Below are 55,043 nucleotides of genomic sequence, written 5' to 3'. Positions count from 1 at the left end.
TGAATCAGATACGGCGCGAGAAGACGATAGATGCCAGCGTCAATCGCAAACAGAAGATGGCCACCATGAGCGAAGAAGTGCTGGACTTAATCGTGAATGCTTAAAAAACGTTCACGCTCTTGCCCTGCTTAGATCTGCTAGCGTGAGGCATTGGATTCAAAAATTATTCACTTTTGGGAGTGTCGGATTTTTCCTTTGTCCCCAGGGTTGCTAACCAAATGAACAGAAATGCGAACGCTGATTTTTTAAATAAATACGCATAGTATCCCCATCCGTCACCACGCTGAACTATATATTCGCCAGAGTCAGCGATACCCGAAGCCATTATCAAGTAAACATCATGTAGAAATGGAAGTGATGCCATGAGCATTATAATTCTAAAAGCCAGTAAGTATTTTTTTTCCAAATAAACTACTAGTGGAGTTCTATTACTCATTATTGATCTCTTCTTTTAACTCATTTTTGATAATAGTCTGAGTCGCATCAGACGCAGCGTCAATTCCATTTCTCACTGCTGGAGTACTGTCTAACGCTTCGTTAACGATTTTGGCTGCGGTTCCAACTGATTTAGTACCCGTAACTTGTAGTGCAGTTTCTGTAACTACACCCGCTACAGGATCGTCACCTTGAACGGCAGCTGCTAGCCCCGCTACAAATGATCCCATCCCTGTCACCGCAGCGACTTCTGGTTGGCCGGCAACTAAAGCGACAACCGTTGCACCAGCAAGTGTATCGGAAACAGCACTTAAGTTTTCAGGAGACGTTGAATTTACCACCGCTTGTCGGCCACTCTCAATTGAATTATTTATTCTTGTAGTAGCTTGATCTGCCGAGGAAAACCCAAACATGTTAGCCCACATATTAGCTTCTTCTGAAGACTTACCTGTTGGGTCTTTATATCGGTATGGGTTGTTGTTGCCATAAGCATATCGGTTAAAGCCATGTATGCCATTCGGTGTACTTAAGTGTCGAATCGCACCTACAGGATCATTTGAGTAGAACCGCCCTATAACTGGATCATAGTATCGTGCCTGCATATAACTTAAGTCGGTCGCATCATCCGTAATATGTCCAGTAAAACCAGCTAAGTTTTTATTCGCAGCGATATCGTTAATTGCTTCGCCATAAGGAGTGTACGATTCCTGCCAAATAACAGAACCATTACTATCGGTTCCACTTTGTGCACTGCCGAGGCTATCGTGATGTAAGAACGTCACAACGTTATTGGTAATACGGGCCAGCGTGCCCTGTGCTCCGTGAATATAATCAGTGGACTTGCCGGCATCGAGCGCATCGACATGCACCAGCTGACCAGCCTGGTCGTACACGTTGTAAATCGTGGCACCATTCACGCTTTGCTTGACGCGTTTGAGATTCCCGTCATAAACGTAGGTACCACTACTGCTGCCACTCACGCTAACTGGCTGGTTCTCGGCGTCGTAATTGAACTGCAAGGCGCCGGCGGCGGTGACATTACCACGACTGTCGTAGCTAAAGCTGCGCAAGCCAGAAGCGCCCGAATCATCACTTGTCACTAAGCGGTTCACGCTATTGTAACTCAAGCCGACCGTGCGCGAACCGAGCTGTTTCTGGCGCAGGTTACCTAAGGCATCGTAGGTGTAGCTGCCACTTCCCCACGGACCACTGGCGCTGACCAGACGACTGAGTCCGTCATAGCTATTGGCGCGCGAATTGCTCGGCACCGCGGCGTCGGTCAGTTGGGTTAAGTTGCCTCGCGCATCGTACGTCATGGACTGGTCAAGCGCGACCTGTGCGCCATCGCTTACATAAAGCTGCTGGGGTAAGCCGCGTGCATTCAGCGCTTGTGTAAACTGATGACCGTTCGCGTAAGCGGCCTGAGCCAGACTGCCGTTCGCATGATAACTCATACTTGAAGCCAACAGTGCGCCGTTATTGCGCACCGTTAAAGGGCGACCCAAGCCATCGTTGCTATAGGTAATGCTGCGCCCTGACGGCAGCGTCTTTTGCGTGAGTTGTCCGGCACTGTTATAGCTATACGACAGTGCATAAGTGCGACTATCGAGCGTTAAGGTTTCGGCGGTGGGCTGACTTAAGTTGTTGTAACTGTAATCCCAATTGACGCCACCGCGGCTGACGCTGAGAAGATTTCCATCGGCATCGTAGCTGCGACTGATATTCGGGGTGATGCCATCGTCATAATCGGTGACGGTTAAGCGCCCCATGGCATCGTAGGATAAATCCACACGCGCCGTTGAACCAGGCACCGTACAACCGCTGTTCGCCTGCCCTTGCGCGTAGGCGGTCACTTGCCCCGCCGCGTTGTAGGCATACAGCGTGGCACCGGTCTCCGGTGTGTAATGTCGACACACGCGGCGCTTCGCGTCGTAATAATAATACTGGCTTTGGTCGGCATAATAGCCGTTTTGCGTACCCCATTGGCGCAGTTGTGTTAGCTCACCCCACACGTTTTTCACGAGGTCGGTCTTGGTGCCGGAGCTATGATAAATCGCGCGATAATCGTCCGAGCCCGGGCCATCATAGCCATAGGCATAATAATCAGTATACGCATTAGACGGGTCGTAGACACGGTGCCGATGTGAGCTCATGTACTGATGGCTCACCTGAGCGTACGGCGCAACGGTTTCGGTTTCCGTAAGCACTCGACCGAGGCTGTCATACGTGTAATTAGTTCCAGCCGCAGGCGACGCGCTGGTTGCCGGGAGCGACTTAAACGCGACGTGACCGGTGTTGTTGTAGTTGGTCTTCACGTACGCCACCCAGCCGGTATCCAACGCCTGGCGTTTCTCCAACACCGGGCGGAACATACCATCGTAGTCGATTTCGGTCAGCGCGTTGCCTCGTAAAATAGTCTGCTTCGCGCCACCTTGCGAGAAGTCATAACTGATAGTGGTGTTCAACCAACTGCCTGGATAGTCTATCGCCGTCAACCTTCCCATCGCGTCCCGCGAGTAGCTCGTGGTATTACCGCGGCCATCGCGCGTGCTCGTCAACCAACCGTTATTATCAACGTACTGGTAAATGACAGTGTTGTCTGGGCGCGTTAGTTGCTGCGGCATACCACGCTTCCAGTTTTGTAACGTCGTTACCTGTCCGCGTGCATCGGTAATTGCGTTCAGGGTTCCCGAACTGTTGTAACTGTACTCAGCAATTTTTTGCCCATACTTCCAGTGCTGATAGATATCGCCTTTGCTCGTGTAATTGTAGCTATCGGTCAGGCGAGAGTTCACCGTCACGGTTTTGGTCAACCCTAAGACCCAGCGCGTCGTATTATGCTCGTACGTAATGTCCGTTGTACGTGGCGTTGTCGAGACATTAGACCAGACTTTCGTCTGAATGGGTTTGCCGTAGGAATAAGCGCCAGACGACTGTGTGGTGTTATAAACGTATTCGGTGGTAAAGGTATCGCCATCGCGAGACTGAACTTGCTTTGCTGGCTGCACATTGGCGGTTGAGGACGCCGACGAGACTAATGAGCGTAATGGTGCATATTGATAGTCATTAGGTAAATACGAAGGCCCAAAGCTTCCAGCAGTTAAATAGCTATAATCAACCACCTCAAGCAAACTACCACCCGGCGAAGAACGAACCTCTTTTCGTACCAGCTTACCTACATGTTTATAGTCAACTGACACTTGCGATAGCTCCGACCAGTAATGCACATAGGTCGTTTCCGAGCCATCCGGATTCACTACTTTAGTCCAGTTTGTGGGGTCGTTCTCCGACGTCGCAATGGGATGCCCTTCGTATTCATGGCCTACCGGGTAGCGTTCCTCTTCGACATCCTGCTCATAGGTGTACGTCCACTGTGATGTCGGCATGTCGGGGCCGCTCACCGTTTTCTGGGTCACCGACATGGTCTCGGTGGGAGAATGATAAATATCGTAATAGGTCGATTGGCGCGGATTGATAAAGGCACCGGAGCAACGAATGGTGGTTTCAGTCATCCATTCCGCCCAGCCACGCCGATGTTTGAGTTCAGAGACCGTGAAGGTGCCGGTCACACCGTTGGGGTGCGTAAGGCTTAAGCTTCCGCCAATGTTAGTACAATAAGTCCCCGTTTGCGGGCGGTGATGCATGGCGACCAAATCAAATGACCACGACGTGCCATCAGGCCGCGTTACGCTATTTAAGATCTGTTTAGCCGCTGCGTAATCGCCGCGCATCATATCGCCGACCTCGGCACTGACATACCCATAAGTCCAGGTTCTGCCATTGGCGGTCGCCGAGGACACCACGCCGTCTGCGTTATAGCTTAAGGTAATCGAGCGGCCGTCGTTGGCGTAAATACGGGTCAATCGACCGGACGCATCATAGTCATAGCGCACCCAATTCCCATGCACATCGGTCACCTCGGTGGCCAGCAACATTGCACGTACCCGCTCAATAATGCGTGACGGGCCGGCGTTACCGCCGGTCGGTGTAATGGCACCGAAGTTTCGATGTTTGAACTGCGCATAACGGTCGAAGCGATACTGATCACCATTTGGCGCGATGCCGACAAACCCTTCACCTCCGTCATTTGCGGAGCCACAAATAAAGTACCAGCCAGCGGGTGTAACAAATTGCGCTGCGGAGGGGAACGGTTGGCTGACGTTCGGCGACATACTAAGCACTTGTTGCGTGCCCTGCCCAGGTATAGCAAGCTGCAAGCCGTTGCTGTATTCCACTGGGTAAACATAGCTTTGGACGTCGGAAGCATTCGCCCCCGAATAAATGGATACAGCAAATGCTGATGAGGGGTCGGTGCAACGAGCCCCTGCCCAATCCGTTGTGTAGGTGCCCGACTGCGTTGAAGTAATAACGTGTAAACGAGGGACCGAATAATTCCAGTCGCCAAATTCCACATCTTCATCGAAGTTATGGAAGTACCCCTGCGTCAGCTCACGGATCAGCGTGACTGGCAAATCCGAATTTCCGGGTAAGGATATATCGGTATGAGAAAACGACAAACTTCCCATATGCGTGTCAATCGTATCGCCGAGCAAATCCGAGCCATGCTCAGACAGGCGCTCGCCAATATCACTGCGCCTGTCCCACTCAATCGCAGGCGAGAGCTCCACATCGGATAGATCGCCTCTGTCTCGCGTGAAGCTTTGTGACTCCACAGTGCGCTCCGTGAGCGCGGATTGTTGCTCATCCTCAGCTACTGCTGGTGTTATCGACAACAACTGGATTGTGAGCGCAGATAGCGCAACAGAATGCGTCCATGCCATGACTTTTCCTTTTAAAGATGTTATTTATTTTTTTACAAATAACACCACAAAAAAAAACAAATCAACCTATACTTTACTTTCGCTATCACTTTCATGTGAGACTCAAGTCTAAGCGGTGAGATTTTTTCCATTTCAAAATGCAGATTTTTTTTGCAACTTTGTTCTGAGATAAACTTTATTGTTAAAAAGTCACAAAATTGCGGATGTTTAATTCGGGAAAGGCGAACAACAACAGCGTTTAAGCCCCCAGCTAGGCCAACCTTAAACGATTCCATTCCGTATCGGGTGACTGCCTCTAAAGGAGTAAAAGTCACAGGCTCAAATAAACGGCATGACTGCTATTTCGGGTATGCAAAATTAACGACCACGCTAGTAAGGCGAGAGCGATAAATGGCTCGATTCACTTCTTGCCGGCCGTCATAGATTCTCTTCGGCATATTGCGCCAGATTACTGCGCACCACTCCGTTTAAATTCACCGTGGCACTGCCGGGATAATCTTTAAAACGCTCGACGATATAGGTCAGGCCAGAGGTCACCGCAGTCAGATAATAACTGTCGATTTGCGCCAGGTTACCCGAGCAGATAATTTTGGTGCCGGTGCCACAGCGAGTGATGATGGTTTTCAGCTGTGATGCCGTCAGGTTTTGTGACTCGTCAAGCAATACAATGGCGTTTTGAATGCTGCGTCCACGCATAAAGTTCAGCGACTTAAACTGAATATTGGCTTTGGTCATGATGTAATTGAGACTCGAGTCCATGCTTTCGTCGTGCTTATGCAAAACCTCCAGCGAGTCGGTGATAGCAGCCAGCCAGGGCGCCATTTTCTCTTCTTCTGTACCTGGCAGATAACCAATGGACTCGGCAATTTCGGGGGTATTACGAGTGACGATAATCTTTTCGTAAATGCCCTGCTCAATCACCATTTCAAGTGCTGATGCCAGCGCCAGCAAGGTCTTACCGCTGCCCGCCGGGCCGGTCAGAATCACCAGGTCAATACTCGGGTCAAGCAAGGCATTCATGGCCATGGCCTGATAAATGTTCTTCGGGTGAATGCCCCAGGCGTGATAGCTCATCATGCGTTCAAAGCCCAAGTCATGAATACGCACCTGCTTCTGATCGTAGCCGACGACCTTGGCGGCAAAATGCTCGGTCTCATCAATCAGGTACTGATTACGAAACACTGTGGGCAATACTTCACGTTCGACCTCGTGAAAGGTTTCGCGACCTTCTTGCACACTGGTCACCTCGCCAACGTGTTCCCAGAAGTCACCCTCTAGCTCAACAAAGCCCTTCGATAAAAAGCGGATGTCGTCAATCAACTGGTCGGTACGGTAGTCCTCGACACACTTCACCCCGGCGCCTTTGGCCTTTAGTCGCATATTAATGTCTTTGGTAACCAGCACGACTTTGGTGTTGCTATGCTTCTTTTGCAGCTCAATTGCGGCCTGAATAATACGGTGATCGTTTTCCGATAAATTTAACGCTGACTCGGTTTGTTTCAGCTGGTAGTCGGGAAAGATCGCAAGGGTGCCTCCGGCCTGATGCGCGCCTTGCACACGACTTAAGGGCACACCAGCTATAATTTCTTCAGGGCTGGCATCTTTTAATGCGTCTTCCAGCGAACGGATGGCGACCCTTGCCTCACGGCTGACATCTTTATGGCGGTCTTTAATATTGTCGAGCTCTTCCAGCACGACCATGGGAATGACAACGTTATGTTCATCAAAGTTCAGGAAAGCGAGGGGTTCGTGGAGTAGAATGTTGGTGTCTAACAGATAGTATTTGGGCGTTGTTTCTGTCATGCGCGACCTCAAGCAGCAGGATGTTTAATTATAATTTTTGCTTGCCTTACAGTTTTAAGACTAGCGCAGTTTTCATGAAAATGGTGTGAAGATTTAAAAAAATTTCGCTACCATGTGCGCCCTTTTTAGCGTGCACCTAAGTTGTAGAGGAATCTTGCATGGGACAAAGCATGGCATCTGCCAACGGACAAACATTTGCTGCCGGTCAGCGCTGGTTGAGTGAGACGGAATTGGAGCAGGGGCTTGGTATCCTGACTCAGGTCGAAGGCCGTATGGTCACCGTTTTATTCCCGGCCACCGGCGAAGTGCGTCAGTATGCCAGCCAGCAGGCTCCTTTGGCCCGTTACCGCCTGTTACCTGATGATCGCGGCCAGCACGCTGAAGGCTGGTGGTTCCGCGTGACCGAAGTGACCGAACAAGGCGACGTTGTCAGCTACGACGGCCTGCGTGAAGACAATGAAACTCAGGTAAAAGTGCCCGAGGCACAACTGGCGGCCCAGGTCGCCACCCAGCATCCGCTGACCCGCATTCTTGCTGGCAAAACCGACCGCCTCGATATGTATCGTCTGCGTCGCCAGGCACAACAACATCTGCAGGCCTGGCAGCAAAACTCTGTCGCTGGTTTGCTGGGTGCGCGCGCGCAGCTATTACCTCATCAGCTGTATATTGCGCATACCGTCGCCGACCGCTATCAGCCGCGGGTGTTGCTGGCTGACGAGGTCGGCTTAGGTAAAACCATTGAAGCGGGCATGATTCTGCAACGTCGCCTGTTAACCGGACGCAGTCAGCGCGTCGTCATTATGGTTCCTGACAGCCTGTGTCATCAATGGCTGGTCGAGCTCAAACGCCGTTTTGCTCTTGCCTTCAGTCTGTTTGATCAGGAGCGCTGCGAAGCGTTGCAGGATGAGCTGGAAAATGTTTTTGAAGCAGAGCAGCTGGTGGTCATTCCGCAAAGCCTGGTCGCGCAACCGACCTGGCAGGCGCAATTAGCGGCAGCTCAGTTTGATCTCTTCATTGTTGATGAGGCGCACCGGATTGCTCCGCACACCACTGACTTTGCTCACTTGCAACAGTTGTGTGAAGCGATCCCTGCCGTATTATTGCTCACCGCGACCCCGGAGCAGGCCGGACTGGAAGCTCACTTTGCACGATTGCAGTTGCTCGACCCTGACCGCTTTCATGACTTCGCCCAGTTTCAGCAAGAGCAACAGGAATACCAGCAACTTACTCCCCTGGCCGAGGTATTAGCGCGGGTTGGCGCCGAGAAACTGCTTGACCGTTTGCTTGACCATTACGGCACCGGGCGCCTGATGTTCCGCAACAGCCGCGCGCATGTGGGGGGCTTTCCTGAACGTCAGGCCATCAGCTATGAGCTTGATGGCGTACAGTTGAGTCATGAAGAAGACTTTGCTGAGAAAAGCAGTTGGCTGCACGGTTTGTTACAGCAGCATAAACACGAAAAAATGGTACTGATTTGCCGCTCGGCGCTGACCGTGCAGGAGTTGTCCGACTTTTTACGTGTTGAGCATGGTATCCACGCCGCAGTATTTCATGAAGGCATGTCATTGCTTGAGCGCGACCGCGCCGCAGAGTTTTTTGCCAGTCCTGAAGACGGCTGCCCTATTCTACTGTGCTCCGAAATTGGCAGCGAAGGACGTAATTTCCAGTTCGCGCATCATCTGGTGCTGTTTGATTTACCTGCCCACCCCGACTTGTTAGAGCAGCGTATTGGTCGCCTTGATCGCATCGGGCAACAGCACAAGGTCATGATCCACGTGCCGTTCTCGCTCGACAGCCGCGATGACTACCTGTACCAGTGGTACGACGCCATGGACGCATTTGCGTCTCCAAATGCCGTCGGGGCAATGCTTTACGATGAGTTTGCGGAGCAATTGCAACCCTATTTAACTGGCGAGTCACATGACGAACTCGCGTTCTCAGAACTACTTCAGGCCACCGCCGAGCGCGCCGCGCAGTTACGGCAACAAATCAGTGCCGGGCGTGACAAACTGCAGGAATTAAACGCCTATCGCCCAGCGCAGGCTAATGCGGTTCTGGCCGCAGTAGAGGCAAGTGAAGGCAGTGCTGAGCTGGAAAGTTTCATGCAGGAGTTCTGGGCCCGTTTTGGGGTGGACTATGACGAGCTTAACGAGCACAGCGGCTGGGTGCGCCCCACCGAACATATGCGCGTGAGTCTGCCAGGGCTGCCCGACGAAGGCTTGACTGTTACCTTCTCGCGTCGTTATGCGCTGGAGCACGAACAGGTAGAGTTCCTGAGTTGGGATCATCCGCAGGTGCAACACGCCCTCGAGCTGCTCACCCGCGACAGCTTTGGCTCGACTTGTGTGGCGTTAATGCAGAACCGCGCGCTGCCTGCGGGTGCCTGGTTTGTTGAACTGAATTTCAGCACCCAGCTAACCGCTGCGCCAGCAATGGTTGCTCATGAGTTTTATCCGCAACAGAACGTGCGGGTACTGCTCGATAGTCAAGGCCGCGACCTCACCACCCGGGTGCCCGCTAAAGCGCTGGATCAGCAATTACAGTTTGTCGATAAGAAGCAGGCCCGTAAGCTATTGCAACAGCTGCGCCAGAACCTGCAGCAGCATATTCAGGCTGCCTGGGCACCGGCCGAGCAACAGCAGCAAGCCCTGCTGGCCGCTGCTGATGATCGGCTGACAACGGAAATGGGACGCGCCCGACAGCGCTTACACGAACTCAAGCAACGTAACCCTGCGGTACGACAATCGGAGATTGATGCCCTGGATGAACGTCAGCAACAGCTGACACAGGCGCTGAAACAGCCATTACTGCAGCTGGACAGCGTACGTGTGATGGTCAACTTGCCCGCATGACGTTACTGCACTACACGCCACCCACCTCACCTTACCTGGAGATTGTCTATCAGGACGAAGCGCTGGTAGTGGTGAATAAGCCTTCGGGGCTGCTCAGCGTGCCGGGCAAAGACCCGGCGCACCGCGACTCGGTATGGTGGCGGGTGACACGGGTTTTCCCCGATGCCCGGGTGGTACACCGGCTGGATATGGCCACCTCAGGTCTGATTGTACTGGCATTGGGGAAAGCGGCGCAGGCACATCTGCAGCGCCAGTTCGAGCGACGCGTCGTGCGCAAGCATTATCGCGCAGTGGTCGCCGGGCATTTACCGGCCCAGCGTGGGGTGATCGACCTGCCCATGCGCTGCGATTGGCCCAACCGGCCGCGGCAGATGATTGATCTTATGGCCGGAAAGCATGCGCAGACCCGTTATCAGGTGATCAGCACGAGCGACGCTACAACAGAGGTGTTGCTGTTTCCGATCACCGGTCGCTCGCATCAGTTACGGGTGCATATGCAGCTGCTTGGCACACCTATTTTAGGCGATAAATTTTACGCTGATGCTGCGGCCTATGCCGCAGCACCTCGACTTCTATTACATGCCGAAGAAATAGGGTTTGAGCATCCGCTTAGCGGCCAGGCAATTAACTTCCATTGCCCTGCTGACTTTTAATAAGTTCATACGCAGCCTGAATTTCCTGCGCTTTTTGTTGCGCCGACTCACGCATTTCCGGTGGTAAGCCCTGCGCTGCAAGTTTATCCGGATGGTGTTTGGCCATTAGTTTACGGTAGGCTTTTTTAACCTCAGCGAAACTTGCCTGACGGCTTACACCTAAGACCGCGTAGGCGTCATCCAGTCGCTGCGCCGCGCTGACACCTGAGGTGCCGCCCTGGTAGCCGCCGCCCTGACCACCACGAAAACGTTGCCCAGCCTGTGCCATCTGCAGCCACAAATCAAGCTGCTCGCGGCGAAAACCCAGCGCCTGGGTAATGCGCAGCAGCACGTCATACTCAGCTTGCTCCAGTTTGCCATCGTGCAGCGCCAGCACCAGAATCTGCTCCACAAAAAACTGCAGCAAGTCACGGCGCCAGGCCACCTGGCGCCGGAACGCAGAAACTTTGGTCACCAGTGGGTAATCGGCGTTTTTCCCCTCCCGAAAAGCTTCCTGCGCGCGCTCTTTGGCATCATCGCTCAGCTTGAGGTGCTGCATCAGTGCAGAAACATAACCAATGTCCTGCTCTGTCACGCGTCCTTTTGACTTGGCTAAATGCCCAAGCACGGCAAACAGCGTTTCGATAAACAACTGCTGCGTGGCGGGCCCACCGCCTTGCCGCATATTTTGCTCGAGCGCGCGATCAAACCAATGGCCGATCAGCACGCCCAGAAAGATTCCAGGCCAGCGTAATAATAAAAAGCCAAAGAACCCGCCGAGCACCTTTCCCCAAACCATGCCTACTCCTAATTATTTTATTTATTGACGGCTGCCACAGCGGGCATGACGCGTTCAGTTAAAAATTCACGAAATTCGTCGAACTCCGCGTAGTTCACCGCAACTTCCTGAAGATAAGCCAAATTTCGCGGAATATCTTGTAAATACCCGGGGTTACCATCACGTTCGCAGCGGCGCGCGAACAAACCGCAGACATAGCAGTGACGCTGCAGACCCATCAGATCAAACCAACGCTGCCAGACTGCCGGTGACACCGCCACGTCCTCACGTATCTGACGCAGGTAATCGTAACAGGCGGTACTCAGCTGCGCGACAATCTGCGCGGGCCAGCTCACGTAGCAGTCCCTGAGTAAACTCACCGCATCATAAGTAATGGGGCCAATGGCGGCATCATGAAACCCGGTCACCGCGAGACTTTCATCGGGTTGCACCAGAATATTACGCGCATGAAACTTGCGATGCACGCCCACTTGCGGCTGGGCCAGCGCATTGGCCACCAGCGCATCGCAAAAGTCGCGCCAGATTTGTTGCTCCGCGGTAGTAAGCATCAGTTGCAGGTGCTCGCGAAACAACCAGTCGGCCATCAGTGCCAGTTCCTCACGCAACAGCGCTTCGTTAAACTCGGGCAGTGGGCCCCGTGCGGTCTCGCGAACCTGCATAATTTCGGCCATTTGCGGATAAACCTTCGGGTACCATTGCGTTAACGTTGACTCGCGCAAATGGCTTAATAACAAACTTGAGCCCAAATCAGTCATCAGCATAAAGCCATGTTGCTGATGCTCAGCAATCAGTCCGGGCACCTGCATGCCGTGCTCGCGATAGGCATCAGCCACGGCCCGGTAATTATCCATGGCAATGGCGGTATTTTTGGTGTCGACCGCAATAAAACTGCGTACACCGTCGGTGATCCGGTAATAGCGCCAGGGCCTGGCATCGCCAAAAACTGGCTGTAAATCTTGTTGTGACTGGCCAATCACCGACTCGCACCAGGCCTGTAGCTGCAGCTCTCGTTTATTTTCCACGCTAATTCCTCGCTCACAAATGGCAGGCTTAGTTATTTTGCTTTATCATACCTTTCACATAAGAAAGGACAACGTTGAGTCAGCGACCGCATGCATTACATCACTAATGGAGCCTGCCTGGGCATCAGTCTTGCGCTACTTGCCAGTTTTTCCGGCACCGCGCATGCCCAAGATAACACAGAGTTTTTGCAGCAGTGCCCCGTCCGTGCGCCACTTTTTACGATGGCGGCCCTCGATCCGATTGAAAACCTTGCTGCGGGTGCCATTGGCGTACGCGCTGATGCTGCCAATATTGACTCCGCCACCTCCATTGCGTCCTTCACCGGCAACGTTCAGGTGCAGCTTGATAAGCAGTTCCTATTGACCGAGCAAGCCACCGTCAATCAGGACTCGGGTAATATTAACGCCAGTGGTGCCACCAGTTTTACCGACGGCTACGTGCAGGTTGCCAGTGAGAACTTCCGGCTTAACTCGGGCGAAAACCGCGCCTACCTGGCCGGCGCTTCCTATCAATTGCAGGATACCGGTGCGCATGGTACCGCCGAGCTGTTATCGATTGCCCCAGAGCAGGTATTACTGGCCGGCTCTACCTTTACCACTTGCCCCACGGAGCAACCGGCCTGGCAACTAAGTGCCGATGAAATAATTATTAACGAAGATGAAGCCTGGGGCGAGGCCTGGCATGCAAAATTTGAACTCTTTGGCGTGCCGGTTTTATATGTTCCTTATATGAACTTTCCGATTACCGATGAGCGCAAGTCAGGCTTTTTGTTCCCTACGGTACGCTCGTCACAGAAAAATGGCTTTGAATTTGAAATCCCTTACTACATAAATATTGCGCCCAATCAGGACGCGACGCTAACACCGCGTTACATGGCTGAGCGTGGCCTGCAGTTGCAGGGCGAGTACCGTATTCTGACCGACAGCGGTTCTGGCCAGGCAAATGTGGCCTATCTCAACGAAGACGACAGCCTTGAAAGTGATGACGCACGTTATTTATGGCGCGTGGAGCATCAACAAAACTGGAGTCCGAACTGGCGCTCCTATATTAATGCTCTGGACATTAGTGACGATGACTATCTGAATGATTTTGGCAGTGACTTCGCCGGTCGCGCCGACGCGCAGCTTTATCGTCACGCGCGGGTCGACTATTACAGCGAGCACGCCCGGGTCATGTTGCGTGCAGAAGACTTTGAAATTCTCGGTGATTACCGCCCGCCTTATCGTACTGCACCGCAATTGGCCAGCTGGCTTAATTGGCAGGACAACCAGCCATTGGGGCTCAGCCTGTTCTCGGAATTTACCCAGTTCCGTAATCAGGAAGACAGTAACGATCAGGCCACGCGTTTTCATATTGAACCGACACTGCAGTATACGCTGGAACAACCCAGCTATGATGTACTAAGCGAGTTACGTTATAGCTATACCTATTACGACCAGACTTTGCGTACCAGCACGGACCCCATGCAGCCCGTCAGCGAGCTGTCTGAAAACCCGTCACGATCGTTGCCGCAGTTTCGTCTGCGCGGCCGGGTCAACCTGGAACGCAACTTCGCCTGGCAGGGACAAAACTACCAGCAGATTTTGCAGCCGCAGATTCAGTACCTGTATGTGCCGTACCGCGACCAGTCCGATATTGGCATTTATGACTCAACGCTGATGCAGGACGATTATCAGGGCCTGTTCCGTGCCCGGCGCTTTTCGGGACTCGACCGTATTGCGGATGCCAACCAGGTCACGGTGGGTGCCTCCACCAGTGTCTTTTCCGAGAATGCACGCGAACTATTACGCTTCAGTGCTGGCCAGATCTATTACTTTGATGAAAGCCAGGTTAGCTTATTCGATGGTGCCAGCCAGATTGCCGATGACCGTTCAGATCTTGCCTTTGACACCCGCTTTCGCTTTGGCGAGCGCTGGTTTTTTAATGGCGCCATGCAGTACGACATGGAACAAAACAATACCCGCAAAAGTCAGACTGCTATTGAATATCGTGTAGATGAGCGTAACCTCATCCAGTTCAGTCACCGTCAGGTCACCAATATTCTTGACGACGACATCGAACAATTAGGTTTACAAGCGGTCTATCAGGTTCAGGCCAACTGGCAAATTGCCAGTAACTGGTATTACGATTTGGAACAGAAGCGTACCAACGACGCACTTCTTGCGTTACAGTACAACGACTGTTGCTGGGCGATACGGGTGAGTGCCTATCGCCGTATCAACCGCAATCTGGAGAGCCTGAATACAGATCCCATGAATCGCGATCCTGAATTCGATAATGGCATCAGCGTACAATTTATAATTAAGGGGCTAGGGTCCGATAACGGCAACTTATTCGACCTGATTGAACAGAGTCTGTTCGGTTATCGCCACCCGTTCTATTTAAGCAACTAGGTAGTTTTCATGAATAAGATGTTGAAAGTAGTGAGCATTGCATGGCTAACCATCGCCAGCCTTGGCGTCTCTGTGCAAGCCAATGAAGTACTCGACCGCGTCGCTGTCATCGTCAATGACGGTGTTATTTTACAAAGCGAAGTCGAAACCATGCTGGCCCAGATCAAGCGCAATGCTGCCGAGCAGAATATTAACCTGCCCAGCGACGATGTGCTGCGCGTACAAGCCATTGACCGCCTGGTCCTGCAGGAAATTCAGTTGCAGATTGCCCGCCGCAACGGCATTGAGGTCAGTGACGCGCAACTGGAGCAAACCATTGCTTCGATTGCCCGCGAGGCTGGCATGTCCGTTGATGGTCTGCGCCAGGAAATTACCAGTCTGGGCTCCAGCTGGCCGAACTACCGCGAGTCGATTCGCCGCGAAATGATCATCGGCGAGCTGCAGCGTAACGCGGTACGTGACCGTGTTTACATCTCACCGCAAGAAATTCAGTCATTAACTGAAATGATGGAAGAGATGTCGAGTGAGGAAGTTGAATACCGCCTAAGCCACATTCTGATTGGCTTGCGCGATGGCAGTAGCGGCGATGAAGTGCAGGAAGCACGGCAACGTGCAGAAAAGATTCTGCAATCGTTACGCGACGGGCGTGACTTTGCTGAGACAGCGATTACCTCATCTTCTGGTCAGCGCGCGCTTGAGGGAGGCGACATGGGCTGGATGAACATTAACGCCATGCCGACATTGTTTGCCGAGGCCGTGCGCGGTAAGCGCGAAGGCGAGCTAATTGGTCCCATTAAAAGCGGTGTCGGTTTCCATATTCTGAAAGTTGCCGATACCCGCGGCATGGAAACCGTTGAAGTACAAGAAGTTAAAGCGCGTCATATCTTATTGCGTCCGTCGGTTATTCTTTCTGATAAACGCGCTCAGGAGCAACTGCGCGAATTCCGTCAGCAGTTGCAAAGCGGTGAAGCTGAGTTTGCCGAACTTGCCCGTGAACATTCTGACGACACCGGCTCTGCCAGTCAGGGTGGCGACCTGGGCTGGAGTGAAACGGAAATCTTTGATCCGGCATTTAAAGAAGCTGTTGAAACCGCCGAAATTGGCGTGATCAGTGAACCGTTCCGCTCACAGTTTGGTTGGCACATTGTTGAAGTGCTTGATCGTCGCGTGCAGGACGCCACCGAGCGCAGCAAGCAAAACCGCGCCTATCAACTACTGTACCGCCGTAAGTACCAGGAAGAACTGGAAAACTGGCAGCAGGAAATGCGCGACCAGGCTTATATTGAACAGGTCGTTGAATGATCATTCCCCGTATCGCTTACAGCACCGGCGAACCTGCAGGCATCGGCCCTGATATCGCCGTACTGCTGGCACAGGAACAACTCCCCTGTGAAATGGTGGTACTAGGTAACAAGCAAGTATTACAAGACCGGGCTCAACAGCTCGGTCTTGCCGTTTCTATTGTGGCCTATGACCCGCAACGCGCGTCGCAACAATGGCCGGCCGGCACATTGGTGGTCGCTGACCACGCCACCCCGGCGCCGGTACAGGCCGGTCAGTTGAACCCGAAGAATAGCTCGTACGTGCTGGAGTTGCTGGAACATGCCGGCAAAGGTTGCATACAAGGCGAGTTCGCCGCAGTGATGACAGGCCCGGTGCACAAAGGCATTATTAACGATGCCGGCATTGCCTTTAGCGGCCATACCGAGTTTTTTGCCGCTCTGAGCCAAACCCCGCAAGTGGTGATGATGTTGGCAACCGAAGGTCTGCGGGTAGCGTTAGTAACAACTCACTTACCGCTGAGTGAAGTTTCGGCGGCAATCAAGCAGCCACTGGTTGAAAGTGTTATGCGTATTGTTGACGCCGACCTGCGCAATAAGTTTGCCTGTGAATCACCGCGAATTCTGGTCTGTGGCCTGAATCCGCATGCCGGCGAGCAAGGCCACCTGGGGCGTGAAGAGATCGATGAAATTAATCCGGTACTGCAGAAGCTGCAAAATGAAGGCATGCAAATAACTGGCCCCTGGCCTGCTGATACCGTTTTTCAGCCGCACTATCTGGAAAATGCCGATACTGTGGTGGCGATGTACCATGATCAGGGCTTACCCGTGTTAAAATACCGGGGTTTTGGTAACGCAGTGAATATTACCCTGGGGTTACCATTTATTCGCACCTCGGTCGACCATGGTACCGCCCTCGATAAAGCAGGCTCAGGTACCATCGACACCGGTAGTGCCCGCTTTGCATTAATGACTGCCATTGAGATGGCGCAGCGCAGTCAACAACAGGAAGATTGAGAGCAGCATGAGTAAGACGCATCTTGGCCACCGCGCCCGTAAGCGTTTCGGCCAAAACTTTTTACATGACACCTTTGTCATTGATGCCATTGTCGATGCCATCAATCCGCAGGCCGATGAGCAACTGGTGGAAATTGGTCCCGGCCTGGCGGCGCTGACCGAGCCGGTTTGTGACCGTATTGAGCATCTGACCGTGGTGGAACTGGATCGCGATCTTGCCGATCGGCTCGAGCAACACCCGTTTTTACAGCAAAAGTTAACTGTTTACCGGGGCGACGCGCTAAAAACTGATTTTAGCCAGTTTCAGACCGATGCACGCAAACTGCGCGTCTTTGGTAATCTGCCTTACAATATTTCGACACCGATTATTTTTCACTTGCTGGAGCAGGTCGACAGCATTGCCGACATGCACTTTATGCTGCAAAAAGAAGTGGTTGATCGCTTAGCCGCCGAACCTGGCAGCAAGGCCTACGGTCGTCTTACCGTGTCGGTGCAACAGGCTTGCGCGGTAGAACCGGTACTGACGGTGCCGCCGGGCGCCTTTACGCCCCCACCCAAGGTGGAATCCGCGGTGGTGCGGTTGACCCCCTATACCGAGCCCCCCCACCCGGTTCACGATCGTAAAACTTTACAACAGTTGTGTCTGGTGGCCTTTAATCAGCGCCGCAAAACGATTCGTAATAATCTTAAAAATCATATTCCTGCCGAGCAGCTTGAAGCGCTCGGAATCGACCCCGGCGCGCGGCCTGAAACACTTACGGTCGCCGATTACTGCCGCTTGGCAAACTGGTACTACGAACAGCAGGAAGCCTTATGAGTAACATTTCCATTGCCGTGAAAACCCATTACCTTGGCGCACAGTCCGACCCTGACAATGGCCAGTATGTGTTCGCGTATACCATTACCATCACCAATAACGGTGACGTTGCGGTACAGTTACTGAACCGCGCCTGGCGTATCACCGACGCGGACCATAAAATTACCCGGGTGGCCGGCGAAGGAGTGGTCGGTGAACAGCCTCATATTACCCCGGGCGAGTCCTTTAGTTACACCAGCGGAACCGTGTTAGCGACACCTATTGGTACCATGGAGGGACATTACGGCATGGTCGATGCAAAGGGTCATAAGTTTGACGTCACCATCCCCTCGTTCCGCCTGGCGGTACCGAACATTTTGCACTAAGCTGCAACGCTTATGGCACGTTATCTTATTGGCGATCTGCAAGGCTGCTATACGCAGCTCGATGACTTACTACAGCGGGTCGCTTTTGATCCGCAATTTGACGAGCTGTGGTGCGTCGGTGATATCGTCGCCCGCGGTCCGCACTCGCTTGCTTGCCTGCAGCGGCTCGCGGGCTTGGGCGCGACAGTAAAATGTGTGCTCGGCAACCACGATCTTAACTTGCTTGCGGTACTGACCGGTGTACGCGAGGCCAACCCGAAAGACAAACTAGACGCCATTCTCGCGCTAACTCCTACGCAAAAACAGCAGTGGATTGAGTTTCTGGTAAAACAACCTTTGCTGCGTCAGGCCGACGACCTGGTGATGACCCATGCCGGTATTTATCCTGGCTGGTCCATTGAACAGGCCCAGCAGCTTGCCGATGAAGTAAGTACCAGCTTACAGCGCGCCTGGCGCTACGATAAGCTTGGCGCCTGGCTGGACCGCATGTACGGTAATGAACCGGCGTGCTGGTCAGAGAACCTGCAGGGGCCTGAACGTATTCGCTTTATCATTAATAGCTTTACCCGCATGCGCTTTGTCGATGCGAACTTGTGCCTGAACCTGACTGAAAAAGGCGCGCCCGACGACGCTACTGCCGCTCAGGGATTACGCCCGTGGTTTCACCACTGGTCACCGGCAGAAAAGACCCTCGTATTTGGTCATTGGGCAGCGTTACAGGGCAACACCGCCCGCGATGATGTCATTGGACTCGATACCGGCTGTGTCTGGGGGGAACATATGACGTTGCAGCGCTGGCCGGACGGCCAACGCTGGATAGCAGAAAATAAAACGGACTGATTAGTTAACGGTGACGCGGGCAAACTTGCGTTTGCCGACCTGATACACGGCGGTCGTGCCCGCGGCCACCTGCAACTTGGTGTCGGTCACTTTGTCGCCATCAATCTTCACCGCGTTTTGCTTGATCATGCGCATGGCATCTGAGGTGGAATTCACCAGCGCGGCTTCTTTCAGCAAGTGACAAATACCGATTTCTCCACCGTCACTGCTTAGCGTCAGCTCAGGCATCTCATCAGGGATGGCATTTTTGCTGAAGCGCTGCACAAAGTCCTGCTCGGCCGCCTGTGCTGCAGCTTCATCATGAAAGCGGCTAATGATTTCTTTCGCCAGCAACACTTTGTAATCACGCGGATTCGCGCCATCAGCAACCGCCTGCTTAAAGCTGGCAATCTCATCCAGCGGGCGGAAGCTCAGCAGCTCGTAATAACGCCACATCAGCTCGTCAGACACCGACATCAGCTTACCAAACATGTCATTGGCAGGTTCGGTAATACCGACATAATTACCCAGTGACTTTGACATCTTCTGCACGCCATCAAGTCCTTCGAGCAACGGCACCATAATGACCGTCTGTGGCGTCTGGCCTTCTTCTTTTTGCAACTCGCGGCCCATCAGCAGGTTAAAGCGCTGGTCGGTGCCACCGAGCTCAACATCGGCACGTAACTCCACCGAGTCCCAGCCTTGCACCAGTGGATAAAGGAATTCATGAATCGCAATGGGCTGGCCGCTACTGTAACGCTTTTTAAAATCGTCACGCTCGAGCATGCGTGCCACGGTTTGACGGGCGGCGAGCTTGATCATGTCATCGGCACCCAACTTGGCCATCCATTCTGAGTTAAAGCGAACTTCGGTTTTTGCCGGATCCAGTATTTTGAAAACCTGCTCTTTATAGGTTTGGGCGTTTGCGGCAACGTCATCTGGCGATAACGGCTTGCGCGTCACATTTTTGCCCGTCGGGTCACCGATCATGCCAGTGAAGTCACCAATCAAAAACACCACTTTGTGGCCAAGATCCTGGAACACCCGTAATTTATTAATTAAAACGGTATGGCCCAGATGCAAATCAGGAGCGGTCGGATCAAAGCCAGCTTTAATAACTAATGGCTTACCTTTCTCAAGCTTCTCTTTAAGCTCTTCTGCAATCAGAATTTCTTCGGTACCACGCGCAATTTCTGCTAACGCATCCGCCACTGAACTTGTCATGCTTCTTTTACTCCTGAATACTACCCACCGGGACACAAAACCAGACTGAAACGTTGCATTGTATGCTATTTACCGCAGGGTTTTAAGCGTAAATAAAGGTAAAGCGACTGGAAAATAATCACACTTCGTATTATTCTGCAAAAAACACCTAGGGTACATTAGGTCAATAAGTGCGCTAACCTCAGGAAGTTTATGAAGGTATTAACTCAACGAATGGCGGGTCTGCTTGCGCAGTTACCGCGCCGTCACCAAATTCTACTGTCAGCCGTTGCGGTCACAACGCTGACGCTGGTCTTGCTGCCCTCTGAGCCAGCGACCGCGTCACGTAATACGTCAGATCCCAGCCTTGCTGACAAGCAACTGATTCTGGGCGAGCGCCTCGAAATTCCTGTCAAGGTGAAACCTGACGTGAAAAGCAGTGGCGTAACCGCACCACTGCTATCGGCACAACCTGTCGACGAAGTAGCAACCGCAGCAAGCGAAGCAATTACCGAGCCCGTGCAGCCAACCGTTGACTGGAGCGGTTATGAGGTCAAGTCGGGCGACAGCCTGGCGCGCATTTTTGATGTCATGGGCTTCACCCCCCAGCAACTGTATAAGCTGACGCAGGACAAGCAGGCCAACAAATACCTGTTGAAAATTCATCCTGGCGACACCCTGCGCTTTGCCAAAAATGCCGAAGGTGAACTGATTCAGCTGGCCTATCAGATCAGCCCGATTGATACGCTGATTGTCAGTCATACCGAAGACGGCTACGTCAGTGAAATCGCTACTAAAGAAGTAGAGATTCAGGAAGCCTTCGCTTACGCTGAAATCGACTCTAACTTCTGGAATGCGGGGATTAATGCTGGCCTGACCGATAATCAGATCATGGGTATCGCCAGCATTTTTGGCTGGGATATCGACTTCGCCCTCGACCTGCGTAAGGGTGACGAGTTTTCCGTCATTTATGAAAAAGAATATGTCGACGGTGAGTTTGCCGGCTACGGTAAGGTGCTGGCGGCTGAATTTGTGAACCAGGGCCGTAAATACCAGGCGATTCTGCATAGCAACGGTGAGTACTACGCCGCCGATGGTAAAGCCATGCGTAAATCGTTTTTGCGCTCACCGGTGAAGTTCACTTATATCAGTTCCAACTTCAATCCGCGTCGTTTACATCCGGTGACCGGCCGCGTGCGACCGCACAATGGCATCGACTATGCAGCCAATGTTGGCACGCCGGTCATGTCTTCGGGTAGCGGCAAAGTCATTGCCAGTGCTTACAATAACCTCAACGGTAACTATGTATTCATTCAGCATGGCGAACGTTACGTCACCAAATACCTGCACTTAAGTAAGCGTATGGTGAAGCGTGGTGACCGTGTGAAGCAGGGCCAGTTGATTGGTCGTGTCGGTGCCACAGGACGTGTGACCGGCGCGCACTTGCACTATGAATTCTTAGTCGACGGCGTCCATCGCAACCCTCGTACGGTTGAGCTGCCACAAGCAGAGTCACTGACGGCTCAGGAAATGCCGGAGTTTAATAAAATTGCCGCAACACGTTTGGCGATGCTGGAAAATCAAAAACGTGTGCTACTCGCTATGCGCTAAGCAGGCGAGGCTCTCCTGAATGAGTAACGACCTTTATATTGGTTTAATGTCGGGCACCAGCATGGACGGATTAGACGCCGTGCTGGTCGACTTTTCCGGCGCCCGGCCGCAACTTCTCCGCCACCTTGATACCCCGTTGCCAGATGCGCTGCGCAGTGAATTAATACAACTTTGCAGTCCGGGCCATAACGAATTACATCGCCAGGCAACAGCTGATCGTCAATTTGCCGAGCTCTCTGCTGAATTGGTGCTGCGCATATTGCAGCACAGCGACGTCACGGCGGACCAGGTGCAGGCCATCGGCAGTCATGGCCAGACCGTACGCCATATGCCTGACGCGCTTACGCCTTACACAGTGCAACTGGGCGATCCGAATACCTTAGCGGCCTTGACCGGTATTGCCGTGGTGGCCGATTTCCGTCGCAAAGATATGGCGCTGGGCGGGCAAGGCGCGCCTCTGGTCCCGGCATTTCACGACGCATTATTTCGCCAGCAGCTGCAAGGTACGAACAGCGCCGCCGTACTGAATCTGGGCGGCATCGCCAATATTACCGTTCTTGAACAAGCAAGCTCGCAAGTGTATGGCTTTGACACCGGGCCGGCGAATACCCTGTTAGATCTCTGGTTTCGCATGCAGCACCCTGACGCTGAGCATGACTACGACAAAAGCGGCGCCTTTGCCGCACAGGGCGAGGTCATCGACGCGCTTTTAGAAGCCATGATGGCCGACCCCTATGTTCAACAACCGGCGCCGAAAAGTACCGGTCGCGAATATTTTAATTATGGCTGGCTGGAACAGCACCTTAAAGCGCTGGAGAAATGGCGCGGTGCCGATATTCAGGCGACGCTGGCTGAGTTTACCGCGCGTTCTGTCGCGCAGGGGCTGGCAAGTGGACCCAACCCTGTTGAAAAGGTTTTTGTTGCCGGTGGCGGCGCGTTTAATCAGGATTTGATGGCACGGTTGGCGAGGAATTATCCGGCGGCAAGCTGGACCACCGTCAAAGAGCTGGGTATCGATCCACAACATCTGGAAGCGATGGCCTTTGCCTGGCTTGCACGTCAGTTTATGCGCCGTCAGCCCGGTAATTTGCCCGCGGTGACGGGCGCCAGCCGCGCCACCGTATTAGGCGGTCTGTATTTACCCTGACCGCCGGCCTTAATTCTCAAGCCGTGCGAATGCGTCGCGGGTGAGGTTTTCGTTGTTACCCGCTTTACCGACCACAATACTGTCTTCAATCCGCACGCCACCGTAGGGGCGTAACTCGTCAATCCGCTGCCAGTTCAGCTCTTTGGCGTTGGCATGGGCTTCAAGTAACTGATCGACGACATACAGGCCCGGCTCAATCGTAAACACCTGCCCCTCTTCAACCGGCCGTAATAAGCGCAGGAATGGGTGCCGTGGGTCGCGATCAAACTGATCACCACGGTCATTGCGCAAGAAACCACCCACATCGTGCACCTGTAAGCCGATAAAGTGACCCAGACCATGCGGGAAGAAGGCACTGCTGAACCCTTGCTCATAAATGCTCTCGGCAGAGCCGCGCACGAACTCAAAATCACTCAGAATCTGCGCAATTTTAAGGTGTTGAGAAACATGCAGCTGATAATAATCAACGCCTGGCTCAATTTCGCCCAGCAAAGCCTGCTGCGCGTTATCCACCGCCTCTACCAGCTCGGCAAAGAAACCGCTTTGCTCGCGACTGTAGGTGCGGGTAATGTCGGCACAGTAACCACGGTAGGTCGCGCCGGCATCAATCAGGAATGAGCGGCTTTCGCGTGGTGCGCTGGTTTCGTATACGTCGTAATGCAGAATCGCGCCGTGCTCATTGAGCCCGACAATGCTGTTATACGGCAGTTCGCTCTCGCGGAAGTTAATGGCGGCCAGATAGGCATGGTGAATTTCAAGCTCGCTTTTGCCGGCAAAGAAGGCGTCCTTTGCGGCCAGATGCGCTTTTGCCGCACGATCGTTGGCGACGCGCAGGTTTTCAACTTCCCAGTCCGTTTTAATCGCCCGGTGAAAATGCAGATGGTCAATCAGCGCATCAGGATTATGTGCGCGCACTGGCCAACTGGCCACTGGCTCAGCAAAGTGCTCACCAAGGAATGCGGTCGCTTTAAGCTTATCGCCCAGGTACCTGGTCACTTTTTCAAGGCTGTCGACCACGACCAGTTCAACGTGCTCCTGCCATTCCGCAGGGGCAATTTTTACCGCTGCATGCCAGAAGTCCCGTGGTTGGAAGAGAAATACCACAGGGCGCGCGCCGCGCTCATAGAAAATCGCACTTTTCGGGCTGTCGGTGACCGGAATCCAGTATTTAAACAGTGGATTGACCTTAAAAGGCGCTGGATTATCGTCAAGAAACGCCACCCGCGGCTGGCCCGCATAAATGAACGCTGAATCAAAGCCGGTGGCGGTTAAAGCTGCATCAAAACGTGCCTGAACCGTCGCGATATGCGCCGCATATGAACTCATGAACTACCTCGCTTGCGAGTACTCACTCGCCTCACCAGCGAGTGAGAGAATGGATGTTAAACCGAGAAGCTGGCACCACAACCGCAGGTGGTTGTGGCATTCGGGTTATCAACGAAGAAACGCGCCCCTTGCAGGCCTTCTTCATAATTGACGGTGCCGCCGACCAGGTATTGTAAACTCATTGGGTCAACGACCAGGGTGACACCATTTTTCTCAATTTCCATGTCACCGGGGTTCACTTTTTCGTCAAAAGTAAAACCATATTGAAAGCCTGAGCAACCGCCACCAGTTACGTACACACGTAACTTCAACGCAGGATTCTCTTCGTCTGCGATCAGGGTCTTTACCTTATTTGCGGCCGCTTCCGTAAATTGGATCGGCATCGCTTGCGCTGCATCAGTCATTCGCTTACTACCTCCACTAATAGAGCCGCTATTTTCTCGTACCTGACTAAAAGGGTCAAGTATTGCGCCCCCCGACAAGCTCACTCCATAAAAATAGGCGCTCAAGGGTTTTGTTGCTGCCTTCTTCCAGTTCGACAACTAAGCGCACCTGTTCCGGCGCAAAGTCGGTGGGTAACTGAAAACTTCCGGTCTGCACCTTAAAGTAACGCATGCTGAACTCTTTTTCAGCCGGGTCCAGAGCGGCCAGCTCGTACAGATCAAAACTCAGCGCTTCACCGTCAGGGCCGCGTCCTTCCAATCGGGCGCTCACTGTCCCTTTGACATAACCGCGCTGACGATTGGTTTGCAGTACCGCCAGACGAAACTGGTAGTGCCCTTCCTGCGCCAGCGACTTCAGCTCGAATTCGTCAATAACAACGCCTTCTGCGGCCAACTCGGGCGCCATAATCTTCTGATAAAAACTTAGCTCACGACGCAGCGCCAGAATCTCGTCCTGGCTGGCCGCTAATTGCTGCTGCAACTGCTCACCAGCGGCCTGCTCAATGCCCAATTCAACCTCGGCAATATGCTGCTGATAATCCGCCGTCTCTGCCTGTTCATACAGGCGCTCCACCTGCGTTTCAAGCTCACTGACGTGATCATGCAGATACCAGTTCTGGCCCATGCCCAGCAGGTAACCGACAGCCAGTGCCAGACTCGCAATAATGCCGACGCGGATGTATTTTTGCTTCTCATTCATAATGGATATTCTTATCATGGCAGAAACGCCATGCTACGCAGCATTGACCCCTGAGGCAAGAACAAGGATTTGCAATGACATTACTTTGGATCAAAGGTCTTCACATCACCTTTATGGTGGCCTGGTTCGCCGGAATTTTCTACCTGCCGCGGCTGTTCGTTTACCATGCCCAGACCCAGTCCGCTGAAGTCAGCGCGCAACTGAAAGTGATGGAGCGCCGGCTACTGTATTTCGTCACTCCTTTCGCCATTCTGACCCTGGTTTTTGGCCTCTGGCTGATGATTGCCTATGGCAGCGCGTGGCTCGCTGCCAGCGGTTGGATGCACGTAAAGCTGGTGTTGGTCGCCCTGCTGTACGGCTATCATATCTACTGCTTTAAATTACTCGCGGACTTCGCTCATGATCGCAATCGCCGCAGCCACAAATTTTATCGCGTGTTCAACGAGGTTCCGGTACTGGCACTGTTTGCGATCGTTCTGCTGGCAGTGGTAAAGCCCTTTTAATCAGCAACATTCTTTTTGGCCGTCATCTCTGCTAAGATAACGGCCCAGTGTTTGAACACCATTTCTCAACTCACTGAGGCCGCACGACATGAATTTCACTGGCGCCAACATTCTTTCTGTCGAACAATTTCATCGCGATAGTATTGAGCAGATTTTTGAGGTCGCTGACCGAATGCTGCCCTATGCCCGCCGCCAAAAGCGCACTCGGGTACTTGACGGAGCTATTCTCGGCAACCTGTTTTTCGAACCCTCGACCCGTACGCGCGTAAGTTTTGGTACCGCCTTTAACCTGCTCGGCGGCGAAGTTCGCGAAACCACTGGTATGGAAAGCTCAGCTCTGGCAAAAGGCGAGTCGCTATACGACACCGCCCGGGTGCTGAGTAGTTACAGTGATGTGATTGCCATGCGTCACCCCAAGTCCGGTTCGGTCGCAGAATTCGCCCAGGGGAGTCGGGTTCCGGTGATTAATGGCGGGGATGGTGCCAATGAGCACCCAACCCAGGCGCTGCTCGATTTATACACCATCAAAAAAGAACTTGCGTACCACGGCCACAGTGTCGATGGCATGCACATCTGTATGATGGGCGATCTGAAATTCGGCCGTACCGTGCACTCGTTGTCACGCTTGCTCGCCCTTTACGACAACATTCGGTTTACCCTGATTTCGCCACGCGAACTAATGATGCCTGACAGCGTTCTGGCGGTCATTGAGAAGGCCGGTCACGAAGTCACTGTCACCGACCAGGTCAGCGGCAGCTCCGATGCCGATATCGTCTATCAGACCCGGATTCAGCAAGAGCGCTTCACATCGCCCGCCGAAGCTGATCAATATCGCGGTAAATTTCGTTTAAATAGTGAAATTTATACCCGGCACTACAAACCCAACACGGTCATCATGCACCCCTTGCCGCGTGACTCGCGGGCAGAGGCCAATGAGCTGGATAACGACCTGAATCAGCACCCGAACCTGGCTATTTTCCGCCAGGCCGACAACGGTGTGTTGATCCGGATGGCGTTATTTGCGCTGACTCTTGGGGTTGCCGATCAAGTCGAAAAATACGAATGCGAAGTTAACTGGTACAGTGACAAGCGCAACGTTTAACACCATCGAAAAAGAGGATCACGATGTCTCGATCTGAAGACTTATTTGCCCAAGCACAACTGACCATTCCCGGTGGCGTGAACTCACCGGTGCGCGCGTTTAACGGCGTAGGCGGTTCACCGATTTTTATTGAGCGCGCCGACGGTGCCTACATGTATGACGCTGACGGTCAGCGCTACATTGATTACGTTGGCTCATGGGGCCCGATGATCCTTGGTCATAATAACGCCGCCATCCGCGAAGCAACGCATGCTGCGGTCGAGCGTGGCCTGAGCTTTGGCACCCCCACCGCCAGCGAAATTACGATGGCGGAAAAAATTAAAGCGCTGGTGCCGTCTATCGAAAAGGTCCGGATGGTCAATTCAGGCACAGAAGCGACAATGACCGCTATCCGGCTGGCACGTGGTTACACCGGGCGCGATAAGATTCTCAAATTTGAAGGTTGTTATCACGGTCATGCTGATGCCTTATTGGTAAAAGCGGGCTCTGGTGCGCTGACCCTTGGCGTACCAAACTCTCCCGGTATCCCTGAGGATTTCGCCAAGCATACGCTAACGGTCACCTTTAACGATCTTGAATCGGTACGTAAAGTCTTTGCTGAAGTTGGCGACGAAATTGCCACTATCATCGTCGAGCCTGTGGCCGGTAACATGAACTGTATTCCTCCGGCGCCCGGCTTTCTGGAAGGTCTGCGCGACATCTGTGACGAGTATGGTAGCGTGTTGATTTTTGACGAGGTGATGTCCGGTTTTCGTGTCGCCCGTGGTGGCGCCCAGGAGTATTACCAGGTAACACCAGACCTGACCACGTTAGGTAAAGTCATCGGCGGCGGTATGCCGGTGGGCGCCTTTGGCGGTAAACGCGAAATTATGGATTACATTGCACCGGTAGGTCCGGTTTATCAGGCAGGCACCTTGTCCGGTAATCCGGTGGCCATGGCAGCGGGTCTGGCGGCACTGAATCAGTTAGATGACGAAAAGCTTTACCCACAACTAAACGCCAAGGTCACCCGTCTGTTAGATGGCATGCAGCAGTTGGCTGATGAAGCCGGCATACCATTCACGACCAATCGCGCCGGCGCTTCGATGTTTGGCTTCTTCTTTACTGATGCCGACGAAGTGACCACTTACCAACAGGCGACCCAGTGCAATATGGAACATTTCCGGAAGTTCTATCACAGTATGTTGCGCCAGGGCGTTTATCTGGCACCTTCTGCTTTTGAAGCAGGCTTTATGTCAGCGGCACACAGCGATGCCGACATTGAGGCGACTCTGGCGGCAGCAAAAACAGCCTTTGCCGAGTTGAAAGCTTAACTCGCAGCGACACTGTCATGGTGGTCAGAATAGTTTCTGCCACCATGATTTCTCTTCAATCATTCCTTCACAGTTGGTATCTTCCGGAAGCTGTTGTGGAAAAGCCGGGAATACCCGTTTTTCATCACAATGCATGGGTATCGGCACTCCTGTTTGTGGATGAAACGCCTGCTCCTGTAACGGTGACGGTGGTGTCGTCGCTAACGGAACCACGCCCAGCTGGCTAAAGGTGTTCGCCACCACAGGTAATGCCCCACTGGCGCCGGTCAGCCCAATCGGTTGATTATCGTCGCGGCCGAGCCATACGGTGACGAGGCGTTCATGGTCATAAGCGACAAACCAGCTGTCGCGATAGTCATTGGTGGTGCCACTTTTACCGGCCAGAGCATCACGACCGAAAAGTTGTGCCAGATGCTTGCCGGTTCCCTCATTCACAACACCGCGTAAACCGTAATTCACCAGCGCCGCCGTCAACGGATCGAACACCTCAACGCCCGCGCCGGGCTGATGCTGATAAAAACGTAGTCCGGAATGATCGGTCAGCGCGGCAATGGTCGTGTACCGACGATAACGGCCATAGTGCGCCCAGACACCATAAAGTTCACTGACCTGCAGCGGCGACAACTCGACCGAGCCAAGGGTCAGTGACGGCACTGCAGGAATGGGTGAAGTGACGCCGGCACGACGCAGTTTCGCCACCACATTTTCGATGCCGGCTTCAAGTCCAAGTCGCACTGCAGGTATATTGCGCGACTGCGCTAACGCATCGTACAGCATAATGCTGCCGACATATTCGCCATCATAATTCTCCGGCTGCCAGCGCTGGCCGTTGACACTTTCCAGCTCAATCGGCGCGTCAGTGATGATGGTGCCCAGGTGATAGCTGCCGGGTTGCGCCAGCGCTAAGCCGTAAATAACCGGTTTAATTAGCGACCCGACCTGGCGCATGGCGCCGGTAGCGCGGTTAAAGCCGACCTGTTGCCGGTTACGATCACCCACTAATGCTACCAGGCTGGCCCGCTGATGATCGGCAATCACTGCTGCCACCTGCAGCGCATCACTTTGCTTAAAGCGTGGAAGCTGCTCGGCAATGCTGCTCTCAACCGCCTGTTGTGCCAACGGGTCGAAATAGGTAAAGACTCTGAGTCCCTGCGGCTCAGTAGCGCCCGTCAGCTGCAATTCAGCAAGATCTTTCTTTACCTGCGCCAGATAATGAGGGGCCCAGCTGCGGCCCTGGCGCTCAGGTTTTGGCGGTACCAGACGCTCATCTAACGCGGCCAGATAAGCAGGCTGACTGATCAGCTGCTGGGCAAACATTAGCTGCAAAATCATATCGCGGCGTTGCTGCACGCGTTCGGGATAACGATGCGGATTGTAATACGAAGGCCCTTTGACAATGGCCACCAGCATGGCAATTTCCGCGGGCGTTAACTCTTCGACTTGCTTACCAAAGTAATAACGGCTGGCCAGCCCGACGCCGTGAATAGCCCGTCCGCCGTCCTGCCCGAAGTAAATTTCGTTAAAGTAAGTTTCTAAAATTTCATCTTTGCTAAAGCGAAAGTCGATAATCAGCGCCATCAGCGCCTCATTGGCTTTTCGCCACAAGGTTTGTTCACGACTCAGGTAAAGGTTTTTGACCAGTTGTTGGGTGAGCGTGCTGCCGCCCTGTACCGTATCCATTGCCGCCAGATTCGCAAGTGCCGCGCGGCCGATCGATGACAAGGACACGCCGGCGTGATGGTAAAAGTCACGATCTTCGACCAGCAGCAGTGTTTCAATCAGTAGGCTTGGTAAGCGTTCCAGTCCCAACAGCAGCCGGTCTTCACCGTTGTCACCGGTCACCTGGCCCAGTACCAGCGGATCAAGCTGAAACTGACTCAGCAGGCGTTCCTCCGGCAGACTGACGACCTGGTCGATACGCCCCTGGTTAAAACCCACGCGCACTTTGCGTGCCATTTGCGGACCATCAGCAAAGTCAAACGGACGGCGATGGATAACAATACTGCTGCCCTGTTGCTGAAAGGTGCCGCTCTGATGTAACGCCGCGCTCTCGCGGTAGCGCAGTTGCTGCAGCTCTTCGATCAGTTGCTGAGGGCGTAGCGGTGCCAGTGGTTGTAGCGTAAGCGGACGCGCGTAAACAATCGCGGACGCCTCGTAGCGCTCAGTGGCAAAACGCTGCGTCAGCGAGCTGTCCAGGTAAATCGCATAAAAGCCCAGAAGCGCAATGAGGGCAATACCTAGCTTGGTGAGAGTAACCAACAAATAACGCATACACCTTCCAGTCAGAAGTTAATTCTCGTTGTTTAACATCCGCTTGGTTTTTTGCGTTGCCTGCGCCTGCAGCGGATCATCGGGCCAGGGGTGCTTAGGATAGCGCCCTTTCATTTCTTTTTTTACCTGTTGATAAGCATTTTGCCAAAAACTTGCTAAATCGGCGGTGCGCTGCAGCGGCCGCTGCGCCGGTGACAGCAATTCCAGCACCAGGATGACCCGGCCACGACAGAGGCTGGGCGATACCGGCTCGCCGAAGACTTCCTGTAGTTTTAATGCCACCAGCGGCGCGGGCTGACTGTAATCAATGCGATGTCGCAGACCGCTGGGAGCCTGCCAGTGGGTCGGGCAATACTCATTCAGCAGCTGCTGCTGGGAAAAATTAAGACGCGCCTGTAACGCTGGCAAAGGCGACCACTGACGCAGTTCTGCAAGACTGCTGATCTGAGTCCAGTAGGGCGCTGCCCACTCCGCCAGTTGTTGCTGTAGCGCCGGGGCGCTGAAATCAGGCCAGTCGCGTCTCTCCTGCGCAGCAAGGTGTTGTGCCGCCAGGCGTACCCGGCTCAGGTAACTCTGTACCGGTTCAGCAGCGAGCAGCTCAGCCAGTAGTTCGGTGCCACGGCGTTGCACCCACTCAACCAGCAGCTGTACCCGCTCTGTTGCATCGGGCTGCTGGCTGGCCGGCCGTTTTGCTAAGACTAAGGCACCCAGGCGTTGACTTTCGATAGCCTGCAGGCGTTGTTTGGGTCCGCTGAGCTCAAATTCAGTGCGCCAGGCAAGCGACAGCGCCGGGTGGCGTAAGTCCGCTTCGGTTAAATTGATGAAATCGCCAATGATGGCGTCGGGCTGGCGATCAGTAAAGCTCATGCTTAGCAGCAAAATAAGCGCATCGGCCGCGCGGGCGTCCTGATGGTGTAGTTGCGCACCACCGCCATAAGCAACCAGATAACCACCCGTGGCGCTGCGGCGTCGGGCGACCCGATCCGGATACCCCCACAGTGCCAACCTGGTAGCCTGGCTAAGGTCAAGTTGCTCGCAGGCTTCGGTGACTTGCAGCTTGCTGCGCCACCATTGCAGGCGTTGGCGTTGCTCACCCTTAAGCTGTGACGCGGTCAGTGGAAATGACTGCCCGCGATGGCCGCTGGCCTCCAGTTGCGCCAGCAACAAAGCCGCCTGCGCGCGCTCTGGTTGGGCCGCCTTACGGGCGGCGACGGCAATCCGCGCCAAACGCGGGTCATTGCCATAGGCTGCGACCTGCTGGCCAACAACGGTGAGTTGCCCCTGTTCGTCCAGCACGCCCAGTTGTTGTAGCAGGTCATCTGCCACCTGCAGGTGCACCGGGTTCGGCTCACTAAAGAACCTGAGTTCAGCAACCGAACTCCCCCAGCGTTTCGCCTCCAGTAGCAGGCCGGAAAGATCATCGGTAGCAATTGCCGGCGCGTCGAACTCACGCATGCCCGGCTCATCGTTGCTGGCCCATAAACGCAGGCAGCGTCCCGGCCCCAGTCGTCCCGCGCGACCGGCGCGCTGGGTGGCGGAAGCTTTACTGATCCGTTTGGTAAGTAAACGTGAAACCCCGTGCCGGGGTGAAAATTCTGAGCGGCGCTCCCAACCACTGTCGACGACCACGTCGATACCCGGAATAGTCAGACTGGTCTCGGCAATATTAGTCGCCAACACTACTTTTTTGCGGCCGTCCGCCGCGGGCGCGAGCGCCGCCTGTTGTGCCGCCAGCGGCAGTTGCCGGTGCAGTGGCAAGATATCGCATTCATGACTTAGCTCAAGGCGCTCACTCAGGTAACTGATTTCGCGCCAACCGGGTAAAAACACCAACACGCCCTGCTCCGCCTGACGCGCAGCACGCTGCACAACATCGACGGCATGGCGCAGCCAGTCGGTTTGTAAGGGCACCGGATGATGCTCAATGCTAATCGGGTGCTGACGACCCGCGCTGCTCAGCACCCGGGCGTCACCCAGCCAGTCGGCGATAGCTTGTGCGGGCAAGGTTGCAGACATGACCAGCACCGCCAGATCAGGCCGCAACGCCAGCGCTTCTTGCAGCATCGCCAAACCAAGATCACTATAAAGATTACGTTCGTGGAATTCGTCAAAAATGACCACACCGACGCCGCTGAGCTCAGGGTCTTGTTGCAGATACTGAGTGAAGGTGCCTTCAGTAACAATCAGTAAGCGGGTGTTGGAGTCATAGCGGGCGTCGCCGCGCACATGATAGCCAACGGTGGCGCCTACCTTTTCACCCAACTGGCGGGCGAGAAAGTGAGCAATCGATAAGGCAGCCACGCGACGTGGCTGCAATAGCAAGATGCGCTGCTGTTGCCAGGCTTCAGCCTGCAGCAAAGCCAATGGCAGAGCGGTCGACTTGCCGGCGCCGGGCGGCGCCTGCAACACCAGTTTGTGCCCCGGTAACTGGGCAATCAGCTCAGGCAGTAAGGCAACAACTGGTAAGTCCTGACCGCTTGTCACGTAAAGTTTCCGGGGTTAGTCGTTCAGCAGCGCCGCAATGGTGCGTACGCCAAGTGCGGTTGCCCCTGTCGCCCACATTGCATTCGCGCTGTTATGATAAGCGCCGGCAATATCAAAGTGTAACCAGCCCTGACCATCGCGCGGGGCAAAGCGCAGTAAGAAACCCGCGGCATTACTGGCACCACCGCTACCACCGCCTTTTTGCGGGCGGCTATTGGCGCAATCGGCGAAGGCTGACGGGGTATTTTCTTTATGCCAGGGTTGCAGCGGCAGGCGCCATAGGTTTTCGCGCTGCGCGGCTGCGGTACTCAGTGCTTTATTGGCCAGCTCATCGTCGACACTGAACAGGGCATTGTACTCGTTACCCACCGCAACCTGCGCGGCACCGGTTAAGGTGGCTGCGTCAATAATACGTTTAGCACCGGTCTCACCCGCATAAAGCAGGCCATCGGCCAGCACCAGACGGCCCTCAGCATCGGTATTGACCACTTCGACGGTGGTACCGTTTTTATAGGTAATCACATCACCGAGTTTATAGGCAGTGCCGTCCACCAGGTTTTCGGCACAACACAGAACCAGTTGTACGCGCTTCTGCAGGCCTTGCTCGACCGCCAATGCCAGTGCGCCGGCCACGGTTGCCGCGCCGCCCATGTCACATTTCATCGCCAGCATACCTTCACTGGACTTCAGGCTGTAACCACCCGAGTCAAAGGTGATGCCTTTACCGATCAGTACGGTATCAACTTCAGCATCAGCATTGTTAGTGGGGTTATAATCAAGCACCAACATGCAGGGTGCGTGTTTACTGGCGCGACCTACAGTGTGAATGCCCATCCAACCTTCTTGCTTCAGGTCGTCGCCCATAATGACTTTACTGCTTACCTGATCAGGCGCAATGGACTCAAGCTTTTCCGCCACGCGCTTGGCCAGCGACTCAGGATAGATGTCAGCCGGTGGCAGGTTAATAAGTTCCCGGGTCCAGTTAACGATATTACGGGTCTGACTTAGTGCCTCCGCATTGCTGGCCCATTGCAGTTTATTCTTACTACGGGTGTCGGTGTAGCCATTGGCAAAGGCCCATTGGCGCTCAAAGTCCCATCCTTCACCGCTTAGCTGTACCGAGGCGATACCGAGATTGTCCAATTGGCGTCCGGCTTTTTGAACCTTGCGCAAATTTTCGCCTTCATTGGCGCTCAAATAGATGGTCGCGCCGTTTTCGTTGACGATAACTGGTGCAGATTTTTTCCAGCTTGCGTCGGAAAACTCTTGTTGAACAACAAAAACAGCTAGTGCAGTAGACATGGTAAACAGCTCCCATTAAGGTTGCGAATCATTTAACGTAATCGTATCTAAGCTACATGAGGCTGACAATGCAGTTTGACAACCCCTTGCAGCAAGCTTTTTTAGTGCGCCGCTACAAACGCTTTCTGGCTGACGTCTATCATCCGGACTGGCCTGAACATAGTACACCAGAGCAGCCGCTGACCGTGCACTGCCCTAATACCGGCGCTATGACCGGTTGTGCCGAAGCGGACATGAAAGTGTGGCTAAGTGCATCTGAGAACCCCAAGCGCAAGTACCGCTACACCTGGGAGTTGGCGCAAACCCAGGCGGGAAACCGAATTTGCATTAACACCCACCGCGCTAACACCGTGGTTGGCGAGGCCTTACTCACCGGCAAATTGGCAGCACTGAGCGATCTCAGCGCACTACAACCAGAGCAACGCTATGGCTATGACAACCGGCGCATTGACTGGCTGGCCACAGACTCCTGCGGCCGTAAGGTCTTTATTGAAGTGAAAAGCGTCACCCTGGCTGAGGGCAGCCAGGGCTATTTTCCTGATACCGTGAGTAAACGCGCCAGTGAACATCTGAAAAGTTTAATGACGATGGCCAATGAGGGCCATCGCGCCGTCGTCGTGTATTGTGTCTTCCATAGTGCGGTTGAACAGGTCAGCGCAGCTGACCACTGTGACCCTGAGTATGCGCGTACCGCAGTGCAAGCCAGACAACAAGGTGTTGAATTCTATGCTGTTCAGTGTGCAATCAGCGCTGAGGGCATTACTGTGGTGGGTGAATTACCGGTGCAAACCCGCAATAAATAAAATTGCGCAGCTGTTTGCTTTCTGGTATATGTACCGACCTTTTTGAAGAACCATCTCATACAGGAGATCCACAATGCCTCAAGGAACGCCGAAAAAAGCTCATGGCATTTTGGCACAAGCTGGCCTGGAACCTTATCAGGAACAGCCGAACGAAGAGTATATGAACGAGAAGCAGCGCGCGCACTTCCGCAAAATTCTGGAAGTCTGGCGTAATCAGCTGCGTGAGGAAGTGGACCGCACCGTGCACCACATGAAAGATGAGGCCGCGAACTTTCCTGATCCGGTCGATCGTGCTGCACAGGAAGAAGAATTCAGTCTCGAGCTGCGTACCCGCGACCGCGAGCGTAAGCTGATCAAGAAAATTGAGAAGACGCTGCAGCAAATCGAAGCAGACGATTTTGGCTTTTGTGACCAGTGTGGCATTGAAATTGGTATCCGCCGCTTAGAAGCGCGACCGACTGCCGACTTATGTGTCGACTGCAAAACACTTGCTGAAATTAAAGAGAAGCAATTAACCGGCGCCTGATATGGCGACGCCTCAGCCTTATTGTGGACGCTTCGCCCCGACCCCGTCGGGGCCGCTACATTTTGGCTCGTTGGTTGCTGCAGTGGCCAGCTATCTGGACGCACAGGCGCATCAGGGCCGCTGGCTGGTCCGCATTGAAGATGTTGATAAGCCGCGGGCAGTGCCTGGTGCCGCTGATGTCATTCTGCGCCAGCTCGAAGCACACGGCCTGCACTGGGACGGTGAGGTGCTGTTGCAGTCTCAACGCGACGCGGCATATCAGGCAGCTCTGGATGAACTGCAACGCCGGCAATTAAGTTATTACTGCACCTGCACTCGCAAGCAGGTTAAAGCGCGCGGGCCCTATTACACCGGCTACTGCCGCGATAAGCAGCGTCCGCCGCAAGGCTCCGCCATTCGTTTTCGTAACGACACTCCCATCTGTAGCTTCAGCGACCGCTGGCAAGGCCAGGTCACTATTGAGCCTGCCTTCGCCAGTGAAGACTTTGTTTTATATCGCCGTGATCAACTGTACACCTATCAGCTGGCAGTGGTGGTTGACGATCTGGAGCAGGGGGTGACCGATCTGGTGCGCGGCGCCGATTTACTGACGCCCACCGCCTGGCAGCTCACCCTCTGGCAACAACTTAGCAAGCGTACGCCGCGCTTGCTGCATGTTCCTTTAGCGCTCGACGCCCAAGGACAGAAGCTGAGTAAGCAAAATCATGCGCCCCCCTTAACTGAGCATCAGGTTGCTGAGCAACTACAGGCCGCATTTCGCTTTTTACAGCTGCCAGAAGTAGTTGCAACTGACGACCCGAGCGTAATGCTACAGCAGGCCACCGCGAGCTGGCGCACAAAGTATCTTTCCTGAACGTAAAGGATTGGCTACAATACGACTGTTTTTACCGCAGTTGTCGATTAGGAGACACGACCATTATCAAACGCATCAAAGCTCTCGCGCGCAAAGCGCTTGGTTCCAGCGAAGAGGCAGCCTCACTGCCGGCAAATATTCTTGCTAAGCCTCTGGTCATCTCCCGCGATCAGCACCCCATTTCACGCAAAGATATTGCCGAACCTGCGCTTAAAGTTCTCTATCGGCTGCATAAGGCCGGCTTTGATGCCTATCTGGTGGGCGGCTGCGTGCGTGATTTGTTATTGGGAATTCAGCCCAAAGATTTTGACGTCGCGACCAGCGCGCGGCCGGAGCAGGTGCAGAAACTGTTCCGTAATTGCCGGCTGGTAGGCCGCCGCTTCCGCCTTGCGCATATTATGTTTGGCCGCGAGGTCATTGAAGTCGCGACTTTCCGCGGTCACCACGACGACGACAACGACGATGCTACCAAGCATGCCAAGCGTGACGCTCAGGGCATGCTGGTGCGTGACAATGTGTATGGCTCTATTGAAGAAGATGCGCAGCGGCGCGACTTTACCGTTAACGCCCTCTATTACAATATTGCCGACTTTGCCATTTACGATTTTGCCAACGGTATGCGCGATATCGAAGCGGGCGTACTGCGAATGATCGGCGACGCCGAAAACCGCTATCGTGAAGACCCGGTGCGTATGCTGCGCGCAATACGATTCGCCACCAAGCTATCGATGCGCATGGACGACAGTGTTGCGAAGCCGATCGCCGAGCATGCGTCGCTGCTGCAGAATATTCCCCCGGCACGCTTATTCGAAGAATGCCTGAAGTTATTTACCGCCGGCAAAGCGCTGGCGAATTTCGAGCTGCTGTCGGAATATCACTTATTCCAACAGCTGTTCCCAATGCTGAAAAGCTATTTGCAAGCGCCTGACGAAGCCCCCTATCAGATGCTCCGGCAAACCTTCGCCGACACTGACAGCCGTATTAACCAGGGCCTGAGTATTACCCCGGCATATTTGTTTGCCGCGCTGCTCTGGTGGCCGTTACAGGCGCGTATGGAACAGCTGATGGCAGAGAGTGGTCTGCCACCGGTCGATGCGATGAATATTGCTGCCGCCGATGTTTTTGGTCGCCAGGTACAGACCGTCGCCATTCCGAAACGCTTTACCATCCCGGCGCGCGAAATCTGGCAACTTCAGCAACGCTTTGAGCGCGCGAAAGGTAAGCGCGTACAAAGTTTACTGGGCCATCCACGTTTTCGTGCCGCCTATGACTTTTTATTATTGCGTACCGCTACCGCCACGCCACTGGAGCGCAAGCAACTCAACCCGCAAGCGCAGTTCTGGACCGAGCAGCAACAGCAAGCGCCAGCAACGGAGTCTCACAAGCCTGGCAAAAAACGTGGTCGTCGCGGGGGTCGACGCCGCCGCGGTGGTAACGCGAAACGCGGGAAAGACGATAGCTCAGCGTCATGAAAACCGTGTTTATTGCGTTAGGTGCCAATCTGGGTGAGCCGGTGGCTACCCTGACCCAATTGTTGCAACAACTGCGTGATGACCCTCATCTGGCGCAGGTTGAGTGTTCCAGTTTTTATCGGAGTAAGCCGATGGGTCCTCAGGATCAGCCCGATTATGTGAACGCTGTGCTACGCGCGCAGACTTCGCTGGCCCCACTGGATTTACTGGATCATCTGCAAGCGCTCGAGAAGCAGTTTGGCCGTGTGCGTAACCGGCGTTGGGGCGAGCGTACCCTCGACCTCGACCTGCTGTTGTTTGCCGAATTAGAGCTGGCGTTGCCACGTCTGACCATTCCCCATCCGGGCCTGAGTCAACGCGATTTTGTGCTGGTGCCGCTGGCTGAAATTGCCAATGATCTGGTGCTGCCCAATGGCCGTCAGGTGAAGCAGTTGGTCGCCGATCTCCCCAATCATGACCTAGTAAAAATTACCTGATACAATCGAAGCATCTTTAGCACTGCGGTAAGGACTGAACATGGCTGCAATGACCATCGCCAAACTCGCAAAAATGAAAGCTGAGGGCGACAAAATTGCCTCTCTTACGGCCTATGACGCTTCATTTTCCAAGTTATTCAGCCAACATGGCGTCGACTTTATGCTGGTGGGTGACTCGCTGGGCAATGTCGTGCTTGGCGCTTCAAGTACATTGCCGGTGACCACCGAAAATATCGCCTATCATACCCGTGCCGTGCGTAACGGCGCGCCCGAAGCCTTTGTCATTGCTGACATGCCGTTTATGAGTTATGCCACACCTGAGCAGGCCTGTCAGGAAGCTGCAACACTCATGCGGGCCGGAGCGAATATGGTCAAACTGGAGGGCGGCGACTGGTTGCTGGACACTATCCGGCAACTGGTGACACACGGCGTTCCGGTTTGTGCGCATTTGGGGTTATTACCACAGTCGGTGAATGTACTTGGCGGCTATAAGGTGCAGGGAAAGGAAGCCAGCGCTGCGGAAAATACCTTGCGTCAGGCACTGGCCTTACAAGAAGCCGGCGCGCAGATGTTAGTGCTGGAGTGTGTTCCTGCCTCTTTAGCCAAGCGCATCACCGAGCAGCTATCGATTCCGACCATTGGCATCGGCGCCGGTAAGGACTGTGACGGTCAGATTCTGGTCATGCACGACATGCTTGGCCTGAACAGCGACTATCTGCCTAAATTCGTCAAAGACTTTCTTGCCGAAGCGGGCGATCTTGCCGCTGCCGTAGAGCTTTATGTACGACAGGTCAAAGATGGCAGCTTTCCGGGTCCCGAACACAGCTTTAAGGGGTAACCAATGCAGTTATTCAAGAACCTGGAAGAACTGCGCGGCTGGCGTGGTCAGCAAAGTGGCCGTGTTGTGCTGGTGCCGACCATGGGGAACCTCCATGAAGGCCACCTGAAACTGGTTGATCTGGCTAAGCTCCACGGCGATCAGGTGGTGGTCAGTATTTTCATTAACCCATTACAATTTGGCGCCAATGAGGATCTCGACAGCTATCCGCGTACGCTCGAAGCAGACTGTCAGGCGCTGGCAGAACGTGGTGCCGACGCCGTCTTCGCGCCGCAGGTCAGCGACGTCTACCCGCGCGGCTTACATGCACAAACCTTTATTGAAGTGCCCGGTATCTCCGAACTGCTTTGTGGCGCCAGCCGACCCGGACATTTTCGCGGCGTAGCCACAATTGTTGCCAAGTTATTCAACATGGTACAACCGCAGGTCGCCATTTTTGGGGAAAAAGATTATCAGCAGTTACAGGTCATTCGCCTGATGACACTGGACCTTAGTCTGCCTGTGGATATTATCGGTATGCCGACCGAGCGCGCGGAAGACGGCCTAGCGCTTAGCTCACGTAACGGTTATTTGTCGACGTCCGAGCGGGCGTTGGCACCCGCGCTGTACGCAACATTGCAACAGCTGGCCAATGCTGTTGGCGCTGGTACCTTAGCGCCGGATATCGCGGTTGCTGAAGCGCGGCAACAGCTAGCTGATAAAGGCTTCCGGGTTGATTATCTTGAACTGCGCCGACAGCAGGATTTGCAGCCGGCGACCCCGGAAGACACAGAGCTGGTGGTACTGGCTGCCGCCTTTTTAGGGCGCACCCGCTTAATCGACAACCTAACCTTTACGCGTAACTACTAATAGTTGCGCGACAGTAGGCCAAGCTCCCGCATTTCAGTATGCAGCGCGCCACGCAGACTGACTGCCTGGCTGGCAATTTCACGCTGCTCTTCCAGCACCTCGCGCAACATCTGCTCAGTGGTGAGTGGATTCGCCAGCACGACACGAAAAACCACGGTCGGTTCGCGGCCGTAATGCGCCGGGTTCAGCTTGGTACGCGAAACAAAAGAGCGCCCTGCTTCCCGTTGCCGCTTCTGGATAAACCGCGTTAACGCGTTCAGATGAGGGGTTAACCGCCGCACCTGCTCCGGCGTGGCATCGGCCAGCGCTTGTTTTACCTGACTGGGAACAAAGCGATAAGTGAGCAAACACAACTGTGGCTCAGTGACGACTTCAAAGTCATCCTGCGCCGCAATCAAGCGGGCAAACAACCGGGCCTTCTCAATACTTTTATCAATCAGTAATTCGTAGCCGCACCTTCCCATCACATGCATCGCTGAGTAGACCAGCATGGCCATACCGGGGCGTGAGCCCTCCATCGTATGCGCACCCAAATCTTTCGAGCCGTGGCGGATGACGTATTCGGCATGGTGTTCAATCGCTCGTACCATTCCCGGCTCTTTAAACAGCACCATGCCCGCGCCCATCGGCACATACATTTGTTTATGGGCATCAATAGTGACACTGTCGGCGCGCTCCACCCCGGCCAACAACTGCCGATGCTGCTCAGACATCAGCGTGGCGCCACCCCAGGCGGCGTCGACATGGAAATGGGCCTGGATTTCAGCGGCATAGTCAGCCAGCTCGGCTAACGGGTCAATATGACCGGTTTCAGTGGTTCCGCCCACACCGACAATGGCCAGCACTTTGCCACCGTCAGCGGCGACCTGCTCGCAGGCCTCACGTAATTTATCCATCCGGATACGGTTATGATCGTCGGTGGCGACGCCTATCAGGTTCTTACGGCCAATGCCAAGTACATCGGCGGCTTTGGCCAGGGAATAGTGACCCCGCTCTGACACCATAATCGTTAAACGCTTATAGCCGTAGTGTTGCAAGCCTGCGGCAATGCCCTCGGCAGCGACACCAGCGAAACCATTATCGGGCTTAAGCAGCAGGTTGCGGGCCACCCACAGCGCAGTGATATTCGCTACCGTACCGCCCGAGCACATCGCGCCGAGTGAATGCTGCGCACTGTGCATCCAGCGCCGGTAAAAACTCTCGTCACGACGGTAGACCAGATTATGCAGCATACCCAGCACATTACGTTCCAGCGGCGTGAAGGCTTTTGATGTCTCAATTTTTACCAGATTCTGGTTCAGACCGACCATGAGCTTGGCGAGCGGCAACAAAAAATACGGCAATGCCGAGGTCATGTGGCCGATAAAGCGTGGTGACGAGGTGTGGACCGAGTGCGCGACCAGGTTATTCAATAAAAACTCGGTGTGGTCAGAAACATAACGCGGCTGCTCCGGCACTTCACTGGCTGAGAAGTTCTGCTCGATCTCATGCAGCGGTTTTTCGCGCGCGACAATATGCTCGCCAAGAAACCCCATCAGGTTCTCAGAAAGATCTTTTTCGATTCGACCTAAGGTCGAGTCCGGAGCCTCGGGTAAGGTGAAGATCTTCAGTAATGCTTCTTCACTTACTTCCGCAAAAACTTTGTCACTCAACGCGTTATCCTTTTTCTGACATGACACCTGAAGGCAGCTGCTATTCTGCCTCGATCGCTGAAAAATAGCGACCATCTTCCGGAAGGTTAGCAACCAGCTGCCAAAGTTGCTGCCCGCTGCGCTGATACTTGCGCTCAAAGGGGGTAACTGGCTGATGTTTCGCCAGCAGCGGCTGCAAGGTCGCAACACAGTTGACCAATGCCAGACTGCTGGCCACCTCGGTTAAGTATATCAACCAGTTTGAGCGCATCACCAGCTCGCCCCCCAGCCCCAGTACATAAGGCCATACCGGACTGCCATGCCAGCGCCGGCTCAGATGTGCCGCTTTTGGCCAGGGGTTAGGGTACAAAAGGTAGTGCTTCTCTAACTGCCAGTGATGCTCGACCGCCAGGCGCCAGAAATCCTGCAGATCAGCACGCACCAGCAAATAGCGCTGGCCCTGCTCAGAGGTCTGGTAATTTGCATGCCGTTGCAATCGGTGGGCCGACTTGTCGACTCCGATGACCAACGCGTCCGGGTGCTGTTGCGCCAGCCAGGCAGTGCTCTCTCCCACGCCACAACAGGAGTCGAGAATTACCGGCCCCTGCCACTGAGCTACTGCCTGCGCAGCCTGTTCAAAAGCCTCACGGTTATGTTCCTGTATCGGCTTTTTAAACGGCGAGCGCAAATGCCGCATGACAACTTGCGTTAAGTCCTCATGATTGCCGTGCTGATTGGTCGTTACCGGGCGTGATTCGTTAGCACTCACGAACGGATCCCCACGCCGCGCTGCAGCAGCGTATAGGCGGTGGCAAAGAATGCCAGGTTGAACACAATGATAACGCCCAGCGCCACACCGACGTCAACGTCAGAAACGCCGAGAAAGCCATAACGAAAAGCATTGACCATGTAGAGGATCGGGTTGAAGCGGGCAACGGTTTCCCAAATACCCGGTAACAGGCTGACACTGAAGAATACCCCACCGAGGTAGGTCAACGGGGTAAGTACAAAGGTCGGCACGATGGAAATATCATCAAAGGTCTTGGCATAGACCGCATTAATTAATCCCGCCAGAGAGAATAATGTGGAGGTCAGGATGACCGTTAACACCAGTATGCCGGCGTGGTTAATACTGACATTCTCAACAAAGGCAAAAGACACCAGCGTGACAATGACCGCCACAATTAACGCACGCGCCAGACCACCACCGACATAACCGGCAATAATAACCGGCGTAGATACCGGCGCGACTAACATTTCTTCAATGTTGCGTTGAAACTTGGCGCTAAAGAACGACGAGGCGACATTGGAATAGGAGTTGGTAATCACCGACATCATGATAAGACCCGGCACAATAAACTCCATATACGGACGGCCGCTCATATCACCAATGCGCTCACCGACGATGCTACCAAAAATGATAAAATACAAAGTCATGGTAATCGCCGGTGGCACCAGCGTTTGCACCCAAATCCGTAGGAATCGCGTGCATTCTTTAATCCAGATAGTTTTCAGCGCAATCGCACTGTACGACGATGCCATAGCTTATGCTCCTGCTGCGGGTTTATTGGCGCGTCCGCGCTCAACCAAATCGACAAAAAGTTCTTCCAGACGGTTCGCTTTGTTCCGCATCGATATAACTTTGATATCTTGCGCGCTAAGTTGCTCAAAGACTTTGTTCAGTCCCTGCGATTTCTCGACATCTACTTCAATGGTGTGATCGTCGGTCTGACGCATGGTAAAGCCCTCGAGCTGCGGCTCAATGCGCTGCTCGTCATTACGACTCATATCAAGCACAAACGTCTCACGGTTCAAGGTCGTCAGCAGGCGTTTCACCGATGTATTCTCGACAATGGCGCCTTGATCGATAATAGCGATATTACGGCACAAGGTTTCGGCCTCTTCGAGATAGTGCGTGGTCAGGATAATGGTAATCCCCTGCTTGTTAATCTCAATCAGGTAGTCCCACATACTGCGACGCAGCTCAATATCGACCCCGGCAGTAGGTTCATCCAATATCAACAGGCGGGGTTCGTGCAACAGCGCGCGGGCGATCATCAGTCGGCGCTTCATACCGCCAGAGAGCATACGCGCCGCAGCGTCACGTTTATCCCAAAGCCCAAGTTGCTTCAGGTAGTGCTCGGCACGCTCATGCGCAACTTCCCGCGGTACGCCGTAATACCCGGCCTGATTCACGACGATCTGACGCACTGTCTCAAACTGATTGAAATTAAATTCCTGAGGCACCAGGCCGATTTGGCGCTTTAACTCCACCAGTTGGGTATCCAGGTCATAACCAAATACACTCACCTCACCTGAGGTTTTATTGACCAGCGACGAGATAATGCCAATCGTGGTTGACTTGCCGGCGCCGTTGGGGCCAAGCAGTGCAAAAAAGTCGCCCTCAGCAACTTCCAGATCAATGCCTTTCAGTGCTTCAAAGCCACCTTTATAGGTTTTGCGTAAGTTCTTAATCGATAACGCTTTCATATGGTTTCAGGACTCCTCTCCATAACCCCAGCGAGGCTGTAGCTTCTGCTCCAGATTAAGATGATCTAATAACCGCGCGACCACAAAATCGATCAGGTCATCAATACTTTGCGGTTGATGATAAAAACCCGGCGCAGCGGGCATCACCGTCACTCCTAGTTGCGCCAGCTTCAGCATATTTTCCAGATGTAGCGCCGACAGCGGCATCTCGCGTGGCACTACGATCAGTTGACCGCGCTCTTTTATAACCACATCGGCAGCGCGCTCGAGCAAGGTGTTACTCGCTCCGCAGGCAATGGCCGACAAGGTTCCGGTCGAGCAGGGGCAGATAATCATGCGTTTGGGTGCGGCTGACCCCGATGCCACCGGTGAAAACCACTGCTCTTTGCCATAGACCTGAAGCTGTGTTTCGCTCACATTGAAGCGCGACCGTAATGCATCGCCCATAGCCTTTGGCGCCGCCGGCAATTGCCAGTCGAGCTCGGTCGCAAACACTACGCGTGCGGCGCTGGACATCAGCAAATGCACCTGCTGCTGTTGTTGCAACAGGCATTCTAACAAACGCATGGCATAAGGTGCACCAGAGGCACCGGTAATCGCTAAGGTAATTGCGTTGTCAGCTACGGCCATGTTGTCCCTCCTGCAATGCGTTTAACAGGTTGCGGTGTAATCCGCCAAACCCGCCGTTACTCATAATCAGTACCTGATCACCCGGCGCTAAGTTACGTAACAGCTTAGTGAGAAGTTCATCAGTGCTGTGGCTGATATCAGCCTGTGGCACCTGATCTTTAATCAGCCAGCGCAGTCCTTCAGGCTGCAACATGTAGCAGGCGTCAGCTCCCGCGAGCGCCGGCGCCAGGTCGGCAGCGTGTACGCCCTGTTTCATCGTATTCGAACGCGGCTCTAACACCGCAATGATACGCTGTTGACCGACTTTGGCGCGCAAGGCATCCAGCGTCTTACGAATGGCGGTCGGATGGTGCGCGAAGTCGTCGTACACCGCAATATTTGCAGGTTCACCTAATAGCTCCAGGCGCCGTTTGGTATTTTTAAAATCCGCCAAAGCTTCAGCTGCCACCGTCAGCGGCACGCCCACATGATGCGCCGCGGCGATTGCCATCACCGCATTACTGGCGTTATGTTCGCCGACCACCTGCCAGTGAACCTCGGCTTCGTCATCGCCGTGTTGCACCACGAAATGCGTCGCATCGTCGCTGATTAAACGATAGCGCCAGTCGCCGCCTAAGGTTTTCAGCTCACTCCAGCAGCCTTTTGCCAGCACCCGCTGCAGGTTTTCATCAGCCGACGGATAAATAATCTGCCCATGGCCCGGAATAATGCGCACCAAATGATGAAACTGCGTTTCGATTGCCGCCAGGTCCGGAAAGATATCAGCGTGGTCGTACTCAAGATTATTGAGAACAAGTGTTGAGGGCTGGTAATGCACAAACTTCGAGCGTTTATCAAAGAACGCCGTGTCATACTCGTCGGCTTCAATGACAAAAAAATCACTGTTCCCCAGCTGTGCGGAACAGCCAAAATTAGCCAAAACGCCACCCACTAAAAAGCCCGGCTGATAACCGGCAAACGCAAGAATCCAGGTCAGCATACTTGAAGTGGTGGTCTTGCCATGGGTACCAGCAACAGCCAGCACCCACTTGTCCTGTAACAACGCGTCGTGCAACCACTGCGCACCGGAACGATAAGGAATACGCCGGTTTAAAACTGCCTCAACCGCCTCATTCCCGCGGCTAAGAACATTACCTATAATCACCAGATCAGGCTGCGGCTCTAATTGTGCAGCATCATAGCCCTGGTAAACTTCGATGCCGAGTGCTGCCAACTGATCGCTCATGGGCGGATAAACATGCGCATCACTACCGGTCACATGATGGCCCATGGCTTTAGCCAACGCGGCTATGCCACCCATGAAAGTGCCGCAAATACCTAAAATATGAATGTGCATATAGATTTCTACCTATTGAAGCACGAAAAAATGCGCTTAGTGTATCACGCAGTGAACTTTTCCGGCGATTCTTGCAGGCATTTTACCTATTTTTACGGTAAACTTAGCCGCGATTTTGAGCAGCCCACCAAATGAGGATGTTATGCAGCGTTTTATTCCAACGTTACGTCGTGATCATGTCGAAGAAGGCCTTATCTCGGTTATCAACACCCTGCAGATTTGCGCCAAGGAAATTTCTCACCGACTTCATCAGGGCGAACTCGCTGGTGTACTTGGCTCCACGCTTGATGAAAATATTCAGGGCGAAACACAAAAGAAACTTGATGTGCTTGCCAATCAGTTATTAAAAGATATTTTGCTTGAGAATAAGTTTGTCCGCGCAGTTGCTTCGGAAGAAGAAGAAGGCATTGTTGAAGGTTTCGCTGACGGTAAATATCTGATTGCCTTTGACCCGCTCGATGGCAGCTCCAACATTGATATCAATAGCATGGTCGGCACCATTTTCTCAGTGCTGCGGGCGCCCCAGGATGGCCGCACCGGCACCGACATGTTCCTGCAGCCTGGCCGCGACCAGGTCATGGCAGGCTATGTCCTTTACGGGCCGTCAACCATGCTGGTGTTCACCACCGGTAAAGGCGTACGCGTTTTCACCCTTGACCATATGGTCGGCGAATTCCTGCTCACCGACGAAGACCTTGAGATTCCCACAGAGACCTGTGAATTCGCCATCAATATGTCGAATTACCGCCACTGGCAGCCGCAAATGCGCGCCTATATCGATGATTTACTTGCCGGCGACACCGGCCCACGCTGCAAGAACTTCAATATGCGTTGGATTGCTGCCATGGTGGCTGACGTGCATCGTGTACTTTGCCGCGGTGGCTTATTCACCTACCCGTGGGATAGCCGCAAAGCGAACAAGCCATATAAACTTCGACTGATGTATGAAGGCAACCCGATGGCAATGCTGGTCGAGCAAGCTGGCGGCCGGGCGCATAGTGGCGAGCAACGCATTATGGATATCGAGCCAACGGATATTCATCAGCGGGTAGGTGTCATTTTGGGATCGGCAAATGAAGTTGAGACCTGCTTGCGCTACTTACAACAGGACTCGCAAAACGGCGCCACAGACGTATAATATTTTGCAGTTTTAACAATTGTATTTCGTTTATTTATATATGTGATGAATAGGAAACACCATGAGCTTAAGTGATGTAAGCGCGGGCAAGAACCTGCCAGATGAAGTCAATGTCATTATCGAAATTCCTGCGAATGCAGATCCGATTAAATATGAAGTCGATAAAGACACCGGTACCTTGTGGGTTGACCGCTTTATGGCCACTCCGATGTTTTACCCGTGCAACTACGGCTTTGTAAATAACACCCTGTCGCTTGATGGCGACCCGGTCGATGTTCTGGTTCCTACTCCCTACCCGCTGCAAGCTGGCTCGGTGATCAAGTGCCGTCCGGTAGGCGTTCTGAAAATGACCGACGAGTCAGGCGAAGACGCCAAAGTTATTGCGGTGCCTGTCAGCAAGCTGAGCAAAGAATATGATCACATTCAGGACGTGAACGACCTGCCAGAATTACTGAAGGCGCAGATTACTCACTTCTTCGAGCGCTACAAAGAGCTGGAAAAAGGCAAGTGGGTGAAAGTTGAAGGCTGGGGCGATATTAACGAAGCCAAAGAAGAAATCGTTTCTTCATTTGAGCGCGCGCAGTCGAACTAAGCCTTATGAGCACCTGCGTTGAACTGAACCGGCTTCAGTTTAGCTGGCCGGGTGCTCAGTCACCGCTGCTGAGCATCCCCAGCTTAACCGTCACCCGCGGCGAGCGGGTGTTGCTGCGTGGTGCCAGCGGTAGTGGCAAGTCCACCTTGCTGGGGCTTATTGCGGGTATACATACCAGTGGCCCCGGACAAGTCCAGGTATTGGGGCAAGATCTTGCCAACTTAAGCCAACACCGTCGCGACCGTCTGCGCGCCAATGAGATTGGCTATATTTTTCAGCAATTTAATTTACTCCCCTATCTTTCTGCCAGCGCCAACGTAACCCTGGCGTGTCAGTTCGCCCCCGCGCGTCGGGAACGTCTGCAACAGCACGATATTGACCAACAGGCCGCAATGTTACTTACCCGTCTGGGGCTGACGCCGGAGCAGCAGCAACAGCCCGCGCATCAGTTAAGTGTCGGTCAACAGCAGCGCGTGGCGGCTGCTCGCGCATTGTTAGGCAGCCCGGCGCTGATCATTGCCGATGAGCCAACGTCAGCCTTAGATCAGGCACACCGCGACGACTTTATTAAGTTATTATTCGAAGCCTGCGATGCGCAGCAAACTACGCTGTTATTTGTGACCCACGACGCCACACTCGCACCTCTGTTCCCGCGCAGTATTGAGCTTAGCGAAATAAATGAAGCGGGGGCCGCAAATGTTTAAATTAGCACTGGCCAGTTTATGGAATCGTCGTGGCAGTGTCTGGCTAACCATCGTCGCGATTGCCGTGAGTAGCTTATTGCTACTCGGCGTGGAACGTATTCGTGTGCAAACCCAGGAAAACTTCGCCAATACCATTTCAGGTACCGATTTAATTGTCGGTGCACGCACCGGCTCAACCGAGTTGTTACTAAGCAGTGTTTTTCACATCGGTAATCTCTCGAATACCATGAGCTGGCAAAGCTATGACTATTTGCAGAACCTACCCGGTGTGCAGTGGCACATTCCCATGGCAATGGGTGACAGTGTGCGCGGCTTCCCGGTGATTGCCACGACCGATGCACTCTTTCATAACTTTCAATATGGTAATAAACGTCCGCTTGCTTTTGCTACCGGGAAGAGTTTTGCTGAACACGAAGCGCTGACTTATGCAGTACTTGGTGCGGATGCCGCAGCCGAGTTGCAGTTAAGTGTCGATGATGAGCTGGTGATCGCACATGGCACCGGTGAAATCAGCTTCACGCAACACGACGCACATCCGTTTCTGGTCAGTGGTATTTTAGCGCGCACAGGCACGCCCATTGATCGCGGTGTATTCATCCCGCTTGCAGCACAGGCTCTGGTACATGGCGATTACCTGCCGGAGCCCGCAACAGCTGAAGGTCATGAGCACGACCATGAGCATGGTCATGATCACGATCACGGTCATAGCCATCAGCATGGCCCTACGCACGACCATGGCGACGCCAACCCACCAGTCTATACCATAAGCGCAGTGCTGCTCGGGCTGGAAAACCCAGCTCTGGCCTTGCGTTTACAGCGCGTCATCAATACTTACAAACAAGAAGCTCTGTCAGCCATTATGCCAGGCCTGGCGTTACAGAATTTCTGGCGTACGCTGAGCCTGTTTGAGCGTGCCCTGGTGGCAATCTCAGTATTAGTGGTAATCACCGGGTTATTAGGTATGCTCACCACCTTGCTGGCAAGTTTACGTGAACGCCGACGGGAAATGGCGGTCTTACGTTCTATCGGCGCGGGCCCCATGACAATACTGGGGTTATTGGTGGTTGAGGCCTTTGCGGTGACCCTGCTGGGCGTGCTGCTTGGTACTGCCGGGCTTTATGCGGTGCTGTTCTTCGGCGCCGATGTATTACATGAAAGCTTAGGTATTCAGGTCACTGCCAGTGTGCTGACCCTGCGTGAACTCTATTTACTCGCGGCGATACTTGTCGCGGCAACCTTGTTAAGTTTGTACCCGGCCTGGCGTGCGTATCGCAATGCCCTGGCCGACGGATTAACGGTGAAAATATGAAGTGGTTAGTTAGTTTGTTAACAGTTCTGGGATTGACGTTGAGTCCGCTTACGAGCGCCCAAAGCTACACTGAAATCCAGTGGAAAGATCTGGTACCGGAGGGCTACACGCCACCGCCAGTGCGCAGTCAGGCCTATTACGACATGAACCCTGAAGCTATGGGACAACCAGAGCTGAACGCACCTGTGGTTGAGGCGTTAGATGGCACCAAGATCCGTATTCCGGGATTTGTCGTGCAACTACAGGCTGAGGACAGCAAGGTCACAGAATTCCTGTTAGTGCCTTACGAGGGCGCCTGTATTCATGTGCCGCCGCCACCACCGAATCAGGTTATTTTAGTTCGTTTTCCTGAGGGCTACCCCATCCGTCAGGCGTTTAACCCGATCTGGGTTGAAGGCACCATCGCGGTTGAGCGCGCGGAAGGAGACTTAGCCGTGGTTGCCTATCAGATGGATGCCGTCAATGTCGTGCCGTATCAATAACGGCACGACGCTTAGCGACGTTCACGACGGTTAGAAGTGTAATTCAATGCCCAGATAGGGCCCTTTGTATTCGAGATTGGTGTAGACGTTATCCAGATCGTCGAGCTCAATAGTGAAAACCCGATAACCCAATTGCAGGTTTACATCGACGGCCAGATTTTCGACCGGCCGGTATTCAACGCCAAACTCATAGTCTTCCAGCTTTGAGTCTTCAATGCTCACCGCATTGGCTACCCCATAAAACGTAATGGGCGTGGCCGGAATTCCAACCCGTAGCTGACTGTATAAGGTGGGCACCCAACCGTCAGTCGTCGTGCCTTGCAGGGTCTGCTCGCCACGCACCTCGACACTACCATCGACACGTTTTGCGGTGACACCCAGATCAAAGGTCAGTAAGTCATTGTCGAAAAGTTCGTAGTAAAAGGTGTAATCAGTATGGCTGAGATCAGCGGTGTAATTCACCCGACTATTGGCTGCAAAATCGGTACCGAAAAAGCTAAATTGCTGATCCAGCAACTGCGAGCCGTTGGTGATCAGATCGTTATGGCGCACTTTGACATTAGGAAACAGCGGGATCGGGTGCTCAAACGCCAGATAGGCGCTCTGTTGCTGTTCGTCGTCAAAGTGAAAGTTCTCCAGCGATGCGTCTGAGCCAAAACCGCCGCTAACATCTGTTTGCCATACCTGAGCACCGGCATAGACACCAAAAACGGTGTCGGCTGCGGCTGTGGGTGCGAGCAGGATACAGCCTAGTGCTGCAGCGGCGCGTAAGCATTGAGCTTTCATTTGCATAGGATTCCTTTACTACCGTTCAGGCGTTTACTTCAGTGGCCGAACCTCGGCCACCACATCGAGCGCGTCAGCATCGGCGAATTGCAGTTGAAAAGCAACGCTTTCGCCGACTTTAAACGGTTTTTTTACACCAAAGAACATGACATGATAGCTGCCGGGCTGAAAGGTAACTGTCTCCCCAGCAGCGATAGAGAGCTCAGGTACACGCCGCATACGCATCATGCCTTGCTCGTCCATGGTATGTTGATGCACCTCACTTGCCCGCGCCGCATTGGTGGCCACAGCTACCAACTTAACGGGTTCCGGTCCGAGGTTGCGCAGCACAAAATAACCGGCACCATTTTCGGTACCCGGTATCGTCGGCTTGACCCAGGCATCCTCAACGATCACTTCCGCCATGGTGCTCATTGGCAAAAGCAGCATGGCGAAACTCAGGCTCTGTAATAAACGCCGCATTGTAATGCTCCTTAACGAAAAGTTATGGAGCTAGTCTACACTGCTTTTGGACGTTTTCGCACCAGTAAATAAATAATGCCGGCCAGCAATAAATACGGCCATAGCCAGCTAAATAGCACAGCAGCAAGGGCGACTGCGGCTACAACCATCGCCACTGCGATGCTACCGCCAACAGCGACCACTAACCCGAATGCGCCCACCGCAATGGCCAGCATGACAAGACCGGTGACGCCGATACTAATGACCAGGCCGATAATGGCACCTAGCAGGCCCAGAATTTCATCACCAAATAAGAAAAATGCTAACACCGCTGCGATAACCCAAAGCCAGGTTGACTGTTTACGCATGTTGTTCTCCATCGTTGCTACTTCAAGATTGCGTTGCTACAGAGATACATACAAGAATCATGCCATCTATTATTTAAACGTTATTTCATAGACTTAGCATTCCAGACCTTGGTGCTGCTATAAAAAAACCGCCAACAAGTGGCGGTTTTTACAACTAGCTAAGACGCACTGAGTTAGAAGTTATAGGTAAACTCTGCGTAGTAGTAGCCACCGTTAAAGCCAAATGGCGCGTTGGTGTTAGGGTACATGAAAATGCCGTTGAACTGGCTGGCCGGACGTTGTTTATCAGGATAAACGTCAAACAGGTTCTGTACCCCGGCACTGACAATCATTTGCTCATTCAGCTGATAGCGTGCAGAGATATCGGTCGTCCACTTACCACTGAACTCGGTCTGAACCCCCTGGTTGTTCTCTAGCACGTAGTCGCCGAAGTAGTTAAATGCCACGCGACTCTGCAAGTCACCAAGAGAATGAGTGAATACGACGCTACCGTTATTACGTGGGACAGAACGTGTCATCCGTGTGCGCTCGACGCCATCAAACAGATTCTCTTCCAGCCCGCCTAACAGTTCAGGCAGGTTCACATCATCAATCTCGGTCTTGTTATAGCCATAAGCGAGTTGCGCGCGCAACGAGCCCAAGCTATCCAGGTTAAACTCTTGCGCGGCAACAATATCAATACCCTGTGTGGTGGTATCGACTGCATTCACAAAGAAACGCGCGTTATCGGCACCACTCATTGCCAGCGCCTCAGCCACCGCAGGTGAGTCTGCTGGGCTTAAGTCGCCTGACAATATAATGCGGTCGTCGATTGCAATCTGGTAGGCATCAATGGTCAGCGTAAAACCCTCGTAGCCATTAAAGACCAGACCCGCACTGAAGCTCTGCGACTCTTCTGGCTCAAGGCCGTCGACACCTAATGCGCGGGCGACGTCGCTGATGTTGTTAAAGGTACCGCTTTGCTCAGGTTGTAGCCCATTGCCGCGGTCAACAAACAAGGTTGAGATATTCGAGAAGTACAGCTGCTGCACGCTGGGTGCCCGAAAACCAGTATTCGCGGTTGCGCGCAAAGCCCACTGATCATTCAGATCATAGCGTCCCGAAAGTTTCCAGCTGGTATTGCTGCCAAAGTCAGAATAGTCCTCGTAACGCATTGCCGCGCCCCACTGAAAATCAGCGGTCAGCATGTTTTCTACTTCCACATAGAAACCTGTATTGTCACGCGACTCGTCAACTTCTGACTCAGGTTTAAAGCCGGTAAAACCCTGGCTGCCAGCAGGACGGCCCTGGTAGCCACCATTAATATAAGATGCAGGCTCGCCAGCATCGATCTGATAGCTGTTCTCGCGATAACTCACACCGAAAGCAACTGCGAGATCTGAGTTATTCACAAATGGGAAGAAACGCTGAAAGTCGAGTGTGACATTAAGTTCATCGGTGGTCAGTGTGCCGGCATCGAATTCGGTCTGAGAGCTCGGGCCAATCGAGGCGTTAAGTGAGTTCTCTACGCGGTACTGAAATTCACTTTCGCCGTAGCCAACGCTCGCATCAACGTCCCAGCCTGAATGCTCAAAACGATAGCCGACATAGCCGGAAACGTCCTGAGTTTCCGGGCTCAGCAGTGGTAAAAAGCCATCCGGGTAAATCTCAATGATATTACGGTTATCCAGGGCGCGGCGAGAAAACGCGCCAGACTGTGAGGAGCGATCACTTACACCACCAAAAGCATAAAACTCGCCTTCACCAACTTGCATAGCAGCATTCACAAATACCGCGGCGTTTTCAAACTCGGCGTCGCCAACGTGGTGGTTCAGGCGATCGAAGGTTGCCTCACGCGGATCCAGCTCGCCATCGACCAATGGATACTGCTGGCGTGGATCAAGACCCGCACGGTTGGTTTTATTTTTGTGGTGATACTCGGCGGCGACGGTAAAGTGGCCATTGTCACCTAACTCAAAACCGGTGCTACCGTGTAGTTTGTATTGCTCGCCATCGCCCTCGTAGGTTTGTCCGGCATTGGCGGTCAATGAGCCACCTTCATCCTGATCTTTGAGCACGATGTTAATAACACCTGCAATGGCATCTGAGCCGTAGAGTGCTGCCGCACCGTCACGCAGCACCTCAATACGCTTGATAGCTGAGATCGGAATGGCGTTAAGATCAACGTTTGAGCTACCGCGGCCGGTGGTGCCGTTAAGATGCACCAAAGCACTCATATGGCGGCGTTTGCCATTGACAAGGACCAAGGTGTGATCTGGCGATAAACCACGTAAAGATGCCGGACGCACGGCATCAGAGCCGTCGGTAATGGAGGAGCTGGGGAAGTTAAAGCTAGGTACTGCATATTGTAGCGCACGCGCGGTTTCAGTGATGCCGCTCGCGCTCAGTTCTTCTGCTGAGATAATATCAACAGGAGCAGTACCATCGGTTGCGGTACGCATCGACAAGCGTGAGCCAATCACCTGAATGCGCTCTTCCGCCTGAACTTCTGCACCCTCTTGCTGCTGTGCCACTGCAGCAGAGCTGCTAAATGCCCCTACGCTGGCTAATGCTAGTAATACCTTGTTCTTATTCATGAAAAATACCTCTCCTGGGTCAATAGCTCGTTATAAGCACTTAAGCATAGCAATGGATCATTTAATTGCTTAGTTGACTTTAGTCTAAGGTATTTATTTTTGCGTGAAGAGGGAATTCGCTATTCGCTGTTTGCTGTTTGCTGTTTTACAGGCATAAAAAAACCCCAGTCCATCGGGACTGGGGTTCTCTATTTGAAGCCTGGCGGTGTCCTACTCTCACATGGGGAGACCCCACACTACCATCGGCGCTGAAGCGTTTCACTACTGAGTTCGGAATGGGTCAGGTGGTTCCACTTCGCTATGGCCGCCAGGCAAAACTGGT

The 55,043-nt window shown here is 53.5% G+C and carries 47 protein-coding genes and 1 rRNA gene; 25 read left to right on the top strand and 23 right to left on the bottom strand.

Annotated features, from left to right (window positions below; translation table 11 throughout):
- Nucleotides 1–163: 163 nt before the first annotated feature.
- From CWI71_RS11665 to CWI71_RS11655, 3 genes are all read right to left on the bottom strand, one after another.
- Nucleotides 164–436, bottom strand: coding sequence for a hypothetical protein (locus CWI71_RS11665; RefSeq protein ID WP_241967743.1), 273 nt, complete (start codon nucleotides 434–436; stop codon nucleotides 164–166).
- Nucleotides 429–5,216 (bottom strand): RHS repeat domain-containing protein, encoded by a 4,788-nt coding sequence (locus CWI71_RS11660; RefSeq protein ID WP_126755446.1) that lies wholly within the window; start codon nucleotides 5,214–5,216, stop codon nucleotides 429–431. Before CWI71_RS11660 ends, CWI71_RS11665 begins: the two co-directional genes overlap by 8 nt.
- Before the next feature lie 417 nt (nucleotides 5,217–5,633).
- Nucleotides 5,634–7,019, bottom strand: a complete 1,386-nt coding sequence (locus CWI71_RS11655; RefSeq protein ID WP_126755445.1) for a PhoH family protein — start codon at nucleotides 7,017–7,019, stop codon at nucleotides 5,634–5,636.
- Nucleotides 7,020–7,177: 158 nt separating this feature from the next.
- Here CWI71_RS11655 and rapA point away from each other — a divergent pair, with 158 nt between their 5' ends.
- Entirely contained in the window at nucleotides 7,178–9,871 is a 2,694-nt protein-coding gene (rapA, locus tag CWI71_RS11650) for an RNA polymerase-associated protein RapA (protein ID WP_241967741.1), read from the top strand.
- On the top strand, nucleotides 9,868–10,524 hold the full coding sequence (locus CWI71_RS11645) for a pseudouridine synthase (RefSeq protein WP_126755444.1): 657 nt from the start codon (nucleotides 9,868–9,870) through the stop codon (nucleotides 10,522–10,524). The genes rapA and CWI71_RS11645 overlap by 4 nt, the downstream gene beginning before the upstream one ends.
- Here CWI71_RS11645 and djlA read toward each other — a convergent pair.
- Together djlA and CWI71_RS11635 are read right to left on the bottom strand one after the other, a co-directional pair.
- Nucleotides 10,496–11,302, bottom strand: a complete 807-nt coding sequence (djlA, locus tag CWI71_RS11640) for a co-chaperone DjlA (protein WP_126755443.1) — start codon at nucleotides 11,300–11,302, stop codon at nucleotides 10,496–10,498. The two genes, CWI71_RS11645 and djlA, sit on opposite strands and share 29 nt — an antisense overlap.
- A gap of 17 nt (nucleotides 11,303–11,319) precedes the next feature.
- Nucleotides 11,320–12,324, bottom strand: coding sequence for an aminoglycoside phosphotransferase family protein (locus CWI71_RS11635; protein WP_157981096.1), 1,005 nt, complete (start codon nucleotides 12,322–12,324; stop codon nucleotides 11,320–11,322).
- Between the two features lie 90 nt (nucleotides 12,325–12,414).
- Between CWI71_RS11635 and CWI71_RS11630 the strand changes: the two genes are divergently transcribed.
- The 6 genes from CWI71_RS11630 to CWI71_RS11605 are packed head-to-tail and all read left to right on the top strand — an operon-like array spanning nucleotide 12,415 to nucleotide 19,037.
- Nucleotides 12,415–14,718, top strand: a complete 2,304-nt coding sequence (locus CWI71_RS11630) for an LPS-assembly protein LptD (protein WP_126755441.1) — start codon at nucleotides 12,415–12,417, stop codon at nucleotides 14,716–14,718.
- A 9-nt stretch (nucleotides 14,719–14,727) separates the two neighbouring features.
- Nucleotides 14,728–16,020 carry a peptidylprolyl isomerase SurA gene (gene surA, locus CWI71_RS11625; RefSeq protein ID WP_126755440.1) on the top strand — a complete coding sequence of 431 codons (1,293 nt, stop codon included), beginning with the start codon at nucleotides 14,728–14,730 and terminating at the stop codon, nucleotides 16,018–16,020.
- The gene (gene pdxA / locus CWI71_RS11620; protein WP_198678786.1) at nucleotides 16,020–17,015 is read left to right on the top strand and encodes a 4-hydroxythreonine-4-phosphate dehydrogenase PdxA; all 996 of its coding nucleotides are present in this window, start codon (nucleotides 16,020–16,022) and stop codon (nucleotides 17,013–17,015) included. Before surA ends, pdxA begins: the two co-directional genes overlap by 1 nt.
- A 7-nt stretch (nucleotides 17,016–17,022) precedes the next feature.
- Nucleotides 17,023–17,832, top strand: a complete 810-nt coding sequence (gene rsmA, locus CWI71_RS11615) for a 16S rRNA (adenine(1518)-N(6)/adenine(1519)-N(6))-dimethyltransferase RsmA (RefSeq protein ID WP_126755438.1) — start codon at nucleotides 17,023–17,025, stop codon at nucleotides 17,830–17,832.
- Complete coding sequence (gene apaG / locus CWI71_RS11610; protein ID WP_126755437.1) at nucleotides 17,829–18,197, top strand: Co2+/Mg2+ efflux protein ApaG; 369 nt, start codon at nucleotides 17,829–17,831, stop codon at nucleotides 18,195–18,197. Before rsmA ends, apaG begins: the two co-directional genes overlap by 4 nt.
- Before the next feature lie 12 nt (nucleotides 18,198–18,209).
- Nucleotides 18,210–19,037 (top strand): symmetrical bis(5'-nucleosyl)-tetraphosphatase, encoded by an 828-nt coding sequence (locus tag CWI71_RS11605; RefSeq protein WP_126755436.1) that lies wholly within the window; start codon nucleotides 18,210–18,212, stop codon nucleotides 19,035–19,037.
- On the opposite strand, the gene tyrS is transcribed toward CWI71_RS11605, so the two are convergent.
- On the bottom strand, nucleotides 19,038–20,240 hold the full coding sequence (gene tyrS, locus CWI71_RS11600) for a tyrosine--tRNA ligase (protein ID WP_126755435.1): 1,203 nt from the start codon (nucleotides 20,238–20,240) through the stop codon (nucleotides 19,038–19,040). It lies immediately after the preceding gene.
- Nucleotides 20,241–20,432: 192 nt separating this feature from the next.
- On the opposite strand from tyrS, the gene CWI71_RS11595 reads away from it, so the two are divergent.
- Nucleotides 20,433–21,830 carry a peptidoglycan DD-metalloendopeptidase family protein gene (locus tag CWI71_RS11595; RefSeq protein WP_241967739.1) on the top strand — a complete coding sequence of 466 codons (1,398 nt, stop codon included), beginning with the start codon at nucleotides 20,433–20,435 and terminating at the stop codon, nucleotides 21,828–21,830.
- A gap of 19 nt (nucleotides 21,831–21,849) precedes the next feature.
- On the top strand, nucleotides 21,850–22,977 hold the full coding sequence (locus CWI71_RS11590; RefSeq protein WP_126755434.1) for an anhydro-N-acetylmuramic acid kinase: 1,128 nt from the start codon (nucleotides 21,850–21,852) through the stop codon (nucleotides 22,975–22,977).
- Between the two features lie 9 nt (nucleotides 22,978–22,986).
- Here CWI71_RS11590 and pepQ read toward each other — a convergent pair whose 3' ends face one another.
- The 3 genes from pepQ to CWI71_RS11575 are packed head-to-tail and all read right to left on the bottom strand — an operon-like array spanning nucleotide 22,987 to nucleotide 25,446.
- A complete protein-coding gene (gene pepQ / locus CWI71_RS11585; protein ID WP_126755433.1) occupies nucleotides 22,987–24,303 on the bottom strand; it encodes a Xaa-Pro dipeptidase in 1,317 nt (438 codons plus the stop codon).
- A gap of 56 nt (nucleotides 24,304–24,359) precedes the next feature.
- Nucleotides 24,360–24,707 carry an iron-sulfur cluster insertion protein ErpA gene (gene erpA, locus CWI71_RS11580; protein ID WP_126755432.1) on the bottom strand — a complete coding sequence of 116 codons (348 nt, stop codon included), beginning with the start codon at nucleotides 24,705–24,707 and terminating at the stop codon, nucleotides 24,360–24,362.
- A gap of 55 nt (nucleotides 24,708–24,762) precedes the next feature.
- Nucleotides 24,763–25,446 carry a DUF6776 family protein gene (locus CWI71_RS11575; protein WP_126755431.1) on the bottom strand — a complete coding sequence of 228 codons (684 nt, stop codon included), beginning with the start codon at nucleotides 25,444–25,446 and terminating at the stop codon, nucleotides 24,763–24,765.
- A 74-nt stretch (nucleotides 25,447–25,520) separates the two neighbouring features.
- Here CWI71_RS11575 and hemJ point away from each other — a divergent pair, with 74 nt between their 5' ends.
- The 3 genes from hemJ (at nucleotide 25,521) to hemL (ending at nucleotide 28,364) form a co-directional block, all read left to right on the top strand.
- Nucleotides 25,521–25,949 carry a protoporphyrinogen oxidase HemJ gene (hemJ, locus tag CWI71_RS11570; protein WP_126755430.1) on the top strand — a complete coding sequence of 143 codons (429 nt, stop codon included), beginning with the start codon at nucleotides 25,521–25,523 and terminating at the stop codon, nucleotides 25,947–25,949.
- An 88-nt stretch (nucleotides 25,950–26,037) separates the two neighbouring features.
- A complete protein-coding gene (locus CWI71_RS11565) occupies nucleotides 26,038–27,051 on the top strand; it encodes an aspartate carbamoyltransferase (protein WP_126755429.1) in 1,014 nt (337 codons plus the stop codon).
- A 23-nt stretch (nucleotides 27,052–27,074) separates the two neighbouring features.
- A complete protein-coding gene (hemL, locus tag CWI71_RS11560; protein ID WP_126755428.1) occupies nucleotides 27,075–28,364 on the top strand; it encodes a glutamate-1-semialdehyde 2,1-aminomutase in 1,290 nt (429 codons plus the stop codon).
- A gap of 24 nt (nucleotides 28,365–28,388) precedes the next feature.
- Here the strand turns inward: hemL and mrcB are convergent, their stop codons facing one another.
- The 3 genes from mrcB to pepB are packed head-to-tail and all read right to left on the bottom strand — an operon-like array spanning nucleotide 28,389 to nucleotide 34,421.
- The gene (gene mrcB / locus CWI71_RS11555) at nucleotides 28,389–30,635 is read right to left on the bottom strand and encodes a penicillin-binding protein 1B (RefSeq protein WP_126755427.1); all 2,247 of its coding nucleotides are present in this window, start codon (nucleotides 30,633–30,635) and stop codon (nucleotides 28,389–28,391) included.
- Nucleotides 30,636–30,653: 18 nt separating this feature from the next.
- Complete coding sequence (gene hrpB / locus CWI71_RS11550) at nucleotides 30,654–33,119, bottom strand: ATP-dependent helicase HrpB (RefSeq protein ID WP_126755426.1); 2,466 nt, start codon at nucleotides 33,117–33,119, stop codon at nucleotides 30,654–30,656.
- A 15-nt stretch (nucleotides 33,120–33,134) separates the two neighbouring features.
- On the bottom strand, nucleotides 33,135–34,421 hold the full coding sequence (pepB, locus tag CWI71_RS11545) for an aminopeptidase PepB (protein ID WP_126755425.1): 1,287 nt from the start codon (nucleotides 34,419–34,421) through the stop codon (nucleotides 33,135–33,137).
- A 68-nt stretch (nucleotides 34,422–34,489) separates the two neighbouring features.
- Between pepB and sfsA the strand changes: the two genes are divergently transcribed.
- The 7 genes from sfsA (at nucleotide 34,490) to panC (ending at nucleotide 40,238) form a co-directional block, all read left to right on the top strand.
- Nucleotides 34,490–35,224, top strand: coding sequence for a DNA/RNA nuclease SfsA (sfsA, locus tag CWI71_RS11540; protein ID WP_126755424.1), 735 nt, complete (start codon nucleotides 34,490–34,492; stop codon nucleotides 35,222–35,224).
- A 73-nt stretch (nucleotides 35,225–35,297) separates the two neighbouring features.
- Nucleotides 35,298–35,750 (top strand): RNA polymerase-binding protein DksA, encoded by a 453-nt coding sequence (gene dksA, locus CWI71_RS11535; RefSeq protein WP_126755423.1) that lies wholly within the window; start codon nucleotides 35,298–35,300, stop codon nucleotides 35,748–35,750.
- 1 nt (nucleotide 35,751) lies between these two features.
- On the top strand, nucleotides 35,752–36,603 hold the full coding sequence (gluQRS, locus tag CWI71_RS11530) for a tRNA glutamyl-Q(34) synthetase GluQRS (RefSeq protein WP_126755422.1): 852 nt from the start codon (nucleotides 35,752–35,754) through the stop codon (nucleotides 36,601–36,603).
- Nucleotides 36,604–36,761: 158 nt separating this feature from the next.
- Entirely contained in the window at nucleotides 36,762–38,075 is a 1,314-nt protein-coding gene (pcnB, locus tag CWI71_RS11525; RefSeq protein WP_126755421.1) for a polynucleotide adenylyltransferase PcnB, read from the top strand.
- Nucleotides 38,072–38,551: a 2-amino-4-hydroxy-6-hydroxymethyldihydropteridine diphosphokinase gene (gene folK, locus CWI71_RS11520; RefSeq protein WP_126755420.1), complete on the top strand. Its 480-nt coding sequence runs from the start codon at nucleotides 38,072–38,074 to the stop codon at nucleotides 38,549–38,551. The genes pcnB and folK overlap by 4 nt, the downstream gene beginning before the upstream one ends.
- 40 nt (nucleotides 38,552–38,591) lie before the next feature.
- Nucleotides 38,592–39,389 carry a 3-methyl-2-oxobutanoate hydroxymethyltransferase gene (gene panB / locus CWI71_RS11515; RefSeq protein ID WP_126755419.1) on the top strand — a complete coding sequence of 266 codons (798 nt, stop codon included), beginning with the start codon at nucleotides 38,592–38,594 and terminating at the stop codon, nucleotides 39,387–39,389.
- Nucleotides 39,390–39,392: 3 nt separating this feature from the next.
- Entirely contained in the window at nucleotides 39,393–40,238 is an 846-nt protein-coding gene (panC, locus tag CWI71_RS11510; protein WP_126755418.1) for a pantoate--beta-alanine ligase, read from the top strand.
- Here the strand turns inward: panC and panP are convergent.
- The 6 genes from panP to mpl are packed head-to-tail and all read right to left on the bottom strand — an operon-like array spanning nucleotide 40,235 to nucleotide 46,325.
- On the bottom strand, nucleotides 40,235–41,890 hold the full coding sequence (panP, locus tag CWI71_RS11505) for a pyridoxal-dependent aspartate 1-decarboxylase PanP (protein ID WP_241967737.1): 1,656 nt from the start codon (nucleotides 41,888–41,890) through the stop codon (nucleotides 40,235–40,237). The two genes, panC and panP, sit on opposite strands and share 4 nt — an antisense overlap.
- Nucleotides 41,891–41,930: 40 nt before the next feature.
- The gene (trmB, locus tag CWI71_RS11500; RefSeq protein WP_198678785.1) at nucleotides 41,931–42,638 is read right to left on the bottom strand and encodes a tRNA (guanine(46)-N(7))-methyltransferase TrmB; all 708 of its coding nucleotides are present in this window, start codon (nucleotides 42,636–42,638) and stop codon (nucleotides 41,931–41,933) included.
- Nucleotides 42,635–43,411, bottom strand: a complete 777-nt coding sequence (locus CWI71_RS11495; protein ID WP_126755417.1) for an ABC transporter permease — start codon at nucleotides 43,409–43,411, stop codon at nucleotides 42,635–42,637. Before CWI71_RS11495 ends, trmB begins: the two co-directional genes overlap by 4 nt.
- Before the next feature lie 3 nt (nucleotides 43,412–43,414).
- Nucleotides 43,415–44,359, bottom strand: coding sequence for an ABC transporter ATP-binding protein (locus CWI71_RS11490; RefSeq protein ID WP_126755416.1), 945 nt, complete (start codon nucleotides 44,357–44,359; stop codon nucleotides 43,415–43,417).
- A gap of 6 nt (nucleotides 44,360–44,365) precedes the next feature.
- A complete protein-coding gene (locus CWI71_RS11485; RefSeq protein ID WP_126755415.1) occupies nucleotides 44,366–44,989 on the bottom strand; it encodes a flavin prenyltransferase UbiX in 624 nt (207 codons plus the stop codon).
- Nucleotides 44,976–46,325 (bottom strand): UDP-N-acetylmuramate:L-alanyl-gamma-D-glutamyl-meso-diaminopimelate ligase, encoded by a 1,350-nt coding sequence (mpl, locus tag CWI71_RS11480; protein WP_126755414.1) that lies wholly within the window; start codon nucleotides 46,323–46,325, stop codon nucleotides 44,976–44,978. The genes CWI71_RS11485 and mpl overlap by 14 nt, the downstream gene beginning before the upstream one ends.
- Nucleotides 46,326–46,467: 142 nt before the next feature.
- Between mpl and CWI71_RS11475 the strand changes: the two genes are divergently transcribed.
- The 5 genes from CWI71_RS11475 to CWI71_RS11455 all read left to right on the top strand — a co-directional run bounded on the left by CWI71_RS11475 (nucleotide 46,468) and on the right by CWI71_RS11455 (nucleotide 50,550).
- Nucleotides 46,468–47,463 carry a class 1 fructose-bisphosphatase gene (locus CWI71_RS11475; protein WP_126755413.1) on the top strand — a complete coding sequence of 332 codons (996 nt, stop codon included), beginning with the start codon at nucleotides 46,468–46,470 and terminating at the stop codon, nucleotides 47,461–47,463.
- Between the two features lie 61 nt (nucleotides 47,464–47,524).
- Nucleotides 47,525–48,055 carry an inorganic diphosphatase gene (gene ppa, locus CWI71_RS11470; RefSeq protein WP_126755412.1) on the top strand — a complete coding sequence of 177 codons (531 nt, stop codon included), beginning with the start codon at nucleotides 47,525–47,527 and terminating at the stop codon, nucleotides 48,053–48,055.
- Nucleotides 48,056–48,060: 5 nt separating this feature from the next.
- Complete coding sequence (locus CWI71_RS11465) at nucleotides 48,061–48,759, top strand: ABC transporter ATP-binding protein (protein WP_126755411.1); 699 nt, start codon at nucleotides 48,061–48,063, stop codon at nucleotides 48,757–48,759.
- Nucleotides 48,752–50,068, top strand: a complete 1,317-nt coding sequence (locus CWI71_RS11460; RefSeq protein ID WP_126755410.1) for an ABC transporter permease — start codon at nucleotides 48,752–48,754, stop codon at nucleotides 50,066–50,068. Before CWI71_RS11465 ends, CWI71_RS11460 begins: the two co-directional genes overlap by 8 nt.
- Complete coding sequence (locus CWI71_RS11455) at nucleotides 50,065–50,550, top strand: DUF3299 domain-containing protein (RefSeq protein ID WP_126755409.1); 486 nt, start codon at nucleotides 50,065–50,067, stop codon at nucleotides 50,548–50,550. Before CWI71_RS11460 ends, CWI71_RS11455 begins: the two co-directional genes overlap by 4 nt.
- 30 nt (nucleotides 50,551–50,580) lie before the next feature.
- Here CWI71_RS11455 and CWI71_RS11450 read toward each other — a convergent pair whose 3' ends face one another.
- The 5 genes from CWI71_RS11450 to rrf form a co-directional block, all read right to left on the bottom strand.
- Nucleotides 50,581–51,336 (bottom strand): TIGR04219 family outer membrane beta-barrel protein, encoded by a 756-nt coding sequence (locus CWI71_RS11450; protein WP_157981095.1) that lies wholly within the window; start codon nucleotides 51,334–51,336, stop codon nucleotides 50,581–50,583.
- A gap of 33 nt (nucleotides 51,337–51,369) precedes the next feature.
- On the bottom strand, nucleotides 51,370–51,798 hold the full coding sequence (locus CWI71_RS11445; protein WP_126755407.1) for a copper chaperone PCu(A)C: 429 nt from the start codon (nucleotides 51,796–51,798) through the stop codon (nucleotides 51,370–51,372).
- Between the two features lie 35 nt (nucleotides 51,799–51,833).
- Nucleotides 51,834–52,145, bottom strand: coding sequence for a hypothetical protein (locus tag CWI71_RS11440; protein WP_126755406.1), 312 nt, complete (start codon nucleotides 52,143–52,145; stop codon nucleotides 51,834–51,836).
- 173 nt (nucleotides 52,146–52,318) lie between these two features.
- Entirely contained in the window at nucleotides 52,319–54,721 is a 2,403-nt protein-coding gene (locus CWI71_RS11435; protein WP_126755405.1) for a TonB-dependent receptor plug domain-containing protein, read from the bottom strand.
- A gap of 197 nt (nucleotides 54,722–54,918) precedes the next feature.
- Nucleotides 54,919–55,033 (bottom strand): 5S ribosomal RNA (gene rrf / locus CWI71_RS11430).
- Nucleotides 55,034–55,043 lie beyond the last annotated feature (10 nt).

Source organism: Pseudidiomarina insulisalsae, assembly GCF_003987065.1.
Lineage (GTDB): Bacteria > Pseudomonadota > Gammaproteobacteria > Enterobacterales > Alteromonadaceae > Pseudidiomarina > Pseudidiomarina insulisalsae.
Note: the sequence above shows the minus strand (reverse complement) of the source record. Positions and strands in the feature narration are given on the sequence as shown.

Bases quoted from the DNA above. Each gene is read 5' to 3' on its own strand.
- CWI71_RS11435 (WP_126755405.1), bottom strand. From the start codon at position 54,721: ATGAATAAGAACAAGGTATTACTAGCATTAGCCAGCGTAGGGGCATTT.
- gluQRS (WP_126755422.1), top strand. From the start codon at position 35,752: ATGGCGACGCCTCAGCCTTATTGTGGACGCTTCGCCCCGACCCCGTCG.
- CWI71_RS11660 (WP_126755446.1), bottom strand. From the start codon at position 5,216: ATGGCATGGACGCATTCTGTTGCGCTATCTGCGCTCACAATCCAGTTG.
- tyrS (WP_126755435.1), bottom strand. From the start codon at position 20,240: ATGACAAGTTCAGTGGCGGATGCGTTAGCAGAAATTGCGCGTGGTACC.
- mpl (WP_126755414.1), bottom strand. From the start codon at position 46,325: ATGCACATTCATATTTTAGGTATTTGCGGCACTTTCATGGGTGGCATA.
- CWI71_RS11485 (WP_126755415.1), bottom strand. From the start codon at position 44,989: ATGGCCGTAGCTGACAACGCAATTACCTTAGCGATTACCGGTGCCTCT.
- CWI71_RS11565 (WP_126755429.1), top strand. From the start codon at position 26,038: ATGAATTTCACTGGCGCCAACATTCTTTCTGTCGAACAATTTCATCGC.
- hemJ (WP_126755430.1), top strand. From the start codon at position 25,521: ATGACATTACTTTGGATCAAAGGTCTTCACATCACCTTTATGGTGGCC.
- pepB (WP_126755425.1), bottom strand. From the start codon at position 34,421: ATGTCTACTGCACTAGCTGTTTTTGTTGTTCAACAAGAGTTTTCCGAC.
- CWI71_RS11455 (WP_126755409.1), top strand. From the start codon at position 50,065: ATGAAGTGGTTAGTTAGTTTGTTAACAGTTCTGGGATTGACGTTGAGT.
- panC (WP_126755418.1), top strand. From the start codon at position 39,393: ATGCAGTTATTCAAGAACCTGGAAGAACTGCGCGGCTGGCGTGGTCAG.
- CWI71_RS11495 (WP_126755417.1), bottom strand. From the start codon at position 43,411: ATGGCATCGTCGTACAGTGCGATTGCGCTGAAAACTATCTGGATTAAA.
- CWI71_RS11460 (WP_126755410.1), top strand. From the start codon at position 48,752: ATGTTTAAATTAGCACTGGCCAGTTTATGGAATCGTCGTGGCAGTGTC.
- CWI71_RS11590 (WP_126755434.1), top strand. From the start codon at position 21,850: ATGAGTAACGACCTTTATATTGGTTTAATGTCGGGCACCAGCATGGAC.
- CWI71_RS11450 (WP_157981095.1), bottom strand. From the start codon at position 51,336: ATGAAAGCTCAATGCTTACGCGCCGCTGCAGCACTAGGCTGTATCCTG.
- surA (WP_126755440.1), top strand. From the start codon at position 14,728: ATGAATAAGATGTTGAAAGTAGTGAGCATTGCATGGCTAACCATCGCC.
- CWI71_RS11595 (WP_241967739.1), top strand. From the start codon at position 20,433: ATGAAGGTATTAACTCAACGAATGGCGGGTCTGCTTGCGCAGTTACCG.
- CWI71_RS11645 (WP_126755444.1), top strand. From the start codon at position 9,868: ATGACGTTACTGCACTACACGCCACCCACCTCACCTTACCTGGAGATT.
- CWI71_RS11655 (WP_126755445.1), bottom strand. From the start codon at position 7,019: ATGACAGAAACAACGCCCAAATACTATCTGTTAGACACCAACATTCTA.
- erpA (WP_126755432.1), bottom strand. From the start codon at position 24,707: ATGACTGATGCAGCGCAAGCGATGCCGATCCAATTTACGGAAGCGGCC.
- CWI71_RS11575 (WP_126755431.1), bottom strand. From the start codon at position 25,446: ATGAATGAGAAGCAAAAATACATCCGCGTCGGCATTATTGCGAGTCTG.
- folK (WP_126755420.1), top strand. From the start codon at position 38,072: ATGAAAACCGTGTTTATTGCGTTAGGTGCCAATCTGGGTGAGCCGGTG.
- dksA (WP_126755423.1), top strand. From the start codon at position 35,298: ATGCCTCAAGGAACGCCGAAAAAAGCTCATGGCATTTTGGCACAAGCT.
- pepQ (WP_126755433.1), bottom strand. From the start codon at position 24,303: ATGAGTTCATATGCGGCGCATATCGCGACGGTTCAGGCACGTTTTGAT.
- CWI71_RS11490 (WP_126755416.1), bottom strand. From the start codon at position 44,359: ATGAAAGCGTTATCGATTAAGAACTTACGCAAAACCTATAAAGGTGGC.
- CWI71_RS11465 (WP_126755411.1), top strand. From the start codon at position 48,061: ATGAGCACCTGCGTTGAACTGAACCGGCTTCAGTTTAGCTGGCCGGGT.
- CWI71_RS11445 (WP_126755407.1), bottom strand. From the start codon at position 51,798: ATGCGGCGTTTATTACAGAGCCTGAGTTTCGCCATGCTGCTTTTGCCA.
- CWI71_RS11440 (WP_126755406.1), bottom strand. From the start codon at position 52,145: ATGCGTAAACAGTCAACCTGGCTTTGGGTTATCGCAGCGGTGTTAGCA.
- panB (WP_126755419.1), top strand. From the start codon at position 38,592: ATGGCTGCAATGACCATCGCCAAACTCGCAAAAATGAAAGCTGAGGGC.
- CWI71_RS11630 (WP_126755441.1), top strand. From the start codon at position 12,415: ATGCATTACATCACTAATGGAGCCTGCCTGGGCATCAGTCTTGCGCTA.
- rapA (WP_241967741.1), top strand. From the start codon at position 7,178: ATGGGACAAAGCATGGCATCTGCCAACGGACAAACATTTGCTGCCGGT.
- hemL (WP_126755428.1), top strand. From the start codon at position 27,075: ATGTCTCGATCTGAAGACTTATTTGCCCAAGCACAACTGACCATTCCC.
- CWI71_RS11475 (WP_126755413.1), top strand. From the start codon at position 46,468: ATGCAGCGTTTTATTCCAACGTTACGTCGTGATCATGTCGAAGAAGGC.
- djlA (WP_126755443.1), bottom strand. From the start codon at position 11,302: ATGGTTTGGGGAAAGGTGCTCGGCGGGTTCTTTGGCTTTTTATTATTA.
- rsmA (WP_126755438.1), top strand. From the start codon at position 17,023: ATGAGTAAGACGCATCTTGGCCACCGCGCCCGTAAGCGTTTCGGCCAA.
- mrcB (WP_126755427.1), bottom strand. From the start codon at position 30,635: ATGCGTTATTTGTTGGTTACTCTCACCAAGCTAGGTATTGCCCTCATT.
- CWI71_RS11665 (WP_241967743.1), bottom strand. From the start codon at position 436: ATGAGTAATAGAACTCCACTAGTAGTTTATTTGGAAAAAAAATACTTA.
- sfsA (WP_126755424.1), top strand. From the start codon at position 34,490: ATGCAGTTTGACAACCCCTTGCAGCAAGCTTTTTTAGTGCGCCGCTAC.
- CWI71_RS11605 (WP_126755436.1), top strand. From the start codon at position 18,210: ATGGCACGTTATCTTATTGGCGATCTGCAAGGCTGCTATACGCAGCTC.
- apaG (WP_126755437.1), top strand. From the start codon at position 17,829: ATGAGTAACATTTCCATTGCCGTGAAAACCCATTACCTTGGCGCACAG.
- ppa (WP_126755412.1), top strand. From the start codon at position 47,525: ATGAGCTTAAGTGATGTAAGCGCGGGCAAGAACCTGCCAGATGAAGTC.